Genomic DNA, 54,456 nt, shown 5'->3' with positions numbered 1-54,456 from the left:
GGTGGCGGGCCGTTGAGCCCGCCTTGAAGGAGGTTAACCGTCAAACGGTAGGGATGTCATCGAGATACTTCTCGGCATCCAGCGCGGCCATGCAGCCGGCCCCGGCGGACGTCACCGCCTGGCGGTAAATATGATCGGCCACATCACCGGCGGCGAACACGCCTTCGATGTCGGTGGCGGTGGCGTCACCTTCGCTGCCGCCCTTGACCAGCAGGTAGCCGTCACGCATTTTCAGCTGGCCCTGGAACAGGTCGGTGTTGGGCTTGTGGCCGATGGCGATGAATACACCGGCCAGCGGCAATTCATTGGTTTCGCCCGTATGACTGTGGCGTAGACGGGCACCGGTCACGCCGCTGGCATCGCCCAGTACTTCGTCCAGATTCTGGTTCCAGTGCAGGCGGATATTGCCGTTGGCGGCTTTTTCGAACAGTTTGTCCTGGAGGATCTTCTCCGAGCGTAGTTTGTCGCGACGGTGAATCAGGTGGACTTCCTTGGCGATGTTCGACAGGTACAGCGCTTCTTCCACGGCCGTGTTGCCGCCGCCAACCACCGCGACCACCTGGTTGCGGTAGAAGAAGCCATCGCAGGTGGCACAGGCCGAAACCCCTTTGCCGGCAAAGGTTTCTTCCGATGGCAGCCCCAGGTATTGGGCCGAAGCGCCGGTGGCGATAATCAGCGCATCGCAGGTGTAGGTGCCGCTGTCGCCGATGAGCTCGAACGGGCGCTGTTGCAACTTGGCCGTATGGATGTGGTCGTAAACGATCTCTGTGTCGAAACGTTCGGCGTGTTTTTGCATGCGTTCCATCAGTACCGGGCCGGTCAGGCCTTCGACGTCGCCGGGCCAGTTGTCGACTTCGACGGTGGTGGTCAGCTGGCCACCTGCCTGTATGCCGGTGATGACAACGGGTTTGAGGTTGGCGCGAGCGGCATAAACGGCTGCGCTGTAACCGGCAGGGCCGGAACCCAGAATGATCAGGCGGGAATGCTGCGCTTCAGTCATAAAAACACCTCATAAGCCTTTGTCACAAAAGAGAATGCATGCTCAAATTGGACCGCGCGTACTGTGCTGTTGGCTATGCTGCACCCAAGGGTCTCAAGCATGGCATCGGGCGAACAAACCCGTACAATGCCTGCTTGTAACAGTGTTTGTATCAAAAAAGCGGTGCGTGCCGTATTTCGAAAAACCGGGGCGCAGTGTTAAAAGTAGTCCCAGTTGCGCCTGTTATCTTTTTTACCTGCCTGGATTGGGCAGTTTTTATAGTCATTCAACAGATGGACGCGCCATGGGCGCAGGAAAAGAAGCGTTTTGAAGAAATCCACCGCAGCACCTAAAACAGTCGTCCCGCTCTGGCGCCAGCAATTGCACTACCGGCTCAAGGAAGGTGCATTGATCGCCATCGGCGCCTTGTGCCTGTTCCTGATGATGGCTTTGTTGACCTACGGCAAAGACGATCCGGGCTGGAGCCATAACAGCAAGATCGACGATGTGCAGAACTTCGGCGGGCCGGCCGGCTCTTACAGCGCCGATATCCTGTTCATGGTCCTGGGTTACTTCGCCTACATTTTCCCGTTGCTGCTGGCGATCAAGGCGTATCAGATTTTCCGCCAGCGCCACGAACCGTGGCAGTGGAGCGGCTGGTTGTTCTCCTGGCGTCTGATCGGCCTGGTATTCCTGGTGCTGTCGGGTGCAGCGCTGGCCCACATCCATTTCCACGCGGCGACCGGTCTGCCGGCCGGCGCGGGCGGCGCTTTGGGCGAAAGCCTCGGCGATCTGGCCCGGAACGCGCTGAATATCCAGGGCAGCACGTTGTTGTTCATCGCGCTGTTCCTGTTCGGCCTGACGGTGTTCACCGACCTGTCGTGGTTCAAGGTGATGGACGTCACCGGCAAGATCACCCTTGATCTGTTCGAACTGTTTCAGGGCGCGGCCAATCGCTGGTGGGCGGCCCGTGTCGAACGCAAGCAACTGGTTGCTCAACTGCGTGAAGTCGACGATCGCGTGCATGACGTGGTCGCGCCGACCGTCACCGACAAACGCGAGCAAGCCAAGGTCAAGGAGCGCCTGATCGAGCGTGAGCAAGCCCTGAGCAAGCACATGTCCGAACGCGAGAAGCAGGTACCGCCGGTGATTGCCCCGGCTCCGCCCAAACCGGCCGCTCCCAGCAAGCGCGTGGAAAAAGAGAAACAGGCGCCGTTGTTCGTCGACAGCGCCGTGGAAGGCACCTTGCCGCCGATCTCGATTCTCGACCCCGCGGAAAAGAAACAACTCAATTATTCGCCCGAATCCCTGGCGGCCGTCGGCCACTTGCTGGAAATCAAGCTCAAGGAATTCGGCGTCGAGGTCTCGGTGGATTCGATTCACCCGGGCCCGGTCATTACCCGTTACGAAATCCAGCCAGCGGCCGGCGTCAAAGTCAGCCGTATCTCCAACCTGGCGAAAGACCTGGCCCGTTCCCTGGCCGTGACCAGCGTGCGTGTCGTGGAAGTGATTCCGGGCAAGACCACGGTCGGTATCGAGATCCCTAACGAAGACCGGCAGATCGTGCGGTTCTCCGAGGTCTTGTCGACCCCCGAGTACGATAACTTCAAGTCCCCGGTCACCCTGGCCCTGGGTCATGATATCGGCGGCAAGCCGGTCATCACCGACCTGGCGAAAATGCCGCACTTGCTGGTGGCCGGTACGACCGGTTCCGGTAAGTCGGTGGGCGTGAACGCGATGATCCTGTCGATTCTGTTCAAGTCTGGCCCGGAAGACGCCAAGCTGATCATGATCGACCCGAAAATGCTTGAGCTGTCGATCTACGAAGGCATTCCGCACCTGCTGTGCCCGGTGGTCACCGACATGAAGGACGCCGCCAACGCCTTGCGCTGGAGCGTCGCCGAGATGGAACGGCGCTACAAGCTGATGGCGAAGATGGGCGTGCGTAACCTGTCGGGCTTCAACGCCAAGGTCAAGGAAGCCCAGGACGCCGGCGAGCCGTTGAGCGATCCGCTGTACAAGCGCGAAAGCATCCACGACGAGGCGCCACTGCTGCAAAAACTGCCGACCATCGTGGTGGTGGTCGACGAATTCGCCGACATGATGATGATTGTCGGCAAGAAGGTCGAAGAGCTGATCGCCCGTATCGCCCAGAAGGCCCGTGCGGCCGGTATCCACTTGATCCTCGCGACCCAGCGTCCGTCGGTGGACGTGATCACTGGTTTGATCAAGGCGAACATTCCGACCCGTATGGCGTTCCAGGTATCGAGCAAGATCGATTCGCGGACCATCATCGACCAGGGCGGCGCCGAACAACTGCTGGGCCACGGTGATATGTTGTACATGCCGCCGGGCACCAGTCTGCCGATTCGTGTTCACGGCGCGTTCGTGTCCGATGACGAGGTTCACCGGGTGGTTGAAGCCTGGAAACTGCGCGGTGCGCCGGAATACAACGATGACATCCTCGCCGGTGTCGAAGAGCCCGGTAGCGGCTTTGAAAACGGCGGCGGTGGCGGTGACGATGATGCCGAAACCGATGCGCTCTACGACGAAGCGGTGCAGTTCGTACTGGAAAGCCGTCGCGCGTCCATCTCCGCGGTTCAGCGCAAGCTGAAAATCGGCTACAACCGCGCGGCGCGCATGATCGAGGCCATGGAAATGGCCGGGGTCGTGACGTCCATGAACACCAACGGTTCGCGTGAAGTCCTGGCCCCTGGCCCGGTGCGCGACTGATCCGGTTTTGAAAGGGGCGGTGTCTGAGATGCCGCCCGCACTCCCACGAATGTTTATGAGGACTCCCATGCGTCTTATCCGCATGTTGTTGCTGCCGGTACTGGCTTTGACCACGCTCTCGGCCCACGCCGATGACAAGGACGTGGCGCGTCTGACTCAACTGCTGGAAAAATCCCAGACCCTGAGCGCGCGTTTCTCCCAGCTGACTCTTGATGGCAGCGGCACCCAGTTACAAGAAACGGCGGGTGAAATGTCCTTGCAGCGCCCGGGCCTGTTCTACTGGCACACCAACGCGCCGGCCGAGCAAACCATGGTGTCGGACGGTAAGAAAGTGACCCTGTGGGACCCGGATCTGGAACAGGCCACCATCAAGAATCTCGATCAGCGTCTGACCCAGACCCCGGCGTTGCTGCTGTCCGGTGATGTATCGAAGATCAGCCAGAGCTTCGACATCAGCGCCAAGGAAGCCGGCGGCGTGATCGACTTCACCCTGAAGCCGAAAACCAAGGACACCCTGTTCGACAGCCTGCGCCTGTCGTTCCGCAATGGTCTGGTCAATGATATGCAGATGATCGACAGCGTCGGCCAGCGCACCAACATCCTGTTCACCGGCGTGAAGGCCAACGAGCCGATTCCGGCGTCCAAGTTCAAGTTCGACATCCCTAAAGGGGCGGACGTGATTCAAGAGTAAGACGCATAACCTGTGGGAGCGGGCTTGTGTGGCGAGGGGGCTTGCCCCCGTCCGGCTGCGAAGCAGTCGCAAAGCTTTTGGGGCCGCTTCGCGACCCAACGGGGGCAAGCCCCCTCGCCACAGATAGCCGCTCTTGTCACTGGGTGTTCGCCAGACTTCAGCGTTATGTAATAACCCGAGGTTTCATAAGTAGTGATGGACCTGTTTCGCAGCGCCCCGATTGCTCAGCCCTTGGCCGCACGCCTGCGCGCGACCAATCTGGACGAGTACGTCGGTCAGGAACACCTGCTCGCTCGCGGCAAGCCTTTGCGCGAAGCGCTGGAGCAGGGTGCCCTGCATTCGATGATTTTCTGGGGGCCGCCGGGGGTGGGTAAAACCACGTTGGCGCGGCTGCTCGCGGAAGTCTCCGATGCGCACTTCGAAACGGTTTCGGCGGTGTTGGCCGGCGTGAAGGAAATCCGCCAGGCGGTGGAAGTCGCCAAGCAGCAGGCCGGGCAGTACGGTAAACGCACCATCCTGTTCGTCGACGAAGTGCACCGCTTCAACAAGTCCCAGCAGGATGCGTTCCTGCCATACGTTGAAGACGGCACGCTGATTTTCATCGGCGCGACCACCGAAAACCCCTCGTTCGAACTCAATAACGCGCTCCTGTCCCGGGCACGCGTCTATGTGCTCAAAAGCCTCGACGAAGCCGCCCTGCGCAAGCTGGTGCATCGCGCGCTGACCGAAGAGCGCGGGCTGGGCAAGCGACAACTGACCCTCAGCGATGAAGGTTTCCAGATGCTGTTGTCCGCCGCCGATGGAGATGGCCGGCGTCTGCTCAACCTGCTGGAAAACGCCTCCGACTTGGCCGAAGACAATAGCGAAATCGGCGTCGACCTGCTGCAAAGTCTGCTCGGCGATACCCGCCGGCGCTTCGACAAGGGCGGCGAAGCCTTCTACGACCAGATCTCCGCGCTGCATAAATCGGTGCGCGGCTCCAACCCCGATGGCGCGCTGTACTGGTTCGCGCGGATGATCGACGGCGGTTGCGACCCGTTGTACCTGGCTCGGCGCGTGGTGCGCATGGCCAGCGAAGACATCGGTAATGCCGACCCTCGCGCCCTGAGCCTGTGCCTGGCGGCGTGGGAAGTGCAGGAGCGCCTTGGCAGCCCCGAAGGTGAGTTGGCGGTGGCCCAGGCCATCACGTATCTGGCCTGCGCGCCGAAAAGCAATGCGGTGTACATGGGCTTCAAAGCCGCGATGCGCAGCGCCACCGAACACGGTTCGCTCGAAGTGCCGCTGCACTTGCGCAATGCGCCGACCAAGTTGATGAAGCAATTGGGTTATGGCGATGAATACCGCTATGCCCACGATGAGCCGGATGCCTACGCCGCTGGCGAAGACTACTTCCCGGACGAACTCGAACCGCAACGGTTTTATCAACCAGTGCCCCGCGGCCTGGAACTGAAAATCGGCGAAAAGCTCAACCACCTCGCGCAGCTTGATCGTCTAAGCCCTCGACAGCGGAGAAAATAGTGATTCCATTGATCGTTGCCGTTTCTGTCGGCGGTGTCGCCGGCACGCTATTGCGCTTCGCCACCGGTAACTGGATCAACGCGAATTGGCCGCGGCACTTCTATACCGCGACGCTGGCCGTTAATATCGTGGGCTGTTTGCTGATCGGCGTTCTATACGGTCTGTTTTTGATTCGCCCGGAGGTACCGTTTGCGGTGCGCGCCGGGTTGATGGTCGGCTTCCTCGGGGGGCTGACGACTTTTTCATCCTTTTCACTGGATACGGTGCGCCTGCTGGAAACCGGGCAAGTGCCGCTGGCCCTGGGCTATGCGGTCATCAGCGTATTCGGCGGGCTGCTCGCCACCTGGGCTGGCCTGTCCTTGACCAAACTTTGATAACGAGAAACCGACATGCTCGATTCCAAACTGTTACGTAGCAACCTTCAGGACGTAGCGGACCGCCTGGCATCCCGTGGCTTTGCCCTGGATGTTGCGCGCATCGAAGCGCTGGAAGAACAGCGCAAGACCGTCCAGACCCGCACCGAAGCTCTGCAGGCTGAACGTAACGCGCGCTCCAAATCCATCGGTCAGGCCAAGCAGCGCGGCGAAGACATCGCGCCGTTGATGGCGGACGTCGAGCGCATGGCGGGTGAGTTGAGCGCCGGTAAAGTCGAGCTGGACGCGATTCAGACCGAGCTGGATTCGATCCTGCTGGGCATTCCGAACCTGCCGCACGAATCGGTGCCGGTCGGCGATGACGAAGAAGGCAACGTTGAAGTGCGTCGCTGGGGCACGCCTAAAGCTTTCGATTTCCCGGTTCAGGACCATGTGGCCCTGGGCGAGAAGTTCGGCTGGCTGGACTTCGAAACCGCCGCCAAGCTGTCCGGCGCCCGTTTCGCCCTGCTGCGCGGCCCGATCGCCCGTCTGCACCGTGCCCTGGCACAGTTCATGATCAACCTGCACATCAACGAACACGGTTACGAAGAGGCTTACACCCCGTACCTGGTGCAGGCGCCTGCGTTGCAGGGCACCGGTCAGTTGCCGAAGTTCGAAGAAGACCTGTTCAAGATCAGCCGCGAAGGCGAAGCCGATCTGTACCTGATCCCGACCGCTGAAGTGTCGCTGACCAACATCGTCGCTGGCGAAATCGTCGATTCGAAACTGCTGCCGATCAAGTTCGTGGCGCACACGCCGTGCTTCCGCAGCGAGGCCGGAGCATCGGGTCGCGACACGCGCGGCATGATCCGTCAGCACCAGTTCGACAAGGTCGAGATGGTGCAGATCGTTGAACCATCGACCTCAATGCAAGCGCTGGAAAACCTGACGGCCAACGCCGAAAAAGTCCTGCAATTGCTGGAGCTGCCATACCGCACCCTGGCGCTGTGCACCGGCGACATGGGCTTCAGCGCGGTCAAGACCTACGACCTGGAAGTGTGGATTCCGAGCCAGGACAAATACCGCGAAATTTCGTCGTGCTCCAACTGCGGCGATTTCCAGGCCCGCCGCATGCAAGCGCGTTTCCGCAACCCGGAAACCGGCAAGCCTGAGCTGGTTCACACCCTGAACGGTTCCGGCCTGGCGGTCGGTCGTACCCTGGTGGCGGTGCTCGAGAACTACCAGCAGGCCGACGGTTCGATCCGTGTGCCTGAGGTGCTCAAGCCGTACATGGGTGGTCTTGAGGTTATCGGCTAAATGGACTATCTGCCGCTGTTTCATAACCTTCGCGGCAGTCGTGTATTGGTCGTCGGCGGAGGGGAGATTGCCTTGCGCAAATCCCGCCTGCTGGCCGAAGCCGGTGCGCTGCTGCGGGTGGTTGCACCGCAAATCGAACCGCAACTGCGCGAGCTGGTGGTCGGCAGCGGTGGCGAGTGCCTGGTGCGTGGCTACGTCGAGGCGGATCTGGACGGTTGCGGGCTGATCATCGCTGCCACCGACGACGAACCGCTGAACGCGCATGTCTCCGCCGATGCTCATCGGCGTTGCGTGCCGGTCAACGTGGTGGACGCGCCGGCCCTGTGCAGCGTGATCTTCCCGGCGATCGTCGATCGTTCTCCGCTGATCATTGCGGTGTCCAGCGGCGGCGATGCGCCGGTGCTGGCGCGGTTGATTCGGGCCAAGCTGGAAACCTGGATTCCTTCCACCTACGGGCAACTGGCCGGTCTGGCGGCGCGTTTCCGCACTCAGGTCAAAGGCCTGTTTCCAGATGTGCAACAGCGCCGGGCGTTCTGGGAGGATGTATTCCAGGGTCCGATTGCCGACCGGCAACTGGCCGGGCAGGGCGCCGAGGCCGAGCGCTTGATGCTGGCGAAAATCAATGGTGAAGCGCCTGTCGCTACCGGCGAGGTTTATCTGGTGGGTGCAGGGCCGGGTGATCCCGACCTGTTGACCTTCCGCGCCTTGCGGCTGATGCAGCAAGCCGATGTGGTTTTGTATGACCGCTTGGTGGCGCCGGCGATTCTGGATTTGTGCCGTCGCGATGCCGAGCGAGTCTACGTTGGCAAGCGCCGCGCCGATCACGCCGTGCCTCAGGAACAGATCAACCAGCATCTGGTGGATCTGGCCAAGGCCGGCAAGCGCGTGGTGCGGTTGAAGGGCGGCGATCCGTTCATTTTCGGGCGCGGTGGCGAAGAGATCGAAGAACTGGCGGCCCATGGCATTCCGTTCCAGGTCGTCCCGGGCATTACCGCGGCCAGTGGTTGCGCGGCCTATGCCGGGATTCCGCTGACTCACCGCGATTACGCGCAGTCGGTGCGGTTCGTCACCGGGCACCTCAAGGACGGTTCCACCGATTTGCCGTGGGCTGATCTGGTCGCGCCGGCGCAAACCCTGGTGTTTTACATGGGGCTGGTGGGCCTGCCGATCATCTGCGAGCAGTTGATCAAGCACGGTCGCGCGGCCGATACCCCGGCGGCGTTGATCCAGCAGGGCACCACGGTCAATCAGCGGGTGTTTACCGGCACCCTGGCCGACCTTCCACGGCTGGTAGCGGAGCATGAAGTGCATGCGCCGACGCTGGTGATCGTCGGGGAAGTGGTGCAACTGCGCGAGAAACTGGCGTGGTTTGAGGGCGCCCAGGCGCAAGTCTGAATACCGCATCGCCCCCATCGCGAGCAGGCTCGCTCCCACAGGGATTTGTGAACGACGCAAATCAAATGTGGGAGCGAGCCTGCTCGCGATGAGGCCCTAAATCCTGAATAAACTTCAGGCCTTGCGCCAAACCCCTTTCCCCTTCAACCGTGCCCGATCATGAACCGCAGTGAAATCCTGCGCCGGCCCTTTAGGTACGATCCCAGTCGGATTGATGGTCTTGTGGCTACCGTAGTAGTGGTTCTTGATATGGGTGAAATCCACCGTCTCGGCAATCCCTGGCCACTGATAAATCTCCCGTAGCCAGTTCGACAGATTCGGATAATCGGCAATTCGCCGCAAATTGCATTTGAAGTGGCCGTAATACACCGCATCAAAGCGAATCAGGGTAGTGAATAGCCTGATGTCGGCTTCGGTCAGGTATTCACCCGTCAGGTAACGATTGGCGCCCAGCAATTGCTCCAGCCGATCCAGCTCACCAAACAGTTCATCGAACGCTTCTTCATAAGCCTGCTGCGAGGTGGCAAACCCGGCGCGGTACACGCCGTTGTTCACCGCCGGATAAATCCGCTCGTTCATGGCGTCAATTTCGTTTCGCAAGGGAGCCGGGTAGAAATCCAGGTCGTTGCCGGTCAAATCATCGAACGCGCTGTTGAACATGCGGATGATTTCCGCCGACTCATTGTTGACGATGCGATTCGTCTGTTTGTCCCAGAGCACCGGCACCGTGACGCGGCCGGTGTAGTTAGCGGTATCGACGGTGTAGCGCTGGTGCATGAAATTGAAGTGATCGAGCTTGTCGCCGGTCGAGCCCAGGTTCTTGTCAAAGGTCCAGCCGTTTTCCAGCATCAGCCAACTGACCACCGACACGTCGATCAGGCTTTCGAGGCCTTTGAGTTTGCGCAGGATCAACGTGCGATGAGCCCATGGGCAGGCGAGGGAGACGTAGAGATGATAGCGCCCGGCCTCGGCGGCAAAACCACCGACGCCGGTCGGGCCTGGCTTGCCGTCGGCGGTCAGCCAGTGGCGACGTTGCGCCTGTTCGCGCTGGAAGGTGCCGTCCTTGCTTTCATACCACTGATCTTGCCAGCGGCCTTCGACTAACAAACCCATGTTCAAAACTCCTCAACCGATAAGCGTTGGAGAGGAGTCTATGCGCATGGGTTCGAACAAAAAGCGCAAAGGTTAGGCAGTAATGATCGATTAAATCGATTTGTCCCGGGCGTCCCAGTACTGCTGGGCGGTTTCGAACGCTTGCTCGCGGGGCTGGCCGAGGCCGCGCAACGCCAGGGCCATGGTCGAGATCAGCGCCATTTGCGGGTAGCTGTCGACCACGTCGCCACGCCACACCGCTTTCAAATGCTCCGGATCGAGGCTGGCCGGTTTGACGTGGCGCTGGGTCGACAGCTGCGGCCATTCTTCATCCCAGCTTTCGCCGCCAGTGGTGCCATACAGGTGACTGTCGGCGTCCGGGTTGATCTCGATTTCACCGCCGTCGCCCTTGATGACGATGGCGGTGTCGCCGAGCAAACCGCTGGCATCGCGATGCACGGCCTGATAGCCAGGGTGGAAAATGCTTTGCAGGCCACAGCGAGCGCCCAACGGGTTGAGAATCCGCGCCAGGGAATGGATCGGCGAGCGCAGGCCCAAGGTGTTGCGCAGGTCGATCATCCGCTGAAGTTGCGGAGCCCAGTCCACCAATGGCATGAACGCCAGGCCGCCCTGATCGAGCGCAGCGTCGACCTGCTGCCAGGTGCGGCACAGTGGGATGTTCAGTGTTTCGAGCAGTTGTTCGCTGTACAGCCGACCGGCCGTGTGCGCACCGCCGCCATGCATGAAGATGCGCACGCCGTTCTGTGCCAGGCACTTGGCCGCCAGCAGGTACCACGGCAAGTGGCGCTTCTTGCCGGCATACGTCGGCCAGTCCAGATCGACCGCCAGCGCTGGCGGATTCAGGCGTTCACGCAAGGCTTCGGTGAACCCGGCCATTTCCTCGGCGCTTTCTTCCTTGTGTCGCAACAGCATCAGGAACGCGCCGAGTTGGGTGTCCTCGACCTTGTCGTCGAGCAACAGGCCCATGGCCTCGCGGGCTTCTTCGCGAGTCAGGTTGCGGGCACCGCGTTTACCTTTGCCAAGAATCCGCACGAACTGGGCGAACGGGTGCTCGGCGGGCGTTTCGAGGGTCAGTGCTGGATAGTCGGTCATAAGCAATTCGTCGGTTTGGGCAGGCCCGCCAGTTTCGCGGCGAGTTTGGCAGGGGTGCCTTTGAACAGTCGGTTCAGGTGCAGGCTGTTGCCCTTGTCGGGGCCGAGTTTCAATGCGGTGTACTTGATCAGCGGGCGGGTCGCCGGGGACAGCTGGAATTCGTCGTAGAAACTGCGCAGCAGTTCGAGGATCTCCCAGTGTTCCGGGCTCAACTCGATGTCTTCGGCGGCAGCGAGGGCGGCGGCCACCTCGGCAGACCAGTCACTCAGTTCGACCAGGAAACCGTCCTTGTCCAGTTCAATGGCGCGGGCGCCGACCGTCATGGATTTCATAGCCAACTGTTGACCTTGTCGTAGTGAATCGACAGTTCGACGAAGGCCGGGTAATCGATGGCCTTGGCCCAGTCCGGGACTTGCAGAGCCCGCGCTTGAGCATCTTCGGCCAGCACGAACAGTTTCAATTGGCGGGCGTGCAGCGCGCCGAACGGCACAGTGCCTGGCTGCAAGGCATAGGCCGCGTCGCCACTGAGCAGCAGCGCATCGTTGGCGCCGATCACACGCAGGCAACTGCTCAGACGCTCGTCGCCGAAAGGGGAATGAGACAACACATGCAAAGTCGACATCAGAGGGTGATCACCTGGTCGTAACGGTCAATGAGGGCGGTGATGTCCTGGGTGGTCAGTACCCGGGCTTCTTCAAGTGACAGGTTTTCGGGGTCCAGACCACGGGTCGCGGCGCTTTCACCACAGACGAACAGCTCTTCGACGCCGAACATCGGCAAGGCTTGCAGATTGGCGCTCAGGTCTTTCTGTTGCAGGGCTTTGGCGTTCTGTTCATTGGCGAGCTGGAACACACCGTCATCGAGAAACAGCAGGCCGATCGGCAGATCGAAGGCACCGCCGGCCAGGACGATGTCCAGTGCTTCGCGCGCATTCGGCCCGGACCACGGCGCCTGGCGGCTGATAATCAGCAAGGATTTAGCCATCTCACGCGCCTCCGAAACAGATCAAGCGGTCAGCGTCTTGCACCGCGTCATGCAACTGGCCGAGACCGGACAATTCCCACGGCGCACCCACCGCTACCGCTTCACGCTGATAGCGTTGGGCTTCTTCCTCGTTCAACACCCCACGGCGCAGGGCGGCGGCGATGCAGACCACGCCATCGAGTTGATGCTCGCTGACAAAGTTGCGCCACTGCTTGGGCAAGTCCTGCTCATCCTGAGGCGTGACCACGCTGGCGGACGCGTTGTAGACGCCATCCTGATAGAAAAACAGCCGGACAATTTCATGCCCGCCGGCCAGAGCGGCCTGGGCGAACAGCAAGGCGCGGCGCGAGGAGGGCGCATGGGCGGCGGAAAACAGCGCAATGGCGAACTTCATGACGGACTCGATCAGCGAAACTGCGGCCATGATAAAGCTTTATCGGCGGGGCGGCGAAGGGCGTTTGCTCGTAGACCGAGTCGCTGCTATCGCGAGCAGGCTCGCTCCCACAAGGGATTTGTGTCGTATATGGCATTGAAATCCACCACAGACCCCTGTGGGAGCGAGCCTGCTCGCGATAGCGGAGTATCAGGCAACATCAATGCTGAATGTGATAACCCAATCAGCGCGGCATGTAACCCAACTGCCAACGCCGCGGTATCTTCAACGACAGCACCCCCAGCACCCCGGCCAGCAGCCCGCTGACAAACAGCGCCTTGAGCCCAAGATGATGTTCCAGCACTGCACCCAGCACCGCGCCGGCAAACATCCCGGCCCACGGGATCAATTGCACTCGCCAGCCGTTGCGCCGCTCGCCAAGCATCCACCGCCCCAGCCCACGGCCAAACCGCGACAATGCCCCGGTGACGTAAGTCAGCCCGACCGGCAGGCCGTTCACTTCTTCCACGGCGGCATTGAGCATGCCCATGGCGATGATCGCCGCCAGCAGCGCAGGCAATTGCGTCTCATAGGGCCATGCCGCAGCGCCGCAGAGCAGGGTGGCAATGCACAGCAGCAACGGCAACGCCCGTCGGCCACCGAGCCGGCTGACGACAATGCCCAAGGCGTTGCCGGCGACAAATGTGGCCACGAGGATTACCAGGCGCAGGGTCAGCCCGAGGTCGCCATCGCTGATCGCCACGGCCAGACGGGTGGTGTTACCGCTCATGAAGGACACGAAGTCGCCGCTGGCCATGAAGCCGATGGCATCGGTCATGCCGGCGAGCACCGACAAACTGGCGACCAGCGACAGGCCGATGCGCCCGCGCCATTTATGGGTATGCAAATGGCCCGGTGTGGCCCGGGTGCTTGAGGGCGAAGGCAGCATCGATGAAGGCTTCCTTGAGCAGCGAGATTATTTGGTTAACCCATATAACTCGCAATACTCCAGCCAGTCCATGCCGGCCATCTCCGCGACTTCCTTGTGCACCTCCAGGCGTTGGGCCTGGTAGTCCTCGGGTGTGGCGGCAGTCAGTTGCAGTGTCAGCTCCCAGGCAAACAGACCCAGGCGCTCAGCCTCGGCTTCGAACGCTTCATGCAAGCGCTCGTCGCGGTACTGCGCCACTGTCACGCCCTTGGCTTGGGCCAATAGTGGATTCAGGTTGTCCAGTTCGACGCGCAATTCAGGACGCTCATCGAGAAACTTTTTCAGCGCCTGCTCGTGTTGCTGTTCGGTTGCCGCCATGGTCACTCCTTGGAAGACTGCTTTTTGCTCGCCTTGGCGGCCGCGGCCAGACACTCGAGCGCAAACTGCTCGGGGTAGGTCATCTGGATCGGCGTGGTTTCGCCTTTGACGGTTCTTTCGCCATCGAGAATGTAACGAATCCGTTTGTCGGTGACGCCAATTCGCTTGGCGATCCAGGAAGGCGTCTGACCGATCTGGCTGATCAGCTTGTCGGCGTATTCAGCGGTCGGTTTGTAGTATTCGGCGTTGGGTGTCATGACCTTTCCAGAAAAATGCGCCCGGGAAAATGGGCGATGCGGCGTTAATGGCGCGACAGGGTGCGCGAATCGTTGCGCGGTGTCGCGGTATAAATGAAGTAAAGCAGAACGATACGCCGCGCCGCGGTGATACAGTCCGCTTTTTCTTGATGAGCGAACGCAATGCGAATTCTGATGGTGGCGCTGGCCGCAACCTTGCTGGCGGGCTGCGCCGGATCGGCGATGAATGACGCCCGCACCAAAACCCCGTACAAAACCCTGACCTCGGACAAACCGGAAAAAGTCGTCGCCCAGTGCGTGCAGTTTGCCTGGCAGGACGAAGCGGTGTTCGGCGTCGATGCGGGTGCGTATCTGCAGCCGGGCAAGAAGGGTGGCTCCACGGTGTATACCCGTTCGGCCGAGTCCTTCGTGGACGTGAGCACCGACGCCTCGGGTACAGCGTTGAGTTACTACGCGCAGCATGACGATTTTGTCGCCAAGCGCCGATTGGCGGCGTTGGCGACCTGTCTCTGAACAGTCTGCAGTTTGAGGCTCAATCCCCAGACGATCGGCCGACGCCATTCCAATGTGGGAGCGGCGGTGCGGCGATCCGACTTGCTCGCGAAGGGGCCTTCAGGGGCGCCAAAAGCTTCGCGAGCAAGCCCGCTCCCACAGGTTGCGCGTCTTAATCAGTGTTAATGAGGCGCTTCTGGAAAAAGAAGCGCTTGTGGCCCGGCGGGTAATCGGCGATGTGCCCCAATTCGCTGTAGCCGTGCTTCTTGTAAAACTCCGGCGCCTGGAAGTCGAAGGTGTCCAGCCAGATCCCCACGCATTCCTTCTCCCGCGCCAGGTCTTCGGCCATCTGCATCAGCTTCGAGCCCATCCCTTGTCCCCGGGCCTGCTCCGGCACCGACAACAACTCAATGAAAAACCACTGGTAAAACACTCGGCCATAAAGCCCGCCGAGAATCTCGTCGCTGTCATTGCGTACCAGCAAAGCAATCTGCTCCGACACCGTGGCCCCGGCCTTTGAGGCGTTGTAAGCGCGCAGCGGTGTGAGGATGGCCAAGCGTTCTTCTTCCGTGGGGTTATGTGAACGTTCGATTCTCAGGGGCATGGCGACATCCTTATGGTGAAGAGAGATAGCCGGAATCAGCCTATCGTGATCTCTGTGGTTGATTCATCCTGGCGGATCATGCAATTGCAGGGGCCTCGAGCGCTGGGTCTGTCGTCTGACGTCCTTTTGCCAATTGCGGCGTACCCAGCCAAGTTTGACAAGTGATGCCATTAAGCTATTAGTCATGGTAACGCTTCAAACGGCTGCTCGAGCAAGTCTGTTTTCTGAACGTGTCGCCGCCAAACCGTCTGGGGAGAAAATCTGGACGAATTTTTCTCGGGCATGAGTTTCATTAATGCAAGGATGACTAATGAACAAGGCACCGTTTGCATGTTTAGCGCTCGCCATGATTTTCCACGCAGGCTGTACGACTCACCTGCAAAGTCGCCAGGATGGCTATGGGCCTTACACCCATGCTCCTGATAAAACCTTTATCGAAATGGGCGGTGGCTATGGACTGCCGATGCTGCAGTTCAAAATATCGGTACGTCGCACGCTGCTGCAATGTACCAACGAAGCGGGCACTCCCGACATTCGCTTCCTGACCAAAGTCGAAGCCGATCCGTCCTACATCGTGGGCGAGCGCATTTCCGTCGACAGCGAAAAAATGGCGGGTTGGAGCAAAGTCTCCCGACTCTCGCTGGAAACTTACGACAGTGGTGTCATCAAAAGCTTGAACGCAGCCGCCGAAGATCAGACCAAGGCGATCGCCGGTAGCGTTGTAAAGAGTGGCTTCAGTCTTTTGAGCCTGGTCAGCGGGGTGCCGCTGGTGAATCTGAGCGAGGAGCCGCGTGAGGGGCCGCCTGAACCACCTTCAACCTACGTCTGCAGCGCCACGACGCTTTCGGCATTGAAGGAGATCCAGGCAGAAACCGGCAACCTGGAAGCACAAACCGAGCAGTTGGTGATCCTGACCGACGAAGTGGCACGGATGGAACGGCTGGCTGGTCTGGGAGGGCTGTCCCAGGCGCTAAAAAATCAGTTGGATAAGGTGCAGAAAGAAGCTTCGGTGCAAAGTAAACGAGTTGCCAAAGCCGATCAATCGCTGGCCCGCCTGATTAAAAGGGTGTCCATCACTGAAGAGATTATCTGGCCGCGAACCTACAAGCAGACGGAGCTGAACGAAGCACCCAGTGCCCACAGCAAAGCTGCTCTTTTGGCACTTTTCCAGCGACGGCCTGTTGCCAACGGCTACAGCGACGCTCAACTTTCCGCCACGCTTAATTTGAAAGGCCGACTCGTTCCGGTGGTCAAGACAGCAGATGCCGTGCCATGCAGCGACACCCAACTGTGTGATCACAAGGCTGTGGACGCCGACGATGGCGAGGGGTTGCTTTACCGTGACCCTGTTGCGGCGCGCTTGTTGATTTGTGAAGTGTCTGACCTACGCAATTGCAACGTCGATGGGGCAACGGGAGTGGTGGTCAGCAGTATCGTGATGGTGCCGCAACTGGGCAAGTTGCGAATGCTGACATTTCGAAATGGTGTGTTCCAGAACAACGAGCTCAAGGTTGTGTTCCGCGAGAATGGTGGTATCGCAACGATCAGTTACGACGAGAAAGCCGCGCGCGGTCAACAATTGGCAGAAACCGTGTCCGCCGGCCTGGATCAGGCAGTGGCCTACAGGGATGCGCGACAAGCCCATGAGCTCAAGCAACTGACCGATACCAAGGCTCAGGTGCAGGCGCAGCGGCAATCAGAGCTGGATGAACTTGATGCCCGGATTGCGGTGCTGCAAAAGACCCGCCAGATCAATGAGCTGAGTGTGCAAAGCAGCCAGGATACGTCGTTAAGTGACGTCAAGGCCGAGACTGCCAGGCTGAACGCCCATATCGCCTTGCTTGAAGCGCAACGTCAGGTACGAGAGGGCGAGCAAGCATTGGCAAACGCCCGGGAGTCTTGACATGAAGAAGCCTGGTAAACCTCACTCGGTCTGGATGTTGATCATTTTGGCTGTGCCGGTCTGGTCGCCTCTTGACGCCAGAGCCGATCCGCTAGAGACGATCCACGAGCCTTCCGGTGCCTTTGCCATCACCTTCAAAGGCAATCGATTTGTCCTCTATCCGTTTGGCGCGGTGCAGAAAGACAACGTCTGGGACAAGCCAGGCTGGACGCGCACGGGCGAGAAGCCGATAGACGTCTGTTGGGAACGCCTTGCCGATTCTCCTGAGGTGTTTAGGGCTGCTGTTCGGGACGCCGTGGTTAAATCCTGGCAGCGCTATGGCATGGTTTCATTCCAAGGGTGGGGGCAATGCCAGGATCTGGAGTTTGGCATTCGTATCGGTATCAGCGCTGATGCGTCCGGGACGGTGTCCCTCGGACAGCGTCTGACCAACGTTCAAAACGGCATGATGTTGCGTGTGGATTATGCGACCAACACTAAATGCAAAAACCGCGTTGAGTTCTGTGTGCGTGCCGTAGCCGTGCATGAATTCGGACATGCGCTGGGGTTGGCCCATGAACAGAATCGTAAGTATTCCCCCAATGAGGCAACCGATTGGTGTCGCGACACTTACAAGAGCGGCGACTTTCCGGATTTGAACATCACGGTCTACGATCCGCAGTCGATCATGAATTACTGCAATAAGGACTGGAACAATCACGGTCTGCTGAGCGAGAAGGACATCGAGGCTGTGCGACGTCTGTATGGCAGCAGAACCTGAGTCGTCGCTCGCAGGGGGGAACCCCAAGCATGCCAAGAGGTCTAGCCTCAATAGCGTCGCCTATGAGGAACAGCCCGTGAATATTTTCGAAGCCTTGCGCGAAAGCCACGATCGTCAGCGCCGCTATGCCGTTGCACTGATTCAAACCCGTGGCGACACCCCGGAACGGGCCGAGGCTTACAAACGGCTCAAATCCGAGCTTCAGGCCCACGAAACCGCTGAAGAACGCCACTTCTACATGCCGCTGATGGAGTTCGACAACGGTGTGGATCTTAGCCGCCACGCCATCTCCGAACACCACGAAATGGACGAGATGATGGAAGCGCTGGATGCGACCGAAATGTCCAGTCCGTCCTGGTTGGCAACGGCGAAAAAGCTCTCGGAGAAGGTCCATCACCACTTGAAAGAGGAGGAGCAGAAGTTCTTCCAGATGGCCGGCAAGTTGCTCGACGACCAACAGAAAGAAGCCCTCGCCGGGCAGTATCAGAAAGAATACAAGGCGCAACTTTCCTGAGGATGAAAGCGTGCCAATCGTTACCTTGCGCTGTAATCCTTTTGCCACAAGGCTCGTAGGATTTGATTTGGTGAGCTGGTTGTGCATCCAGTGTTTTCGGGCGAATGGTTCGCAAACGCATGATCCACCCCAGAAATGAGCCAATGGACAAAAAAACCAGCTCCGTTAGGTTGAAGGCCTCTCCTCGGGAAGGAGAGTTCTTCAATCAACGGAGTGAAAAAGATGAACCAACCACAGACTCAAACGCAACTTCGACACGGTCGTGTCACATCCCCCTTCAGCCGCGGCGCGGTTGCCGTGGAGCTGGGATTGCTGGGTAACTGGCAGGTCAACGAAATGGAAGGCGGCAAGAATTTCCCGTCGCCTACCGCAGGCCCGTTCCCGGTGCCGTATCAAACCGACAGCGACAGCGTGACCCCTCCCGCCGACGGCCACATCCTCAGCGGCGGCAAGGTCGACGACCGTGATTGCATCAACTTCACCAACGAGGAAATGAGCAAAAAACTCAATCGTCCGTTCGCCTGGCCGCTATTGAATGTCGCCCCTGGCCAGACCTTCAAGGTCACTTGGGAATACACCGCGCCCCACGTCACCCGTGGCTATCGCTGGCTCATCACCAAGGACGGCTGGGACCCGAAACGACGCATCAGCCGCGCGCAACTGGAGGCACAACCGTTCTTCGATGACTTCTACACCCAGGTGCCGTACTACAGCCATTCGGCCGAGATGAAGGCCAAGGTCAACCACGAAGTGAAATTGCCGGCCAACAAGCAGGGCCATCACGTCATCGTGCTGATGTGGATCGTGGCCAACACGGGCAACGCGTTCTATCAAGCGTTCGACGTGGATTTCAAGTAACGCCAAACCTCTGAATCAACACGTTCTGAAGGATTAGAACATGTCAAAAATCGACTTTTCATTACTCAAATCTCAACTGAGCGACGCCGCTTCGTTGATGCCCTCGATCGCCGGTAAAAAGATCCTCATGGGCTTCTGGCACAACTGGCCGGCTGGCCCGAGTGACGGTTACCAGCGCGGGAAGTTCGCCAACATGAACCTGGCGGACGTACCCAAGGAGTACAACGTGGTGGCCGTGGCCTTCATGAAGGGCAACGGCATCCCGACCTTCAAGCCTTACAACCTGTCCGACGCCGAGTTCCGCCGTCAGGTCGGCGTGCTGAACAGCCAGGGCAGGGCGGTACTGATTTCCCTTGGTGGCGCCGACGCGCATATCGAGCTGCACAAAGGTAACGAACAGCCGCTGGCCAACGAAATCATCCGACTGGTCGAAACCTACGGCTTCGATGGGCTGGACATCGATCTTGAACAGAGCGCGATTGATTTCGCCGACAACAAGACCGTCCTGCCCGCCGCCCTGAAACTGGTGAAGGATCATTACGCCGGCGAAGGCAAACACTTCATCATCAGCATGGCGCCGGAGTTTCCGTACCTGTCCACTTCCGGCAAATACGTCGGCTACCTCCAGGCGCTGGAAGGCTATTACGACTTCATCGCGCCGCAGTATTACAACCAGGGCGGCGACGGCCTCTGGGTGCCGGAAGCCAACAATGGCGCTGGTGCCTGGATCGCCCAGAACAATGACGCGATGAAGGAGGACTTCCTGTTCTACCTGACCGAAAGTCTGGTGACCGGCACTCGCGGGTATACGAAGATTCCTGCGGACAAGTTCGTCATTGGCCTGCCGTCCAACGTCGATGCGGCGGCCACCGGCTATGTGATCAATCCGACCGATGTGGTGAACGCCTTCAAGCGCCTCGACGCCAAGGGGCTTCCCATCAAAGGCCTGATGACGTGGTCGGTGAACTGGGACAACGGGGTCAGCAAGGACAACGTTGCGTACAACTGGGAGTTCAGTCGGCGTTATGGACCGTTGATCCACGGCCAGCAGCTGTCTTCTCAAGAGGAAACCGCAGCGATTCCTGAAATCGCCAACCAGCGATAAAAAAGAAGCCCGGCAGTCATGCCGGGCTTTTCTGTTTTCGCCTAACATGGACGCCTTCTGACGAAAATAGGGATGGATTGTCATGTCGAACACAGCCGAGCGGGTCAACATCATCGAGTCCCAGGTGCTGTCCCACGACTGGTATCTGCTGAAGAAAATCACTTTCGATTATTTGCGCAACAACGGCGACTGGCAGCGTCAGACTCGCGAAGTCTACGACCGGGGCAATGGCGCGGCCATTCTGCTGTTCAACCGCGAGAAGAAAACCGTTGTGCTGACCCGCCAGTTCAGGCTGCCGGTGTTCGTCAACGGCCACGATGGTTTGCTGATTGAAGTGGCGGCGGGCCTGCTGGAAGGCGTTGCGCCTGAAGAGCGCATTCGCGCTGAGGCCGAGGAGGAAACCGGCTATCGCGTCCACCATGTGCAGAAGGTTTTCGAAGCCTACATGAGCCCCGGTTCGGTGACTGAAAAGCTGCATTTCTTCATCGCCGAGTACGACGCCTCTTCCAAAGTCAGTGATGGCGGCGGGCTGGAGGAAGAAACCGAAGAGCTGGAAGTGCTGGAGTGGACGTTCGACGAGGCGTTGGCGGCGTTCTATCGCGGGGAAATCTGCGATGCCAAGACCATCATGCTGCTGCAGTATGCGGCGATGAAAAACATCTTCGGAGCGGTTTGAGCAGGATTGGATTGGTCTCTGAATTGAGAGAGCGTTCAGGCACAATGGTCGAGCATTTCGGCACAGTAACCAGCCTTTGCTCTCTCTAAACTCGTGCCTCACGCCAACACTCAGATGAGGTCACGATGAACATCAGAATAATCCTATCCGCATTGTCCATGGGGGTCGTGCTCACTGGACACGCTGCCGACTTCTCGCTGAAGAGCCAGGATATTGCTGAAAACCGCCCGTTGACCAGCCGCGAGGTGTTCCAGGGGTTCGGTTGCGAAGGGGGCAATACTTCGCCCGAGCTTTCCTGGAGCAATGCCCCGGCGGGGACTAAAAGTTACGCGATCACGGTCTACGATCCCGATGCACCGACCGGCAGCGGCTGGTGGCATTGGACGGTGGTCAACTTACCCGCTTCAACCAGCAGTTTGCCAAGAGGGGTCGGCTCGAACCTGCCTGCCGGTGCAGTACAAGGGCGAACCGATTATGGCCAACCGGGGTTTGGCGGGGCTTGCCCTCCAGTAGGGGATAAGCCGCATCGCTATCAATTCACCGTATGGGCGCTGAAAGTCGATAAGCTACCACTCGACAACCAGGCCAGCGGCGCCTTGGTGGGCTATATGCTCAATGCCAACGCCTTGGCCAAAGCGACCATCACTTCAACTTACGGACGTTAAGAACAATGCGCCCTTGTGTCGGCATACAGCACCGGGAAAACATTATCGATGCGTGTGTCATACGGGCGCGACAGCCCCATACATTGCAACGGGTGCCGATATTCGCTACCGCCTTGTGTCGAGTGCGGCAGGGGGAAAAACTGCTGCAATGGGATGACCGGCAGATGCGTGCAGGGCCGCAACATCTGATTCTGATGCCGGCCGGGCGCGAGCTTGGCATCTCGAACTTCCCCGGCCTTCACGGTCACTACATTGCCGATGTGGTGACCTTTCCCGGTTCGACACTGCGTAACTTCAGCAGCCGATATGGCCAGCAGATCATCAGCCATCGCCATGCCCAGAAGACAGACCTGTGTGTCCCTCTGGACAGGCATACCACACAGGCATGGGATCAGTTGTTGGCGGCCATCAATGCGGATGCTCCGGATGCATTACGCACCCACTATGGGGAAGCGGTGCTTCTGAGCCTGTGCCTCGGCGGCCAGGCCGGACCGCTGCTGATGGATCGCAACGATCCTCTGTGCGAACGGGTGCAGCAGTTGGTAATGAGCAGCCCGGAGAGAGACTGGACTGTTGCGCATGTTGCACAACACCTGAACCTGGGGGAGTCGACGTTGCGTCGCCAACTGGCCAATGAGGGGAGCAGTTTCAGGAATATTCTGGAAAACGTTCGGCTGGCGACGGCGCTGCAATGGTTGCAAACCACTTCTCGCCCCATCGGTGAAATTGCCGGTGCCAGCGGTTACGCCTCGGCCTCACGTTTTGCAGTGCGTTTTCGCTCACACTATGGCCTGTCGCCACGGGAATTGCGGGCGGCGATCTAGGTAATTGCTGAGAGATGTTCCCTGTCTTTTTGTAGGGGCCGTTAGATAAACAAATCATCCATCCTGCCGGCCCCGTGGCACTCGTACCCCTCCAGCGTCAGCAACCGCTCTTTCGCCTCAAGCCCACCGGCAAACCCCGTCAGTTTCCCCGACGCCCCAATCACCCGATGACACGGCGCGATAATCGAAATCGGATTCTTGCCATTCGCCGCACCCACCGCGCGAACCGCACTGGGATTGCCGATCTGCCGGGCTATCTCGCTGTAGCTGCGAGTCTCGCCAAACGGAATGGTCAGTAACGCCTGCCATACCTTCTGCTGAAATTCCGTCCCGGCAAAGTCCAGTTCCAGCTCGAAACGGTTACGCGTGCCGGCGAAGTATTCCTGCAACTGCTGTGCGGTGCGCACCAGGATCGGGTTGTCCGCCGCTTCAGTCATCGGTCCCAGCCTTACCCGGCCCGGTTTGTCGTTTTCCCAGAGGATGGCCGCCAGTCGCGCGCCTTTCGCCACCAGTTTCAATTCGCCGACCGGAGACGCCAGGGTGGTGAAGGTGTAGGACATGCCGGCGGACTCCGCAAAAGTGCTGAACAGGGGCCCAGCATACTGCCTCGTCGGGGAGGCGCAATACGCAATCCCAGCCATACTTGCCTACTGCTCTTGAACCGTTCCCGCTGTTTTTGAACAGAACCTGAAAACAAAAAGAGACCGACTCATGAAGTTCGAACCTTTTACCAAATCGCTCGTGGCAACCGCATTGGCGCTGAGCTGCCTGACCGGCCACGCGGCCTCCGTCGCCCCGGTCGCAGCCGAAAACGGCATGGTCGTCACCGCCCAGCATCTGGCCAGCCACGTCGGCGTCGATGTGCTCAAGAATGGCGGCAACGCCGTCGATGCCGCCGTTGCGGTGGGTTATGCGCTGGCGGTGGTGTACCCCGCGGCGGGTAACCTGGGCGGCGGCGGTTTCATGACGATTCAATTGGCGGACGGGCGCAAGACCTTCCTCGACTTCCGTGAAAAAGCCCCGCTGGCCGCGACCCCCGACATGTACCTCGACAAAGCGGGCAACGTCATCCCGGACCTGAGCACACGCGGCCATCTTGCCGTTGGCGTGCCGGGCACCGTCTCGGGCATGGAACTGGCCCTGAAGAAATACGGTACCAAACCCCGCAAGGAAGTGATCGCTCCGGCGATCAAGCTTGCCGAAGACGGTTTTGTGTTGGAACAGGGCGATGTCGACTTGCTGGAGTACGCCACCGACGTCTTCAAGAAAGACATGCGCGACTCGGGCTCGATCTTCCTGAGCAATGGCGAACCGATGCAGGTGGGCCAGAAACTCGTACAAAAAGACTTGAGCAAAACCCTGCGGGAAATTTCCGAGAAGGGCGCCGACGGTTTCTATAAGGGCTGGGTGGCCGACGCCATCGTCACTTCCAGCCAGGCCAACAAGGGCATCATCACCCAGGCTGACCTCGACAAATACCAGACCCGCGAACTGGCGCCGATCGAGTGCGATTACCGTGGCTATCACGTGGTCTCGGCGCCACCGCCAAGCTCCGGTGGCGTGGTGATCTGCGAGATCATGAACATCCTCGACGGCTACCCGATGAAAGACCTGGGTTTCCGCTCGGCTCAGGCGATGCACTATCAGATCGAAGCGATGCGTCACGCGTATGTGGACCGCAACAGCTACCTCGGCGACCCGGACTTTGTGAAAAATCCAATCGCTCATCTGCTGGATAAAAACTACGCGACCAAAATCCGCGAAGCCATCGACCCGCAGAAGGCCGGCGTATCCCGCGAGATCAAACCCGGCGTGGCGCCCCACGAAGGCAGCAATACCACCCATTACTCGATCGTCGACAAATGGGGCAATGCGGTGTCGGTGACCTACACCCTCAACGACTGGTTCGGCGCCGGTGTCATGGCGAGCAAAACCGGGGTCATCCTCAACGATGAAATGGACGACTTCACCTCGAAAATCGGCGTGCCGAACATGTACGGGCTGGTGCAGGGCGAAGCCAACGCCATCGCCCCTGGCAAAGCGCCGCTGTCGTCCATGAGCCCGACCATCGTCACCAAGGACGGCAAGGTCGTCATGGTCGTCGGCACTCCCGGTGGCAGCCGCATCATCACCGCAACACTGCTGACCATCCTCAACGTGATCGACTACGGCATGAACATCCAGGAAGCGGTGGATGCGCCGCGCTTCCACCAGCAATGGCTGCCGGAAGAAACCAACCTGGAGAACTTCGCCACCAGCCCGGACACCAAGAAGATGCTCGAAAGCTGGGGGCACAAATTTGCCGGGCCGCAAGACCCGAACCATATCGCAGCTATTCTGGTAGGTGCGCCTTCGCTGGAAGGCAAGCCAGTGGGCAAGAACCGCTTCTATGGCGCGAACGATCCACGGCGTAATACCGGGTTGTCACTCGGTTACTAAAGCAGGCGATCACCGGCCACCTGAACTCCCGGGTGGCCCCGATCCCCGTAGGCGCTGCCGAAGGCTGCGATCTTTTGCCTTTGATGTCAGCGAAAGCAAGATCAAAAGATCGCAGCCTTCGGCAGCTCCTACGGGGCTCGAACGCAGCCTCGCAAACTCGACAGTTGCTACAGGTTAAAAAGGGAGTTGAATTCCATCGTTCTACCGACCTATCTAAGGAAGGAAGCCATGAGCACCGCACTCCTGATCATCGATGTCCAACACGCGCTGTGCACCGGCGAGTATGAATGCTTCGACATCCAGCGCGTCATCGACACCATCAACGACCTCAGCACCAAAGCCCGAACCGCCAACATCCCGGTCATCCTGATCCAGCATGAAGAAGAGGGCGACCTGCTGCAGTACGGCAGCGAAGGCTGGCAACTGGCCGACCGTCTGAAGACTTCACCCGAAGACTTGCGCGTGCGCAAAACCACCCCGGATTCGTTCTACCAGACCCACTTGCATGAACAGCTGCAAGAGCTGGACGCCGACCGCCTGATCATCTGCGGCCTGCAAACCGACTACTGCATCAACGCCACCGTTCGCCAGGCGCATCAATTGGGCTACGACGTCTTGCTGGTGGCCGACGCCCATTCCACCATCGACAACGGCACGATGAGCGCCGAAGACATCATCGCCGAACACAACAAGGATCTGGCGCACCTGACCGGCTCCGTGGCGCGAATCGATGTGATGCCGGCCAGCGTAATCAAAGTCTGAACACCGCTAGACGAGCGAGTTTGCTCGGTCAGGTTATTCTTAGATGTGATTTTTTCTTTAAGTAAAACGGGCGCCGATCATGGCGCCCGTTTTCGTTCAATCCGTCTGCAACCGCCGCACCACTGCCTGGAAACGCTCCGACGCGATCCAATTCGGATCCGCGTCCTCCACAAGCAGCATGATTCCCAGATAATGTTCCAGATGCAGCGTAATCGTTTGCCCCTCGACTGCCAGGTCCCAATAACGCTGATCCAAACCATTGATCTGTGCCGTCCAGGTCCCGCCCAGCCCTTGCTCCAGTTCACTGGCAATGCGATTAAACAGGTCCCGGTCGGATGTCTCCGAGAGATAAATTTCCCGTAGTGGTGGGGACAACGGATGAGTCATGTTTTGCTCCTTGATGACGATCGTGACTTTACGCTTCCTGCAGAGTTTGTGGTGAGCGACTTTGGTGTTCGACAACCCCCAGAACTGGACGCAATCACTGCGCCTATGGCATGGTCAAAAAAATAATACGCCATGTAGCGAACAGGATCAGAACGATGGAGGAGGGTGATGAGGTCGGTGCCAAGGCGTCGATGGCAACATTGCAGGCATTCAATCTTTGCGTATTGCACCTGGGGCGTCTTGCCCGAGATCGCGGTGCATCCCGCTTCATCACCGACGGCCTGCAGGCATTCAGCCAACTGGTGCCCTTCGCTTCGGCCTGGTGGGGCGAGATGTCCGGGTCAGGCGTCGATGTTTCGCCCAGAAACTGGATGCACGGGCGAATCAATCTGCCCGAGTCGTTTGCCGCCGAGTGGCACACGTGTGCGCGCAACGACAAATTCTCCCAAGACACCATGAGCCGACCCGGTGAGGTCGTGCGCGACAGCGGCTTCACCGACCCCAATGAAGAAGTGAACGCCTTCGCTCGGCGCCACGACCTCTACTACCTGATGTGCATCACCTTCGAGTTACCCGAAAGCGGCTTGATGTTCTTCGTCTGTCTCTACCGAGGCATTGATGCCTCGGCTTTCAACGACAGCGAGGCCGATCTGTTTTCCGCCTTCTGCGACCATCTGTTGCAGCTGTGGCGATTTCAGGTGCAGGACATGATCCGCTTCGACACGGGCAACGGGGCGTCGGACTTTGGTGTCGCGCGTATGGACGGTAGCTTGCTGTACGTGGGGGCAACGCTGTGTGCAGCCATTGAACGTGAGTTACCCGGCTGGAACGGTTCAATGCTTCCCGCGCAGGTGATCGCGCAACTGCAAAAGGCACCCTGCGTGATGCGTCTGGGCCGCTGCGCCCTGACACTGAGCCCTAACGCCGAGCACGTTATCCTGTCGCTCGAAGCCCAGTCGCGCGGGGCGATGCTTGCGCCACGCGAGCGAACGGCAGCGATGCTGTTTGCCGCCGGCCATTCCTACAAGGAGATTGCCAAAATCCTGGAGTTGAGCCCTGCGACGGTGCGCACTTATTTGCGCAACTGCTACCTGCAACTGGGCGTGAAGAGCAAGGTGGAACTGGGTTCAGTCCTGCGTTCCGCGACCTCGCTCGCGGATGCGACGCGCCGCGATTAAATCCGCCTACAACACGCCCCCTGTAGGAGCGAGCGGTGCGGCGATCCGACTTGCCCGCGAAGGCACCTTTATGACAAAGGCTTATTAAGCCGCCCATCAAGGGCAAAAGGCTCTTGCAACACCAGCTCGTACAACCCATTTGCCAATTGCGGGTTCATCAACAAATTCCAGCTATGCGGCGAGACACTAGAAGGGACCAACACAAAAGGGTACACACTTAGCAGGTCAGCACCGAACTGTTGCTGGCTGCGACTCGGGGTACCCGGTACCAGCCAATTAGAGTTTGCGATGCTGTCGGGCTGCACCACATAAATCCTGGAAGGGTTCAGCACACGGGCCTGCGTAAGACGATGGGGCTTGCAATCCAACGCATCGAAATCTTTATGCACCGCAACTTCAAGGATGGCCGTAGAGGCATCCAGGGCTGCATAAACCGTGGCCATACCTTTAGGGTTCCAGCGCCCACCCACCTTTTCAGCCCCAATACCCGAATTCCAACTGGGGGCATGCTCAGCAGGATCCAGGCGCCAAAAGTGAATCTCACTGCTCAAAGGGTCTTTAGCCATCAATAGACCCCGTACTCAATGCGCGTCAGAAAGTCAGTCACCAACTCATACCCGACCGAATTTGAAATCAGGTCGATGGGCACCTCACCATCCAGGCCCCGTGCAGGTTTGACCATCCACTGCTCGGCAAGCTCACGCGAACCCAGCACATCCGTTGCCTTTTCCAAGACCTCGGCATAGTTGAGCGCTCGCGTGCTTTGCTCCGCGGTCAACACTTCATTGGGCGTTTTCAACCGCCGCGCAAGCGTGCGATCAGATGCGCCAACGATTTTCGACAGCACGCCGCGTTGCTTATACACCTCGCTGTTTTCGATCATGTCGAGCACCGACTGCAGCGGGAAACCGTTTCTGACGGCCCTGTAAATCTCCATACGATCATCGCTATTTTTTCCAGAAAGCAAGACCGCAACCATTGGGGGCACGCGACTCGAACCCGGCATTGCCACGCCATTACTCAAGACGGTTACGGCAACGTTGGATTCGCGTGGTTTAACCTTTGTTTTTTGGCTGGCATCTTTGACAGCCTCGTCGACAACAACATCTTTTTTCTTGGCGCTCATGGCAGTCTCCGCCGTTTTGTCATCTGGCATAAACTATAGTGCCAAATGGCAGGAAAGACCTAGTCCAACAACATTTGCCTGCAACACACCCAGTGTAGGAGCGAGCGGTGCGGCGATCCGACTTGCCTGCGAAGAACGATAACGCGGTGTGCCAGACCTGACGCCTTCGCGGGCAAGCCTCGCTCCTACAGGGGGGAGTGGAGTTCATATTTCTAAGGTGTATTGATTTTATCCAGCACCCGGTTCGCGGTGATCTCCGCCACCATGATGCTGTTTGAAATGCCCAGCAGGGCGTAGCGCGACTCACCCTCCAGATGATCCACCAACTGATGGACCATCACATCGACCGAGGCCAGCGTCTCGACCAAAAAAACCGCCAGGGTTTCGGCTGTGGCTTCTGGGGCCACGGAAAACATAGTGCTGGGTGTACGCGCGGTGGCTTTGATGTCGGCATTCGACGGGAAGTGGAAGTCGAGGGCGCGTTTGGCGGCCTCATTGAGCTTTTTTGAATCGGGTTCGTATGGGGAAATCGGATCGGCGTCTGGTGGGTTTGGCGTTACCTTGAACATATTTACGTCTCCAACAATATGGAGCCATCACCGAATCGCTGCTAAACGAAGGTGGCAGCTGTGTGCAGGTTAGCAGACCGGCGGAGACGAACCCGGCGCGCCCGAGGGCGCCCTGCGCACAGCTACCATAAAGTGCAGGCATGAAATGACCTGACTGTCTGGATGCAAATACGCTTCGTCACGACGGGCTGCTAAACCCGATCACTGATGAGCAGTGACACGAATCAAGTTACCGAGTGTCCCCAAAGCGCACAAGCCGGCGGATTCTGGTGCAGCCGTAGGCAACGGCGCAAGGTTTTGTAGCTTTCAGGACGTAACTTTGGGGGCTTTTAAACAAGCCTCTTCGATCAATGTTGACTGTGTCGCCGTCTTCGCGAGCAAGCCCGCTCCCACAGGTTTCGCCGCTACACCACATCGGATGCCTGCCATCTAATTGCCTCACCCCTCCTCATTTGTAGAGGTCCATCCGACGCCTGCGCCCTATAGGGTATGCCCTGCATATCAGAGGCTTGCGGCCGTCTGTTCGGGCCACTTCCAAAACTATAAAAATAGAGGTGAGGCAGTTGAAATTTTCCAGGCTGTTTATCGCCGTTGCGTCGACAACGGCATTTTCCTGCATGGCGCTGGTGGGGTGTCAGACACAGGGTTCGACACCGGCTGACATGGTGATGCGCAACGGCTATGTCTACACCGTCGATGGCAAGAACTCGGTGCAACAGGCGATCGCCGTCACGGGCGGGAAGATCGTCTATGTCGGCAGCGATGAAGGTGTTGCCTCGTACATCGGCACGCAGACACAGCTGATCGATCTGGCGGGACGCATGTTGATGCCCGGCTTCGTCGATGCGCACATGCATCCGGGGGACGGCGGTCGCGCCATGACGTTGTGCGACCTGAAATACCAGACGATGACCCGCAAGGTTTTCCAGGAAACCATTCAGGCGTGTCTGGATGCCGACAAGGGCAAGGGCCCCGATGTCTGGCTTGAAGTGGGCAGCTGGGACCGCATGGGCATGACCGGGCTCGACGGCGATCCCGACAAATCGACGCTGGATGCACTCAAGACCACTCGCCCGATTCAGGTCCGTTCTACCGACTTTCATACCGTGCTGACCAACTCTCGCGGCCTGGCGGTGGCTGGCATCAACAAGCACACGGCCAATCCCGGCGATGGCAAGTACGTGCGCGACAGCGCCGGCAACCCGACCGGTATCTGCGAAGACGGTGCCGCCGATGCCATGGCCGCCGTGGTGCCGCCAGCCAGCGACGCAGAAAAACTCAACCAGACCCGCGCGGCGCTCGACGCCATGCGCCAGCAAGGCATCACCAGTTTCTTCGATGCCTTGTCGGGGCCTGAAAATGGCAAAGCGTTTACCACCCTGCAACAGTCGGGCGAGCTGACTGCTCGGGCCTTGTTGGCGATCAAACTCGACCCTGCCGCGGCCGCTGCAGACCCGGCGAAAACCATTGCCGAGGCCAAGGCATTGGCCAATACCTACGACCAGGGCGAAGCCAAAGTCGCGCCGGGTGTGAGCATGCGCCACGTCAAATTGTTCATGGACGGCATCATTAACGCTCCCGCGGATACCGGGGCAATGTTGACCCCGTACCTGCGCAATGCCGGCACCGATGCCGCGCCCAAGTGGACGCCTGGCAAGAATATCGGTGAGCTGTATTTCCCGCCGCAAGTGCTCAATCCGCTGCTGTTGCAAGCAGTGCAGGCCGGCCTCGACCCGCACCTTCATGCCACCGGGGACCGAGCGGTGCGTGACTCGTTGAACGGTATCGAATACGTGCGCCAGCAACTGCCGGGCAACGGTTTTCGTCCGGCCATTACCCACGCCGAGTCGGTGGACCCCGCTGACTATGCACGCTTCAAGGCGCTGGATGTGACCGCCAACATGTCGTTCCAGTGGGCTCAGCAGGCGCCGTCCACGGTAGACGGCACCAGCGATCATCTCGGCCCGACGCGTTTTGCCCGCATGGAGCCATCGGGCAGCATCAGCCGCGCGGGTGGCCGGGTTGCTTATGGCAGCGACTGGCCCGTCGACCCGCTCGATGAATTCCTGGCGCTGAAGATCGGTGTCACCCGTTCAGGCGATCCGCTGAACCCGCACAGCTATGGCCCCAAGTATGCGGGCAGATTGAATGCCGACCCGGCGCTGTCGCGCACCGACGTGCTGCGCACCATCACCATGAACGCCGCCGAGCAACTGAAACTGGAGGCTGTCGTCGGTTCGGTCGAGGTTGGAAAGTTCGCCGACTTGATTGTGCTGGACAAGAACTTCATGCAGGTGCCGGAGGACGAGTTGGGCCGAAACGAGGTGCTGCTGACGGTGGTCGGCGGCAAGGTCGTGTGGGCCAAGGCGCCGTTCGTTGGACTTGATCCGAAGGCATTGTCACAAGCGTCCACATCCCGAACCGCCCAATAAAAACAAGAGAGTGTTCCGATGCAACTATTCATTCCCAACCTGTTGGCCGCAGCCCTGGCCCTTTCCTCGGTGCAGGCCATGGCCGCCGCTGATCTTGTGCTGTTCAACGGCAAGGTCTTTACCGCCGAACCCGGTCAAGCACTGGTTCAAGCCGTGGCGGTGCAAGACGGCAAGATTCTTAAAGTGGGCAGCAATGCCGAGATCAACGCGCTGGCCGATGCCCAGACGCAACGAATCGATCTGGCGGGCAAAGTACTGATGCCTGGAATGATTGATACCCATAGTCACCCGGTCGTCGCGGCCTTCAACAGCCAGGGGGCCAACCTGCTGGATGAAGTAAAGCCGTTGCCGGAGCTCGAGCAATGGGTGATCGAGCAGGATGAAGCGGGGCGTGCACGGGCCGGTGACGTGATCAGCATTGCCGGGGTGAGTTCGGCCTATTGGGAGAAAAGCCGCGAGCTCGGTCAGCGCTTCAATCAGGGTCGCTGGGCGGACCAACCGGTGGTCCTCAGCGGGATTGACGGGCATACCGGCTGGGCCAACAACGCGATGCTCAAGCGTCTGAAGATCGACGCGGCATTGGTAAAAGGTCTGTCGGAACAGGACCGCAGCTTCGTGGGGCACACAGCGGACTTCACCCCCAATGGTTTGTTCGCCGAGTCGCGCTGGGACAAGGTGCGCAGTCAGATCCCCGCACCCGGCAACGAGGTCATGCTCAAGGCTGCCCGCGAGGCGGTGAAGGTCAATAATCAATATGGCGTTACCGCCTGGATGGACGCGGCAGCGAATGCCGGAAGTGGTGATTCGCTGTTCGATTTCCAGGCCACCGAGCAGAGTTACGGTGTTCTGCCGCTTTACCGCGAACTGGCGGAGAAGGGCGAGCTCAATGCCCACGTCGCGGCGCTGCTGCTGGCCAACCCCAAAAGCCGGCCGGCCGATCTGGAAGTGCTGGCCAAGGTGATGAAGAAATTCGAGGGCGTGCCCAATCTGAGCTTTCCTGGCATCAAGGTCTTCGCTGACGGCGTCCTGGAGTTTCCAGGGCAGACGGCAGCGGTGATCGTTCCGTTCACCAACAGTCATAAAAACGGTCAGTTGCTGATCGACCCGGCACACTTCGGTGAATTGGTCGTCGCGGCGGAGAAGCGTGACTGGATTGTGCACATGCATGCGGTCGGCGACCGTGCCGTACGTGAGTCACTCAATGGCTTTGAATACGCGCGCAAACTCAACCCGACACCGATGGCCCACAGCATCACGCACCTGCAACTGGTCAATCCCAAGGAGTTCCCGCGCTTCAAGCAGCTTGGCGTGATCGCTTCCATGCAACTGCTGTGGGCCACTGGCGAGTCTTACACGGTGGAGTTGGTCAAACCGTATATCAGCGCGTTCGCTTACGGTTATCAGTATCCCGCCGGGTCCCTGCATAACGCCGGTGCGGTCATCGCCGGTGGCAGTGACTGGCCGGTGTCCAGCCCCAACCCGTGGAATGCAATCGCTCAGGCCAGCACTCGCAAAGGGCCGCTGGGTGTGTTGAATGCCAAAGAAAGCATTGATCGCCAGACCATGTTCTATGCCTACACCCTCAATGCCGCCAAAGCCCTGCGGCTGGAGCAACAGATTGGTTCGCTGGCACCCGGCAAACAGGCCGATCTGATCATCCTCGACCGCGATGTGTTCAAGGTCAGCGACGACGAACTGTTCGACACCAAGGTCCTGAAGACTTTCTTCGCTGGCAAGCAGGTTTACGCGCCCGCGTCCTGACGACCCGCCGGCTACCGAAAAAATGCTCCCGCTCCTCGCATTGCGAGGGGCTGGGCAAAGCCGTGCCCGACATCACCCGCTGATCCATAAAAATAAGAGACTTGTATGAACGTACGCTCAGCATTGACCCTTGCCAGCCTTGTATTGGCTCCCCTGACCAGCCAGGCACTGACACTTAACGACAACTTCAGCCTGGACATGACCCTGGGCGTTGTCAGTGACTACCGCACACGTGGCATTTCGCAAACCCTGGGGGATCCGGCGGTTCAGGCCGGCGCCACGCTGGTGCACAGCAGCGGTTTGTACATTGGCGCCTGGACCTCGAATGTCGATTTCGGCGGCCCCTACAAAACCCGGCAGGAACTCGAGTACTACGCGGGCTACTACTGGCAGGCGACCGAAGCAATCAGTCTGGATCTGGGGTACCTCAAGTACGACTATCCAAAGGAAGGCCAATTCAACATGAGTGAGGTCTACGCCGTCCTTGACGTTTATGGCGTGAAGCTCGGCGCCAACTACTCAAACGATACGCCGAACTTCTTTGGCGAGGATCAGGACACCCTTTACACCTACCTCAGCTACAAAATCGAATTGCCAGCCGAGATCGGCCTGGACCTGCGCGTGGGTCGCAACGATGTCAAAGACCCGGCTTTCTGGTCCGCCAACGGCGAAAGCCGTGATGCCTACGCCGAGTGGGAAGCCAAACTGACCCGTGATTTCGTGGGCGTGACCTGGGGCCTCAGCTACATCGATACCGACCTGTCGAAAAGCGAATGCGCGAGCTGGTACGGCTATGGCGACCTGTGCACTGCCACCGTGGTCGCCAGTGCCAGCAAGACCTTCTAAGCGTTAAAAGCCCTGCCAGATCAGTTAACAGTCAAGCGATCAATTGTGGCGAGGGCGCTTGCTTGTGGCGAGGGGGCTTGCCCCCGTTCGGTTGCGCAGCAGCCGTCGCTTTTGGGGCCGCTTCGCAGCCCGGCGCGAGCAAGCTCGCTCGCCACAGAACATCCGTACCCGTCTGTCCCTCAGAAGAGAACACCGTAATGACCAAGGTCAGCGATAGTCAGCAGCGAAGTCCCCTGATCGAGACACGTTCGATCGATTACATTCCCGAGGCCGAGCGTCATGGCAGCCTCTACAGCCAGTTCACCCTGTGGCTCGGCGCCAACCTGCAAATCACTGCGATCGTCACCGGCGCTCTGGCCGTGGTGCTGGGCGGCGATGTGTTCTGGTCACTGATTGGTTTGCTGATCGGCCAGTTGCTCGGCGGTGCGGTGGTTGCCTTGCATGCGGCACAAGGACCGAAGCTTGGGTTGCCGCAGATGATCTCCAGTCGCGTGCAGTTCGGCGTCTATGGGGCGGCGATCCCGATTGTGCTGGTGTGCCTGATGTACCTCGGTTTCAGCGCCACCGGCGCGGTGCTGTCGGGGCAGGCCATTGCGCAACTGATCGATGTCAGCGACAGCGCCGGCATCCTGATTTTCGCCTCCTGCATCGCGTTTCTGACGATCTTCGGTTATCGGGTCATCCACTTGGTCGGACGGGTCGCCAGCGTGCTGGGCATCATTGCCTTCGTCTACCTGTTTACCCGGTTGATGACGCTCAACGACATTGGCTTGTTGCTGGAAAATCGCCATTTCGGCTGGAGCACTTTCCTGCTGGCGGTGTCCCTTTCCGCGTCCTGGCAGATCGCGTTCGGCCCTTATGTGGCCGACTACTCACGCTACCTGCCGAGCAAGACCTCATCCTGGAAAACATTCACCGCCGTAGGCCTGGGAACGGTGCTGGGCGCCCAGGCATCCATGGTGCTGGGAGTATTCGCCGCGGCGTTGGCGGGCACGGGTTTTCGCGGGCATGAAGTCGCCACCATCGTTGGGTTGGGCAGTACCGGTGTGATCGCATCCTTGCTGTATTTGAGCGTGGTATTCGGCAAGGTCACGGTGTCGACCCTCAACGCTTATGGCAGCTTCATGTGCGTGGCCACCATCATCAGTGGCTTTCGTCGTGGCTTCGAGATATCCGCCGGCAAACGCATGCTGTTTGTGCTGGCGATTGTCGGCGCGTCCACCGCGCTTGCATTGCTGGGGCAGCACTCGTTTCTCACCACGTTCAAATACTTCATCCTGTTTTTGTTGACCTTCTTCACGCCGTGGAGCGCGATCAACCTGGTGGATTATTACTTCATCAACAAAGAGCGTTATGACATTCCCGCGTTGTCCGACCCGGCGGGGCGTTATGGCCGCTGGAATGTGTTGGGGATCAGCGCTTATGTCTTCGGTGTGCTGGTTCAGCTGCCATTTGTCGATACGCACTTCTATTCCGGACCGATGGTCGCGCAGCTTGGTGGTGTCGATATTTCCTGGATCGTCGGGCTGGTGGTGCCGGGCATTCTCTACTACGGGCTGGCCAGGACATCCGGGCTTGCGGTGTCGGTCGAAGGCAACTCGAAGGCTTGAATGCCCCGTCGTTCAGGGGCTGTAGAGTGGGCGCGGCGATAACTCCCTTGTGTTCAGGCGTCTCCTATACTGATCCGCGTTGACAGGTTCAACGCAGATCCTGAATGCCGTTGGAGCAGCCAGCGGCTTCCCTACGACTCAACAGTAAGGAGAACGAACATGGCAATCCGTATTGGCGACGAAGCACCGGACTTTACCGTCGAAAGCACCGAAGGCCCGCTGCATTTCCACGAGTGGATCGGCGACAAGTGGGCGATCCTGTTTTCGCACCCCAAGGACTTCACCCCGGTGTGCACCACTGAGCTGGGCTACATGGCAGGGCTCAAGCCGGAGTTCGATAAACGCAACACCAAGATCGTCGGGCTCAGCGTCGACCCTGTCAGTAACCATCAGACCTGGGCCAAAGACATCGAAGAGACCCAAGGGCATGCGGTCAACTATCCGATGATCGGGGACGAGAACCTGGTGGTGGCAAAGCTCTACGACATGATTCATCCGAATGCCAGTGGCGGCGCACGGACCGCCGTGGACAACGCCACGGTGCGTTCAGTGTTCATCATTGGCCCGGACAAGAAGGTCAAGGCGATGCTGATCTACCCGATGAGTGCCGGGCGCAACTTCGATGAAGTGCTGCGTCTGCTCGATTCTCTGCAATTGAACGCCAAGCACACCGTCGCCACCCCGGTGAACTGGCGCCCGGGTGAGGACGTGATCATTCCCACTTCGGTCTCGGATGAGGATGCCAGGAAGAAATATCCGGATGGCTTCAAAACGCTGAAACCTTATTTGCGCACGGTGGCGCAACCGAAGTAATCGATCTGTTGGGAGACCCCAATGCCAGTCAATTAAGCGAAATCCATGTGGGAGCGGCGGTGCGGCGATCCGACTTGCCCGCGAAAGCGGTGTGTCAGGCGACATCGATGTTGACTGTGCCGCCGTCTTCGCGAGCAAGCCCGCTCCCACAGTAGTCGGTGTTGTCCGCAAAATTTGTGTACGTTGCCAATTCATTTGTGGGAGCGGGCATTGATGGGCAAGACTCGGTGGCGACTGCGCGCTACTCGTCCTCAAGCGCGAGTTCGCTCGGGTCGGCCCCGCACATCTGTGCCACCACCTGAACCACCAGGGCATGATCCTCACGCTGGGGCAGCCCTGAAACGGTGACGGCGCCAATGCACCCCACGCCTTTGACCGATATCGGGAAGCTGCCGCCATGATCGGCGTAATCACGCAGGGGCAACCCCATCAAACCTTCAAGTGAGTCGCCCTGAAGCGCAAAGGACCGGCCTACGCGGTACGAGCTGAGTTCCATCAGTTCCACGACATTGCGCTTGCGTCGTGCCCAGTCGGCATTGCTGGCGGAGGTTCCCGGCATCGAGTAAAAGAACACGGTGTCCCGGGCCAGCCTGACCTCAATCGCGGCGGACACGCCTTGCTCCTCGCAGGCGCTTTTCAAACGGGTGCCCAAGTCCCAGGCCGTCGCTTTGTCGAAGCGCTCAAACTTCAGGGTTTCTTCCTGGAGTGCGATGCGTTGCAGGTCGGTTTGGATGTCCATGATTTCTCCCTCATCCCTTTCGGGCGGTCGTACTGTTACGCACGGTTAATGTGAACGGCAGCACCACATGGCGGTCCGGGATGGGCTTTTTTTCAATGAGGGCGATCAGCATTTCAACGGCCTTTTGGCCAAAGATTTCGGCGGGCTGCGCGATGGTCGTCAACGCTGGATCACAGTAGGCCGCGAACGGAATGTCATCGAAACCGACCAACGAAATATCGTCGGGCACCCGCAAACCCTGTTGTTTGATGCGCTTCAACGCACCGATCGCCATTTCATCGTTTTCGCAAAAAAACGCGGTTGGACGGTCGGGCAGTTCCAGCAGCATTCCCGCGCCATCAAAACCGGCCTTCAACGTGAAGTCGCCGTGGCAGATCAATTGTGGATCCGAGGCGATGCCGGCCTGGTGCAATGCATCTTGATAACCGGCCACTCGGTCGCGTGTGAGCGGGCTGCTTTTCGGGCCTTTGATCAGGCCGATTCGGCGATGGCCCAGATCGATCAGATGCTCCGTCATGGCTTTGGCCGCCGCCCGGTTGTCGAGGCTGATGGTCGGATGCCGCCCGCCTTGAATCACTTCACAGGCGTTGACCAAGGGCGGTGATTCGCCGTTGGGGAAGGGCGACTCAAAAGGGTCGTAGGCGCGTAACTGAATCACACCGTCGGCCTGGTGGGCGTACGCCAGCGCGGCAAATTCTCGTTCGATTTCCTCGCGGCCCTGGGTGTCGCACAGCAGCAGTCGATAACCGGCCGCCTGTGCCGCTTGTTGGGCACCGCTGATCACCCGTGCGAAAAACGTGTTGGCGATGGCCGGGACCAGAATCACCAGGTTGCCGGTTCTGCGCGAACGAAACTGCACGGCCATGAGGTTCGGCCGGTAGCCGGCCTGTTCCACGGCTGCATTGACCTTGTCCCGGGTGTCGGGGAGTACGCGCTCGGGCGACTTCAGCGTTCTGGACACGGTGGCCACCGAGACGCCGGCCAGCCGGGCTACTTCACGGATATTGGACAAGACGACCTCGTTATCGAACCAGCAGATGTAAACATGGCCGGCGAGCTTACCGCAGTCCGGCCGTGCGCTGAAATGAGCTTCATTTTTAATCCCGGGTTTGACACCTGAAGTAACTGAGCCTAAATTTCCGGCATGATGTAACCGGTTACATCATAGTCAAACCTGAAGCGTTAATCCGCCCCGAACAAGAGAAAATTCGCGATGAGTGTTGCAATGGCAAAAATAAGAATGGGGTTTGTCGGGGGCGGCGAGGGTGCCTTCATCGGCAAAGCCCACCGCCAGGCTGCCGGCCTCGATGGTCGTTTTGAACTGGTGTGCGGTGCCTTCAGCCGAGACGCCCGCAACAATCAGGACACCGGCGCCGCGCTGGGATTGTCCGCCTCCCGCTGCTACAGCGACTGGCAACAGATGCTGGACAGCGAGCGCGCACTGCCTGGCGACCAGCGCATGGAACTGTTGGTCATCGTCACGCCCAATCACTTGCACGCACCGATTGCCAGCCAGGCACTGAACGCGGGTTTTCATGTGTTCAGCGAAAAGCCCGCGGCACTGAATCTGTCCGAGCTGCTGGCGCTCAAGGCGGTGGTGAAAAGCAGCGACCGCCTCTATGGACTGGCCCACACGTATCTGGGTTACCCGATGGTCTGGCAGGCGCGCAAGATGGTGCGTAGCGGCGTGATCGGCGCTGTGCGCAAGGTCATCGTCGAGTACCCGCAAGGCTGGCTGAGCCGGGACGTGGCCGGGCAGGGCAACAAGCAGGCGAGTTGGCGCGATCAGCCCGAGCAGTCCGGGTTGGGCGGCTGCATTGGCGACATCGGCACCCATGCCTTTTCACTGGCCGAATTCGTCGCGGACCAACCCATCGAACAGGTGTGCGCAACCTTGGGTTCGCACATCGCCGGGCGGCAACTGGACGATGACGCGGCGATGCTGTTCAAGATGGCCGCCGGGGCCAGCGGGGTGTTGATCGCCAGCCAGGTCTGCGCCGGCGAAGAGAACCCGTTGAAGATCCGCGTCTATGGCGACAAGGGCGGGCTGGAGTGGCGTCAGGAAGAGCCCGCGAGCCTGGTCCATCGCTCCCTTGATCAACCGTTGAGCATCCTTCGTTCCGGTGTCGGCCAGCCCTGGTTATGCGAGGCCGCCAGCCGGCGCATGCGTTTGCCCGCCGGGCATCCCGAAGGTTATCTCGAGGCCATGGCCAATCTCTATGGTGATTTCGCCACCGCGATCCGCAGCAACGTCGAAGGCAACGATGCCCCCGGCGTGCCGGGCATCGACGTCGGGTTGCGTGGCATGGCGTTCATCGAGGCGGTGGTCGCCAATCATCGCGGCGACGCGAAGTGGACCGAACTGGTCTGCAACCCATGAATCCGGAGAACCCTCCCGTGAACCACACCTCCCCAACACCGGCAGGCCTGCGCGGCCCGGGAATTTTCCTCGCGCAGTTCATGTCCACCGAAGCGCCCTTCGACTCGCTCGCCAACATTGCCCGCTGGGCCGCAGCGCAGGGTTACAAAGCCATTCAATTGCCGACCCTGGGCACGCAATACATCGACCTGGCGCGCGCCGCCGACAGTCAGGATTACTGTGACGAATTGAAAGCCGTCTGCGCCCAGGCGGGTGTCGAAATCAGCGAACTGTCGACGCATCTGCAGGGCCAACTGGTGGCGGTGCATCCGGCGTTCGATACGTTGTTCGATGACTTCGCCCCCGAGCATGTGCGCGGCCAGCCTCAGTCACGCACCGAGTGGGCCATCGATCAGTTGAAGCTCGCCGCGCGCGCCAGCCAGCGCTTGGGGCTGAAGGCGCACGCGACGTTTTCCGGGGCGCTGCTATGGCCCTACGTCTACCCGTGGCCGCAACGGCCGAGCGGTCTGGTCGAGCAGGGTTTTGCCGAACTCGCCAGGCGCTGGTTGCCGATCCTCGATTGTTTCGAAGAGGCCGGCGTCGACCTCTGCTACGAGATCCATCCCGGCGAAGACCTGCACGACGGCGCCTCGTTCGAGCGTTTCCTTGAGGCCGTCGATCACCATCCGCGCGCCGCGATCCTCTACGACCCGAGCCACCTGCTGCTTCAGCAAATGGACTATCTGGGCTTCATCGATCGCTACCACGAGCGCATCCGCATGTTCCACGTCAAGGACGCCGAGTTCCGGCCCGACGCCCGTTCGGGTGTCTACGGCGGCTATCAAGGTTGGGTCGAGCGGCCTGGCCGCTTCCGTTCCTTGGGCGATGGGCAGATCGATTTCAAATCGATTTTCAGCAAATTGACGCAGTACGACTTTACCGGCTGGGCGGTTCTGGAATGGGAGTGTTGCCTGAAGGATTCGGAGCAGGGCGCCGCAGAAGGAGCGGCCTTTATCCGGCAGCACATGATCAGTAAAACCCGCAAGGCGTTTGACGATTTCGCCAGTGTGGCGTCCGACGAGCATTTCAATCGACGGCTATTGGGTTTGCCCGACGCCTGAACACCCTGTTTGCCCCTCTCTCCAAAAAAAACAATAAGACGGTGATTGATATGACCATGATGAGTGCGCGATTAAGCGTAATGATGTTCCTGCAGTTCTTTATCTGGGGCGGATGGTTCGTGACCCTCGGCACCTTCCTCTCCAGTAACCTGGGGGCCAGCGGCGGGCAGATCGGCATGGCGTTCTCGACGCAGTCCTGGGGGGCGATCATCGCGCCGTTTGTGATCGGTTTGATTGCCGACCGCTACTTCAACGCCGAGCGCATTCTTGCGGTGTTGCATCTGATCGGCGCGGTGCTGCTGTTGCAACTCTATCGAGCGCCTGACTTCAGTGCGTTTTACCCGTTCGTGCTGGCCTACATGATGATCTACATGCCGACGCTGGCATTGGTGAATTCGGTGGCGTTCCGGCAGATGCGCGACCCGGCCCTGGAGTTCTCGCGGATCAGAGTGTGGGGCACCATCGGCTGGATTGTCGCGGGCGTGGTGATCAGCTTTGTGTTTGCCTGGGATTCGCAACAAGCGATCTCAGCCGGTGGCTTGCGCAACACGTTTCTGATGTCGGCCATCGCCTCCCTCGTGCTTGGAATCTACAGCTTCAGCCTGCCGCGCACCGCGCCGCTCAAACCTGAGCCGGACAGTGTCGGCTTAAAGCAAATACTGGGGCTGGACGCCTTGGGTTTGTTGAAGGACCGCAGTTACCTGGTGTTCTTCATCGCGTCTATTCTGATCTGCATTCCATTGGCGTTTTATTACCAGAATGCCAACCCGTTCCTGGCAGAAATCGGTGTGACCAACCCAACCGCCAAGATGGCGATCGGGCAAGTCTCGGAAGTGCTGTTCATGTTGCTCCTGCCGCTGTTCATCCAGCGTTTCGGCATCAAGATCGCGCTACTGGTGGGGATGCTGGCGTGGGCATTGCGCTACCTGTCGTTCGCCTACGGCAACAACGGGGACCTCGCCTTCATGTTGTTCACCGGCATCGCCTTGCACGGCATCTGCTACGACTTCTTCTTTGTTTCGGGGCAGATCTACACCGATGCCAAAGCCTCGGAGCGCTTCAGAAGCTCTGCGCAAGGCTTGATCACGCTCGCGACGTACGGCTTGGGCATGCTGATTGGCTTTTGGGTGGCCGGGGCGGTCACCGATCACTATGCGTCGGCTGACATCCATGACTGGAAAAACATCTGGCTGTTCCCGGCAGGGTTCGCGTTGGCGATATTTTTGTGTTTTTCGCTGGCCTTCAAAGGGCGGCAAAGCGTGGCGGTGCGCTTTTCGTAGGAGCCAGGCTTGCCGGCGAAGGCGATCTGAAGGACGCCTTCGCCGGCAAGCCTGGCTCCTACGAGTTTTGCGATTAACCGACTGGTATTTCAGGGGGTATGGAGCGCGCCGCGCTCAAGGCGCACCAAACAGCATCGTCCAATAAACACCCTCATCGCTGCGCGAATCGGCGGCATAGGCCGCGCCCACTTGGGTAAACATCGGGTTCATCAGGTTGGCGCAGTGCCCGGGGCTGGCCAGCCAGCCGGCCATTGCCTTGCCCGGTGAGCTTTGCCCGGCGGCGATGTTTTCGCCAATCTGTCGGCCCCGGTAACCGGCGGCTCTGGCCCGGTCTGCCGGCATATCCCCATCGGGATCCCGGTGGGCGAAGTAATTGCCGTAGGCCATCGCCTTGCTGTGGCCTTGCGCGGCGGCACCCAAAGCGGGATTCCAGGACAGTGGCCGTGCGGCGGCGAAGCGTTGGCGGCCGCACATGCGCGGCCTGGCCCGTGCCGCATTGACCTCGGCCAGCAACGCCTTGCCCGCTGCTCGCGAATCACCGACACGTCCGTCGAGCACCGGTTGCGCGAGTACCACCTGCCATTCGCTACGGGAGCGAGTGACGCCGATGTCGGCGAACTGGGTATCGAGCAGCGCCCCGCAGTAGTCGCTCTCAAGCATGTCAAACGCCTCATCGGCATCTTGCGCGCCGACCACGCGAAGGGTGCGCACCGTCACCGCTTGATAGCCGTTAGCTTTCAAGGCGTTCCGCAAACCGCCGCCATAGCCGACCGGCAACGCCAGGTTCGATTTCAGCGACAACGGCCGCAACGGCTTGACCGTACGCCCTGCGCAGCGGTCGGGATCGGCACGGTAATCGTTAATGACTTCCACCAATTGCCGCTCGCCGCTGGCATGGGCGGGGCTGGCGAGCAGCGGGAACAAAGGCATCAGGCACAGAAAGATAAAGCGACAGCGGCGGACGGTTGGGCGCATGAACGGACAGCTCTGATGAGATGACGACGATAGGGGGGCAGGAACGAGCAATGACCGTAGGAGCGCTTCGTTGGGTGAGCTTCTTTTACGGCACGGCTAAGACTGCGGGTCTGAAGACTGGTTCACGAGGGGAAGAGACAAATTTGGCGCCGCCGCCGTGGGGGCCGATTCAGGCATGCACGGGTCAGTCCGCCGGGGACATCGGACACGGAGGCTGGTACCGTACCGACATCATTCAGGTGGTACAGGGACATGACGAAAGCCAGGGGTGACAAGGATTGGGTAAAGCGCTCGGCTCAGCCGTTGAAGATCGAGCGTATCGAAGCCTTTTTTGGCGGCCATGGGTTTACGCCGCATCGCCACGATACGTACGCCATCGGACGCACGCTGTCGGGTGTACAAAGCTTCCAGTACCGCAACACCAAGCGTCACAGCCTGCCCGGGAAAACCATCGTTTTGCATCCAGACGAGGTGCATGACGGTGAAGCCGGTACCGAAGCGGGTTTTCATTATCGGATGATCTACATCGAACCCGCTTTGATTCAGCAAGTATTAGGCGGCAAGCCCTTGCCCTTCATCGAGGGTGGTATATCGAGCGACCCACGGCTTTATGCCGCGACCCAGGTGCTACTGCAAAACCTCGACGCTTGCATCGAGCCCCTGGAAGAAGATGATGCCATTTACGATCTCGCGCAAGCGCTGGATGTGCTTTGTGGTCAACGCGGGCGGCGCAAGTCGTTTGACTTTGCTGCGGCTGAACGCGCGCGTGCGCTGATTCATGAGTCGCTGGATCGAGTCATTACCCTGGATGAATTATCGCAGGCCAGCGGTCGAGACCGCTGGAGCCTGAGCCGTGATTTTCGTGCGCTGTACGGTACGAGCCCCTATCGATACATGACTCAACGACGTCTCGATCTGGCAAGAGCGCTGATGTTCGGGGGCCACTCGATGGCGGAGGCGGCCGTCTGCGCAGGCTTTTTCGATCAAAGCCATATGACGCGCCAATTCGTCCAGACCTACGGCGTCTCACCCGGCCGGTGGATGAAGCGGCTGGGCCTTGTTTGAGGATGTTCCTGGGCTACTTGCACAATCATGCAATACGTAGCGTTGAGTCATCCCTAAAGTCAGGGCTCGATATCCTGGCTAATGAGGGCAACTCAAATGAATTCCCAACCCGGCGTGACGACCTGCACCGCGATTAACTTTGCCGAAAAACTGGCGTTGTTCAGCGAACAATGGGCGCCCAAGGTTATTGCCGAAATGAACGACTACCAGTTCAAGGTAGTGAAAATCGAAGGCGACTTTGTCTGGCATTCCCATGCCGACACCGATGAAACCTTCATCGTCCTCGAAGGCGATCTTCGCATTGATCTTCGAGAGGGGGCTGTCGTGGTCAGGCAGGGAGAAATGTACGTCGTCCCCAAGGGCGTCGAACACAAGCCTTACGCTGAGCGAGAGGTGAGGATGTTACTGATCGAGCCGCGTGGCGTGCTGAATACCGGCGATCAGGATGGAGAAAGAACCGCAATCAATGACGTCTGGATTTAGACGTCCTGGTAGTTTCTTCATCTCTGGGTGAGCAGGGCGCCTGAGAGCCTGGCGCCAGTTCAGCCGCCTCTATCGGTACATCTGCCAGCGATCGTTCAGGAGCGCAGTGTCATCCTCTGAATCAACCCCATTAGCGGCGTTTTCGTTGAAATGGGTCGATGGCATGTGGCGAAGCGCCTCTCGTCGGGAGACAAAGCAGCACTTTTGCGCTTTTCAGCTATTCTTCCGGCATCAGGATGGTGCCATTACGTACTGGCACACAATGCGCAGGGAAGGGAAGGCAAAATGGATGATGTGCATTGCGTGCAAGTTATCGCGGTAACTGGCGGTAAAGGTGGCGTGGGCAAGACAACGGTGGCGGTTAACCTGTCGCTGGCGCTGGCAAAAATGGGGCGGCGCGTCGTATTGCTCGACGCTGATCTGGGCCTGGCGAATATCGATATTCTGTTGGGGCTGACCCCGCGCTACACACTGGCCGATGTCATCGAAGGGCGTTGCGAGCTGTCCGAGGCGCTGTTGCCGGGGCCTGGGGGCATTCGTGTTGCCCCGGCTTCTTCTGGCTTGCAGAGCATGATTCATCTGGAGCCGGCGCAATACCGTGCGCTGATCCAGTCCTTTAGCGACATTGGCGATAAGCTGGATGTGCTGGTGATCGATACGGCCGCCGGTATCGGTGGCTCAGTGGTCAACTTCATCCGCGCGGCCCAGGAAGTGATGGTGGTCGTGTGCGATGAACCCACCTCGATCAGCGGCGCCTACGGGCTGATCAAGCTGCTCAACCTGAACTACGGTCTGCACCGTTTTCGGGTGTTGGTCAATATGACGGGCAGTCCGTCGGAAGGCCGCAATCTGTTTGCCAAGCTGGAAAAGATTACCGACATGTTCCTCGATGTCTCGCTGCAATACGTCGGCGCGATACCCAACGATGAATGCGCGCACAAAGCCGTGCAGAAGGGGCGTGCAGTGCTTGAAGCCTTCCCCCGTTCCAAATGCGCTCAAGCCTTCCAGGCCCTGGCTCACAACGTCGACACCTGGCCATTGCCGACTCATCCGAGAGGGCATGTGGAGTTTTTCGTTGAGCAACTTGTGCAGAATTCGGGCAGGTGAGGTGAAAGGCCTAATGCCAGTCAGTCAAGTCCCACAGGGGATTTCACTTAGCTGACTGGCATCACAACTTGTAGCCGATCTGCCGCAACAGATTCTTGCGCCACAGAATGTCTTCATCGCCTTCAATGTCTTTGGCACAAAAGCCATCCACCACGCCCAGAATCGCTCGTCCCTGTTCCGTCTCGGCAACAATCACTTCGGTAGGATTGGCTGTTGCACAAAAAATACGGCACACCTCTGGCACCATTTTGACGGTGTTCAATACGTTCAACGGATAGAAACCGTCGCCCAGAAAAATGATGAAGCTATGGCCCGCGGCAATGGTTTGCGCATTTTTCTGCGCCAGTTCGATCATGGCGGTATTGGTGCCGGACCATCGCACCAGGCATTTGCCGGAGGCTTCACAAAAGGCCACGCCGAACTGAATACCTGGCACGGCGTTGACCAACGCTTCATGAATATCCTCGACGGACTTGATGAAGTGCGTCTGGCCCAAAATGAAGTTCGTCTCTTGCGGCTTGTCGATTTTCAACGTGATGAGTTGCATTTCAAACGCCTCCTTTCACGATGCTGCGAACCAGAGTCTGGCCTCTAATCAAGCCGGGACGGTGTCTTGCTCTGCTGGCGGTGTCTCTGTGTGGACGCGAACATCCCCCAGTTTTCTGATCGTCGACTTGGGCAAGGTCGGGGCATCAAGCAGAATCGAATCAATGCGCTTGCGGATGTCCAAAACGATTGGGCCCAGGATCGCTTCGTCTTTGCCGCTGGCGATTTCGTCCTGAATTTCACGCGATATCGCCCCGAGTTTCTCGGCGGTGTCTTTGTGCCCGGCAGCCCGGGTGTCAAAGTTCAGGAAGGTCTGAACCGAACTCAATACCAGGGTCAGGAGTGACAGGACGCCGGCTACGTATTGGAGCCATACGGGCGAGGAGTCACTGATCGAGCCAAAGACACTGGCGCTGACGATCGCCGACAGCACCACGCAGGGGATGCCCAGTTTCCAGCTGAATTTCTCGAAATCCCGGGCACTGATTTCGTGTTCAATCTGCAACCGAACGATCATGCGATTCCATTTGGTCAGTAGCTCAAGCCGGCTCATGGTTGCAGTCCTTCGCAGGGTGATTGAAGTGAATATTAGTTATTATTTGGCCACCTGCTAGGGTTCAGGGACAGGACGCAGTTGAGCCGTCAGACCTTCTTCCTCTCGGAGCTGGCGGCTCATATCGTCGCAGCTTTGCGACCAGGTTGTCAGCCACGGCGACATCTCGGGTGACCGTTCAGCCAATCCAAGCTCCCGGACAAACTCGGCAGGTGGGACCGTGCCTTTGGCCGCGCGGAACAGACCCCGCATGATGACGACGCCAATCACCCGTCCTTTGCTCACGAAGCGGTGTTCCATAAAGCTCCACTTATCGTCCCAGCCGAGCATTTTTGTGTGAATCTCAAACGATTCGAACAGCTTCAGTTCTCGACGAAACTTGCCCCAGGTATCCCCGACGATCGGCACCGCCTTGTGGCGCAGAGCTACGCGGAAGGCGCCGCTGCGCAGGACGAAGTCCATGCGACCTATATCGGCCAAGGTGAAATAGCGGCCATTGGTGACGTGTCGGTTGAGGTCGAGGTCAAGCGGCCAGACGCGCATGCGGATGACGGTAGTGGCCAGCCCATCAACCGGCTTGCGCCATGGGCGACGAAACAGCATGAGGAACAGTCGAAACCAGAGATTCATAAATGCGCCGAGGGCTGAGTGGAGCGGTGCACTTTAGGACGGAGAAATCGGATAAGGTAGGTGCACAAATGACTTTTTTCATGCGAAAAGCGCAATCTGGATCATTCATTCATGCACGTTACTTTGCTACTGGCTGATCAATGTTCCGCCGCCAGCGCCACCTTGGCGCTGGAGGTGCTCAGTGCCGCCAACCTGTTCGCCGACACCACCAGCGCGCCGTTTGATGTGGTAGTCGCCTCTTTGGATGGCGGTGACGTCGCCGCGTGGGGCGGGCAGACGCTACGCGTGGACCGATCCATCGACGAAGTCTGTCGAACCGATCTGGTGGTGATCCCGGGGTTCCTCTTCACCCTGAAGGATGCCTTGCCTGCATTTGCAGGTTATGGGCCGTGGTTGCGCCAACAGCATGCGCAAGGTGCCGTTGTGGCTTCAATGTGTACGGCGACGTTCATGCTGGCCGAAGCGAGAATGCTGGACGGTATTCGTGCCACCACGCACTGGGCCTTTGCCGATCTTTTTCGCCGTCGATATTCCACGGTCTGTCTGGAGGAGGAGCAAATCCTTTGCGAGGATAATCGCGTCATCACCTGCGGGGGCGCGAGTGCTGCCATGGATCTTTTGCTGCACCTCATCCGTCGGTTCGCTTCATTGGAGCTGGCGCAGAAGTGTGGCAAATATTTGTTGGTCGACAACGTGCGCAGCGAGCAATCGGTCTATGTCATGTGGTCACTGCCGAAGAACCATGGGGATGGCGATATCTTGCGAGTTCAAGATTGGCTGGAGGATAACTTCCATCAGCCACTGTTGATCAATGACGTGGCCCAGCGATTCGGGTTCGGCGTCAGGAACTTCAAAAGGCGTTTCAAGGAAGCCACTGGGTATACGCCGCTGACCTACCTGCAAGCGCTACGCGTGGAGAGGGCAAAGCAGCTTCTTGAGTCAACACGAATGACGCTGGACAGCATCACTTACAAAGTCGGTTACGAGGATGGCAATTCCTTTCGCAGGCTTTTTCGGCAGCGAGTGGGCCTGCTTCCAGCGGCTTACCGGAAGAAGTTTCAACCGGGTGCGGGCTGAGTTGCTGTCAATCGCAGGTATTCCGCTCAGGAATGCGCCCATAAAAATCATGAATTTTCTTTATGGCATCGGATCTCGTAGCGTGTTTGCTCACCCTATGGAGATGCCCCCGTGAATGATTCCCGCCTGCGCCTGTACGTTGATGCTCAATTCACCAGCCCCTATGCCATGTCGGTTTTCGTGGCACTTCGCGAAAAGGGCATCGAATTCGAACTGAGCCCGCTGGACCTCGACGCGTTCGAAAACCAGTCGGAAGACTATGCCAGCCTCTCGCTGACCCAGCGTGTACCGACGCTCGTGCATGGCGATTTTGCCTTGTCTGAATCGTCGGCGATCACTGAATACCTGGAAGACGTTCTCCCTCAGACGCCGGTTTACCCGCAAGAGCTGACGCAACGCGCGAAGGCACGACAAGTCCAGGCGTGGCTGCGCAGTGATCTGCTGCCCATCCGGCAGGAGCGATCCACACTGGTGGTGTTTTATGGCCTCAAATCGGCGCCCTTGTCGCCCGCTGCCGAGTCGGCAAAGCGCAAGCTGATCGGTGCCGCACAAGCGCTGCTGGCTGACGGCCGCGAGTACTTGTTCGGGCAATGGTCGATCGCCGATGTGGATCTGGCCTTGATGCTCAACCGGCTGATACTCAACGGCGACGCCATGCCATCCGCGCTGGTGGAATACGCGCAGCGTCAATGGCAGCGGCCTGCGGTGCAGGAGTGGGTCAAACTGCAACGTCCTGCGCTGTAGTGGTGTGAAATCAGGTCAATTGCGCTCAATAAATTGCACGATCACCTGATTGACGATCTCGGGATGCGTAATCGGCCCCATATGACCGAGCCCCTCGAGCTCTACCACTTCAACGTTCGGCAGTGTGCCGGTCAGTAGCCGTGCCACTGCCCGTGAGGATGCCGGTGAATCCTTGCCGACCATGAAAAGCACCGGCAGGTTGAGCGAGCGGAACGCCTGCAATGGCGTCGGCTCGTTCAACAAGGCGTGAGCCCAGCCCTGCACATTGGCCACCGCGGCGGCGATGGACGGCTTGCGTTGTTCCGGGGTTTGCTCCCAGGCCCCGGCACCCATCCAGTAGTCAATGAAGTGCTGGGCCGCTGCGTCGAGGTTACCCGCTTCAAGCGCGAGCCCGGCGTTTGCGACGACTTCACGGATGGCATCCGCCTCATTGGGTGGGGGCGATTCGGCGTCGAGCAGGGCAAACAATGTTGGCTCATACAAAGCCATGGCGCGCACCCGGCCGGGGTTCTGCAACGCCGCGATCAATGCCACCGCGCCGCCATAAGAGTGTCCGACCAGAATGAGTGGTTCGCCGGCGCGGGCGAGCACCGGCTCGGCGAAACGCGCTTCTTCACTGAGGGTGACGATTCGATCGGTGGGCCACGCCGGGCTCTTGCCGGCGCCAAACGAGTCGAGCGCCAGAACCCGGAACGTTGCGGCCAGGTGATCTTGCAGTCCACGCCATTGCACCGAGTGACTCGCATTGGCGTGAAAGCAGACAACGCCCGGGCCTGCGCCAGCGTCCCGATAAAAGGGTTCGACGGGTTTCATTCTGGCTCTCCTGCAACGACGTTAAAGGGACGAAGAGAGTTCTAGATTAACTTCAAGGCTTCGGTGTAGCAGCCAGTCATGATGAAATAGCCGCCCGTTTTTGTTGTCAGCAACACCTGATTTGGAGCGCCACATGAAAAACGCCGCCGTCCTTACCTTCGCCTTGATGCTCAATACCGGGTTATTCAGCATGCAAGCCGAAGCGGCGGGGGATGCTGAAGCCGGTCAGAAACTGTTTAACCGCATCTGCGGCGGCTGTCATCAAGTAGGGACTTCGGCACGGGGGTCTTTTGGTCCACAACTCAATGCCATCTTCGGGCGTCCTGCGGGAAGCACGACGGACTACCAGTACTCAACCGCGATGAAATCATCAGGCCTCATCTGGACTCGCGAAACACTTACCGCCTATATCGAAGCGCCAAAAGAAGTGGTCCCCGGAACCCGGATGATTTTCTGGGGCCTCAGCGATCCGGAGAAGATCGAAAATCTGTTGGCCTACCTTCAGACATTTCAGCCGCAATAATCGATGCCTCATCAACCTGTTTTTGCAGTGCTGCATAAAGCCTGCACGGGTGATGTCAATGAGCTACTTCATCCGTTAAAGTATGCACCGCCCGAGAGACGGATCCCGGGTATTTCTAATGGAGTGACTCAGTGAATTATCTCAGCAAAGTTGTTGCCGTAGCCCTGTTCGGTCTGGTTCTGGCGGGTTGCACCGGCACCCCGATGAAGACTCAGCAGTACGACAGCAACCAGTACACCGTTGTCGGCCACAGTGAAGCGACCGCCACTGGCCTCCTGCTCTTCGGCGTCATCCCTATCCAGCAGAACAACCGTTTCATCCGCGCTCAGAATGCCGCAATCAAGGCCAAGGGCGGCGACGCGATGATCAATACCCAGGTGCAGGAAAACTGGTTCTGGGCTTGGGTCCTGACCGGTTACACCACCACAATCTCCGGTGATGTGGTCAAGCTGAAAACCGTTCAGTAAGCGACAGGCTCTGCCTTTGTGGCGAGCACGCTTGTGGCGAGCGAGCTTGCTCGCGCTGGGCTGCGTAGCGGCCCCAAAAATCCGACAGCAATTGCCGATTTTTGTGAGTGCTACGCACTCAAGCGGGAGCAAGCTCTCTCGCCACAGGTTTCCCTCTCATTGATCACACCTCACGCCCAGGCTTTACCGAGCTCCTCCAGACCGGCGTTTTGCAGTTCCAGCGGACTCATGACCACTCGGAATTTGCAGTTGGCCTGAAAGTTGAGAAAGAAGGGTTCCGCATATCCGGGAATTTCGGAAGGGTCTTCTATATCGATTAGAAAAATCCCACTTCGCATTCCATCCTGCTCAGTGAAATAAGCCGCCTCCGGCTTAATGGTTTCCAGGACGCGGTTCATGACTTCGCCGACTTTCCCCGACCTGACAAGCGCGTTGAAAGGCTCATGGGGAAACTCGACCATCAGTAGCATTTTCATTCTTCGATACTCTGTTGAGGTGGCGTGCTCCTTACCCGGATCCTTACTCCTGACGATGATGCCGCAAGCCGGGCGTTCAGCCGTGCCAGCGGTGGTGTGTGGTTAAGAATAGCGAAGGGATCGAGGCTGCCGGGGCAGAGTTACGGACGGTCGTTCTTGATGATTCAGCGCGAGGCGAAGGGGTAGGGCTTGTTGGCTGAAGTCATGCAGTCCTGGGATGAAGGCAGCTGTATGCAGCGCGGCTTTGGACGTTCAAAGAGGGACTCGCCAGCATCGCCTATGGAGGCGATGCTGGCTCACCGATCCCCGATTATTGCTGTACCGGTGTGCAGAGTTCTACCAACGTTCCGTCAGGGCATCGAACGTAGGAGACGATTTGTCCCCAGGGCTTGGCGCTTGGTGCGCAGATTTCGCTGGCTCCCGCCTTCAACGCTCTGGCATGCGCCGCCGGAACGTCCTCGGTCACCAGGCCTACTTCGATTCCAAGTGGTTTGGGGGACGAGTGTGCCGAGACATGCCCCGTGCTGAAGTTCATCGCGGCCAGTTCATCGGCGGCGAATGCCAGCGCGGTTTCCCCTGTTTCGAGTTCGCCGTAGGTGTTGGATTCATGGAGGAAGCGAACGCCAAGCCCGAAGGCTGACGAAAAGAACTGGAGTGAGGCAACAACGTCCGGGACGTAGATGATCATGTAGCCAAATTTCATAAGCGGGCATTCCTTGTCGTGTTTATGGAGTGGCAAAAATCACGGTTACCCAGGCAGGTTTGCCCGGTGTCTGTTCTTTCGAAAAGGTTAGAGGGTGTCATCATGATGTCATCGAACGAATGGCAAGCTCCTCGCAAACCGTCTTGAGCGCTCAGACGGAACGCCGTCTGCGGGCTGATGAATTTGCCAGGAATCCCCCCTATGAAAGGAGACGCCTCCCTGTTTGCGGCCATTGACTTGGGGTCCAATGCGTTTCGCATGATGATCGGCCAGTCGGTCAGGCGCAATCAGGGGTTCATGATCCAGGAAGTTAAAACCTTGCGAGAGCCTGTCCGTTTGGCGGAAGGGTTTCAGGGAGGGGCGCTGGACGAGCTGGCGCTGGATCGGGGATGGCAAGCGCTCGCGCGATTTGGCAAAAAACTGCGCGGCTTTGAGGCCGGTCGCGTGCGGGCAGTGGCGACCAGTGCCGTCCGCGAAGCCGATAATGCCCAACTGTTTCTGGCCAGCGCGGAGCGGCACCTGGGCTTTCGTATAGATGTCATCTCTGGGCATGAAGAGGCGCAACTGGTGTACGCCGGTGTTGCCCATACGATACCCAGTACTGAAAGTATGCGTCTGGTCGTGGATATCGGCGGCGGTTCTACTGAATTGATTCTTGGGCAAGGCACTCAGCCTCTCTTGACCGAGAGCATTGCCATTGGCAGCGGCACTTTTGGCGCGCGTTATTTTCAGGGCGGCTGCATATCGGCGAAGGCGCTCCTGGAGGCCGAGCGCGTGGCCACTCTGCAGTTTGAAAAAGTTACCCGCCGTTATCGCGCGCTGGGTTGGCAGCAGACTATTGGCTCTTCAGGTACTGCACGGATGCTGGCCAAAGTGCTCAAGGCCAATGGTTTGAATGACGATGGTCAAAGCGGCATCACCTACGGCGGTCTGCTGCGCTTATCGTTGCGTCTGCTGGAAGTGGGGCATGTTAAACAACTCAAATTGGCGGGCTTGCCACCCCATCGCCTGAGTATCTTGCCCGGTGGTCTGGTGCTCATGTTGGCGGCGTTCAAGGTATTCGGCATCTCGCACATGAGTCCTTCCGAACCGGGGTTAAGGTTGGGCGTTCTTCATGGCCTTATGTCCAAACACTAAATGACGTCGCTGCTGTAAGAACAGAATTGTTATTTAGATCAAAAAGAATGTCACTGTGAAGACCCGTTAGCGATGCTCGAGTATCAGCGCTGACCCTCTTTGATGATCCCGTCGGGCACTAAAAACGCATGAAAAAACCCGGCTGATGAGGCCGGGTTTTTTGGTTGAGTGTTGCGATAAAGCCACTCATTCATGCCGCACGATTCTGAATCAGACGATCCGAACCACCTTCAGCAACGCGGTTCTCGATCAAACGATCCGAACCACCTTCAGCAACGCGATTCTCGATCAGGCGATCCGAACCACCTTCGGCAACGCGATTCTCGATCAGACGATCCGAACCGCCTTCAGCGACGCGGTTCTCGATCAAACGATCCGAGCCACCTTCAGCGACGCGACTTTCGATCAGGCGATCCGAGCCGCCTTCAGCGACAACCGGGTGAGTAGAAGACATGGCAAAAGCGTTAACTGCAAAAACCGAGAAAGCGATACTGAGGATGATTTGGCGTTTCATGATGGTGTGCTCCGGGGTGTTATTGGTTGGGTATGGAGCGGATGTTACGCCGAGGATTTTTTATGAGAACTTCATTGACGTGATGGTGACTATCGATGCCAGCAATGGTTGAAACGTAGTGAGTAAATGCCGTGTCCACGCGTCTTTCCCTAGGTCTACAGGAACAGGTCGTAGGACAGCTTGCTGATCAGGATCACCAGCAACACCAGGAACAGAGTCCGGACAAAGGGCACGCCTTTATGAACCGCCAGCCACGTGCCGGTCAGCGCGCCCAGGATGTTGAATGCTGCCATGGGGATTGCGATGAGGTAGAGCACGTTACCCGTAGGAATGAAGAATATCAGCGCCGCTATGTTGGTCGCGATGTTCACCAGCTTGGCCGACGCCGAGGCATGAAGGAAGTCGAAGGCGAAGCAGCGGATAAACAGGAAGATCAGGAAGCTGCCAGTGCCGGGACCGAACAGTCCGTCGTAGAAACCGATGGCACCGCCGATGACGATCGCCAGCAATTTTTCCTTGGTACCGATGCGCATGGGTTTGTGCAGGGCGCCGAAGTCTTTTTTCCAGAAGGTGTAGATCGCCATCAGCACGATCAACACCAGCACCGCCGGCCGGATCATCGACTGGGGGACGGACGACACCGTGGCCGCTCCGAAGAAGGCCATGACAAAAGCCGAACAGGCGGCGGGGATCACCAGACCCCAGTCGA

Annotated in this window: 60 protein-coding genes and 1 pseudogene (1 of these 61 cut by a window edge); 34 read left to right on the top strand and 27 right to left on the bottom strand. The window is 58.9% G+C overall.

Features of this window, described 5'->3' with window-relative positions; all coding sequences use genetic code 11:
* Nucleotides 1–40: 40 nt before the first annotated feature.
* On the bottom strand, nt 41–1,000 hold the full coding sequence (trxB, locus tag PMI30_RS19175) for a thioredoxin-disulfide reductase (protein WP_008008561.1): 960 nt from the start codon (nt 998–1,000) through the stop codon (nt 41–43).
* Nucleotides 1,001–1,306: 306 nt separating this feature from the next.
* Between trxB and PMI30_RS19180 the strand changes: the two genes are divergently transcribed.
* From PMI30_RS19180 to cysG, 6 genes are all read left to right on the top strand, one after another.
* Nucleotides 1,307–3,712 (top strand): DNA translocase FtsK, encoded by a 2,406-nt coding sequence (locus PMI30_RS19180; RefSeq protein ID WP_032830114.1) that lies wholly within the window; start codon nt 1,307–1,309, stop codon nt 3,710–3,712.
* Nucleotides 3,713–3,779: 67 nt separating this feature from the next.
* Nucleotides 3,780–4,403, top strand: a complete 624-nt coding sequence (gene lolA, locus PMI30_RS19185) for an outer membrane lipoprotein chaperone LolA (protein ID WP_008008560.1) — start codon at nt 3,780–3,782, stop codon at nt 4,401–4,403.
* Between the two features lie 195 nt (nt 4,404–4,598).
* Nucleotides 4,599–5,921, top strand: coding sequence for a replication-associated recombination protein A (locus PMI30_RS19190; RefSeq protein WP_008008559.1), 1,323 nt, complete (start codon nt 4,599–4,601; stop codon nt 5,919–5,921).
* Nucleotides 5,921–6,295 carry a fluoride efflux transporter CrcB gene (gene crcB / locus PMI30_RS19195; RefSeq protein WP_008008558.1) on the top strand — a complete coding sequence of 125 codons (375 nt, stop codon included), beginning with the start codon at nt 5,921–5,923 and terminating at the stop codon, nt 6,293–6,295. Before PMI30_RS19190 ends, crcB begins: the two co-directional genes overlap by 1 nt.
* Nucleotides 6,296–6,310: 15 nt before the next feature.
* A complete protein-coding gene (gene serS / locus PMI30_RS19200; RefSeq protein WP_008008557.1) occupies nt 6,311–7,591 on the top strand; it encodes a serine--tRNA ligase in 1,281 nt (426 codons plus the stop codon).
* Nucleotides 7,592–8,986, top strand: a complete 1,395-nt coding sequence (gene cysG, locus PMI30_RS19205) for a siroheme synthase CysG (protein ID WP_008008556.1) — start codon at nt 7,592–7,594, stop codon at nt 8,984–8,986.
* Between the two features lie 114 nt (nt 8,987–9,100).
* Here cysG and PMI30_RS19210 read toward each other — a convergent pair whose 3' ends face one another.
* The 9 genes from PMI30_RS19210 to PMI30_RS19250 all read right to left on the bottom strand — a co-directional run bounded on the left by PMI30_RS19210 (nt 9,101) and on the right by PMI30_RS19250 (nt 14,111).
* The gene (locus tag PMI30_RS19210; RefSeq protein ID WP_008008554.1) at nt 9,101–10,099 is read right to left on the bottom strand and encodes a glutathione S-transferase family protein; all 999 of its coding nucleotides are present in this window, start codon (nt 10,097–10,099) and stop codon (nt 9,101–9,103) included.
* A gap of 90 nt (nt 10,100–10,189) precedes the next feature.
* The gene (locus PMI30_RS19215; protein ID WP_008008553.1) at nt 10,190–11,191 is read right to left on the bottom strand and encodes a glycosyl transferase family protein; all 1,002 of its coding nucleotides are present in this window, start codon (nt 11,189–11,191) and stop codon (nt 10,190–10,192) included.
* Nucleotides 11,188–11,523 (bottom strand): TusE/DsrC/DsvC family sulfur relay protein, encoded by a 336-nt coding sequence (locus PMI30_RS19220; RefSeq protein ID WP_007904907.1) that lies wholly within the window; start codon nt 11,521–11,523, stop codon nt 11,188–11,190. The genes PMI30_RS19215 and PMI30_RS19220 overlap by 4 nt, the downstream gene beginning before the upstream one ends.
* The gene (tusB, locus tag PMI30_RS19225) at nt 11,520–11,813 is read right to left on the bottom strand and encodes a sulfurtransferase complex subunit TusB (RefSeq protein ID WP_008008552.1); all 294 of its coding nucleotides are present in this window, start codon (nt 11,811–11,813) and stop codon (nt 11,520–11,522) included. The genes PMI30_RS19220 and tusB overlap by 4 nt, the downstream gene beginning before the upstream one ends.
* Nucleotides 11,813–12,175 carry a sulfurtransferase complex subunit TusC gene (gene tusC, locus PMI30_RS19230; protein ID WP_008008551.1) on the bottom strand — a complete coding sequence of 121 codons (363 nt, stop codon included), beginning with the start codon at nt 12,173–12,175 and terminating at the stop codon, nt 11,813–11,815. Before tusC ends, tusB begins: the two co-directional genes overlap by 1 nt.
* Nucleotide 12,176: 1 nt before the next feature.
* Nucleotides 12,177–12,569: a sulfurtransferase complex subunit TusD gene (tusD, locus tag PMI30_RS19235; protein ID WP_008008550.1), complete on the bottom strand. Its 393-nt coding sequence runs from the start codon at nt 12,567–12,569 to the stop codon at nt 12,177–12,179.
* 223 nt (nt 12,570–12,792) lie between these two features.
* A complete protein-coding gene (locus tag PMI30_RS19240) occupies nt 12,793–13,497 on the bottom strand; it encodes a YoaK family protein (protein ID WP_008008548.1) in 705 nt (234 codons plus the stop codon).
* A 27-nt stretch (nt 13,498–13,524) separates the two neighbouring features.
* Nucleotides 13,525–13,854, bottom strand: coding sequence for a DUF6388 family protein (locus tag PMI30_RS19245; RefSeq protein ID WP_008008547.1), 330 nt, complete (start codon nt 13,852–13,854; stop codon nt 13,525–13,527).
* Between the two features lie 2 nt (nt 13,855–13,856).
* Entirely contained in the window at nt 13,857–14,111 is a 255-nt protein-coding gene (locus PMI30_RS19250) for a hypothetical protein (RefSeq protein WP_008008546.1), read from the bottom strand.
* Between the two features lie 162 nt (nt 14,112–14,273).
* Between PMI30_RS19250 and PMI30_RS19255 the strand changes: the two genes are divergently transcribed.
* On the top strand, nt 14,274–14,624 hold the full coding sequence (locus PMI30_RS19255; RefSeq protein WP_008008545.1) for a hypothetical protein: 351 nt from the start codon (nt 14,274–14,276) through the stop codon (nt 14,622–14,624).
* A gap of 151 nt (nt 14,625–14,775) precedes the next feature.
* On the opposite strand, the gene PMI30_RS19260 is transcribed toward PMI30_RS19255, so the two are convergent.
* Entirely contained in the window at nt 14,776–15,207 is a 432-nt protein-coding gene (locus PMI30_RS19260; RefSeq protein ID WP_008008544.1) for a GNAT family N-acetyltransferase, read from the bottom strand.
* A gap of 310 nt (nt 15,208–15,517) precedes the next feature.
* On the opposite strand from PMI30_RS19260, the gene PMI30_RS19265 reads away from it, so the two are divergent.
* The 8 genes and pseudogenes from PMI30_RS19265 to PMI30_RS19295 all read left to right on the top strand — a co-directional run bounded on the left by PMI30_RS19265 (nt 15,518) and on the right by PMI30_RS19295 (nt 22,512).
* Nucleotides 15,518–17,110: a hypothetical protein gene (locus tag PMI30_RS19265; RefSeq protein WP_008008543.1), complete on the top strand. Its 1,593-nt coding sequence runs from the start codon at nt 15,518–15,520 to the stop codon at nt 17,108–17,110.
* Nucleotide 17,111: 1 nt separating this feature from the next.
* Complete coding sequence (locus PMI30_RS0129605; protein ID WP_008008542.1) at nt 17,112–17,870, top strand: matrixin family metalloprotease; 759 nt, start codon at nt 17,112–17,114, stop codon at nt 17,868–17,870.
* A 76-nt stretch (nt 17,871–17,946) separates the two neighbouring features.
* Nucleotides 17,947–18,384 carry a hemerythrin domain-containing protein gene (locus PMI30_RS19270; RefSeq protein WP_008008541.1) on the top strand — a complete coding sequence of 146 codons (438 nt, stop codon included), beginning with the start codon at nt 17,947–17,949 and terminating at the stop codon, nt 18,382–18,384.
* A gap of 222 nt (nt 18,385–18,606) precedes the next feature.
* Nucleotides 18,607–19,242 (top strand): lytic polysaccharide monooxygenase auxiliary activity family 9 protein, encoded by a 636-nt coding sequence (locus PMI30_RS19275; RefSeq protein WP_008008540.1) that lies wholly within the window; start codon nt 18,607–18,609, stop codon nt 19,240–19,242.
* Nucleotides 19,243–19,282: 40 nt separating this feature from the next.
* A pseudogene (locus PMI30_RS19280) lies at nt 19,283–20,317 on the top strand (chitinase); the annotation flags it as partial.
* Between the two features lie 112 nt (nt 20,318–20,429).
* The gene (locus tag PMI30_RS19285) at nt 20,430–21,023 is read left to right on the top strand and encodes an NUDIX domain-containing protein (protein WP_008008537.1); all 594 of its coding nucleotides are present in this window, start codon (nt 20,430–20,432) and stop codon (nt 21,021–21,023) included.
* A 125-nt stretch (nt 21,024–21,148) separates the two neighbouring features.
* Complete coding sequence (locus PMI30_RS19290; RefSeq protein ID WP_008008535.1) at nt 21,149–21,688, top strand: kinase inhibitor; 540 nt, start codon at nt 21,149–21,151, stop codon at nt 21,686–21,688.
* 5 nt (nt 21,689–21,693) lie between these two features.
* Nucleotides 21,694–22,512, top strand: coding sequence for a helix-turn-helix transcriptional regulator (locus PMI30_RS19295; RefSeq protein ID WP_008008534.1), 819 nt, complete (start codon nt 21,694–21,696; stop codon nt 22,510–22,512).
* A 41-nt stretch (nt 22,513–22,553) separates the two neighbouring features.
* Here the strand turns inward: PMI30_RS19295 and PMI30_RS19300 are convergent, their stop codons facing one another.
* Complete coding sequence (locus PMI30_RS19300; protein ID WP_008008533.1) at nt 22,554–23,072, bottom strand: methylated-DNA--[protein]-cysteine S-methyltransferase; 519 nt, start codon at nt 23,070–23,072, stop codon at nt 22,554–22,556.
* A 151-nt stretch (nt 23,073–23,223) separates the two neighbouring features.
* Between PMI30_RS19300 and ggt the strand changes: the two genes are divergently transcribed.
* Both ggt and PMI30_RS19310 read left to right on the top strand, forming a co-directional pair.
* Complete coding sequence (ggt, locus tag PMI30_RS19305; protein WP_008008532.1) at nt 23,224–24,951, top strand: gamma-glutamyltransferase; 1,728 nt, start codon at nt 23,224–23,226, stop codon at nt 24,949–24,951.
* Between the two features lie 228 nt (nt 24,952–25,179).
* On the top strand, nt 25,180–25,713 hold the full coding sequence (locus PMI30_RS19310; protein ID WP_008008531.1) for a cysteine hydrolase family protein: 534 nt from the start codon (nt 25,180–25,182) through the stop codon (nt 25,711–25,713).
* 96 nt (nt 25,714–25,809) lie between these two features.
* On the opposite strand, the gene PMI30_RS19315 is transcribed toward PMI30_RS19310, so the two are convergent.
* Nucleotides 25,810–26,100 carry a DUF3630 family protein gene (locus PMI30_RS19315; protein WP_008008530.1) on the bottom strand — a complete coding sequence of 97 codons (291 nt, stop codon included), beginning with the start codon at nt 26,098–26,100 and terminating at the stop codon, nt 25,810–25,812.
* Nucleotides 26,101–26,255: 155 nt separating this feature from the next.
* On the opposite strand from PMI30_RS19315, the gene PMI30_RS19320 reads away from it, so the two are divergent.
* The gene (locus PMI30_RS19320; RefSeq protein ID WP_008008529.1) at nt 26,256–27,278 is read left to right on the top strand and encodes a helix-turn-helix transcriptional regulator; all 1,023 of its coding nucleotides are present in this window, start codon (nt 26,256–26,258) and stop codon (nt 27,276–27,278) included.
* A gap of 68 nt (nt 27,279–27,346) precedes the next feature.
* Here the strand turns inward: PMI30_RS19320 and PMI30_RS19325 are convergent, their stop codons facing one another.
* The 3 genes from PMI30_RS19325 to PMI30_RS19335 form a co-directional block, all read right to left on the bottom strand.
* On the bottom strand, nt 27,347–27,844 hold the full coding sequence (locus PMI30_RS19325; protein WP_008008528.1) for an RES family NAD+ phosphorylase: 498 nt from the start codon (nt 27,842–27,844) through the stop codon (nt 27,347–27,349).
* Nucleotides 27,844–28,404, bottom strand: coding sequence for a type II RES/Xre toxin-antitoxin system antitoxin (gene parS, locus PMI30_RS19330; protein ID WP_008008527.1), 561 nt, complete (start codon nt 28,402–28,404; stop codon nt 27,844–27,846). Before parS ends, PMI30_RS19325 begins: the two co-directional genes overlap by 1 nt.
* 212 nt (nt 28,405–28,616) lie before the next feature.
* Nucleotides 28,617–28,973 (bottom strand): DUF6124 family protein, encoded by a 357-nt coding sequence (locus PMI30_RS19335; protein ID WP_008008526.1) that lies wholly within the window; start codon nt 28,971–28,973, stop codon nt 28,617–28,619.
* Nucleotides 28,974–29,536: 563 nt separating this feature from the next.
* Between PMI30_RS19335 and PMI30_RS19340 the strand changes: the two genes are divergently transcribed.
* From PMI30_RS19340 to PMI30_RS19360, 5 genes are all read left to right on the top strand, one after another.
* Nucleotides 29,537–31,405 (top strand): amidohydrolase, encoded by a 1,869-nt coding sequence (locus PMI30_RS19340; protein ID WP_008008525.1) that lies wholly within the window; start codon nt 29,537–29,539, stop codon nt 31,403–31,405.
* 18 nt (nt 31,406–31,423) lie between these two features.
* On the top strand, nt 31,424–33,166 hold the full coding sequence (locus tag PMI30_RS19345) for an amidohydrolase (RefSeq protein WP_008008524.1): 1,743 nt from the start codon (nt 31,424–31,426) through the stop codon (nt 33,164–33,166).
* 105 nt (nt 33,167–33,271) lie between these two features.
* Nucleotides 33,272–34,012 (top strand): TorF family putative porin, encoded by a 741-nt coding sequence (locus tag PMI30_RS19350; RefSeq protein WP_008008523.1) that lies wholly within the window; start codon nt 33,272–33,274, stop codon nt 34,010–34,012.
* A 197-nt stretch (nt 34,013–34,209) separates the two neighbouring features.
* Entirely contained in the window at nt 34,210–35,622 is a 1,413-nt protein-coding gene (locus PMI30_RS19355; protein WP_008008522.1) for a purine-cytosine permease family protein, read from the top strand.
* Nucleotides 35,623–35,781: 159 nt separating this feature from the next.
* Nucleotides 35,782–36,435, top strand: a complete 654-nt coding sequence (locus PMI30_RS19360) for a peroxiredoxin (protein WP_007904854.1) — start codon at nt 35,782–35,784, stop codon at nt 36,433–36,435.
* 241 nt (nt 36,436–36,676) lie between these two features.
* Here the strand turns inward: PMI30_RS19360 and PMI30_RS19365 are convergent, their stop codons facing one another.
* Nucleotides 36,677–37,174, bottom strand: coding sequence for a heme-degrading domain-containing protein (locus PMI30_RS19365; protein ID WP_008008521.1), 498 nt, complete (start codon nt 37,172–37,174; stop codon nt 36,677–36,679).
* Between the two features lie 10 nt (nt 37,175–37,184).
* Entirely contained in the window at nt 37,185–38,186 is a 1,002-nt protein-coding gene (locus PMI30_RS19370) for a LacI family DNA-binding transcriptional regulator (RefSeq protein ID WP_008008520.1), read from the bottom strand.
* Between the two features lie 213 nt (nt 38,187–38,399).
* Between PMI30_RS19370 and PMI30_RS19375 the strand changes: the two genes are divergently transcribed.
* The 3 genes from PMI30_RS19375 to PMI30_RS19385 are packed head-to-tail and all read left to right on the top strand — an operon-like array spanning nt 38,400 to nt 41,934.
* Nucleotides 38,400–39,554 carry a Gfo/Idh/MocA family protein gene (locus tag PMI30_RS19375; RefSeq protein ID WP_008008519.1) on the top strand — a complete coding sequence of 385 codons (1,155 nt, stop codon included), beginning with the start codon at nt 38,400–38,402 and terminating at the stop codon, nt 39,552–39,554.
* Complete coding sequence (locus PMI30_RS19380) at nt 39,551–40,654, top strand: sugar phosphate isomerase/epimerase family protein (protein ID WP_008008518.1); 1,104 nt, start codon at nt 39,551–39,553, stop codon at nt 40,652–40,654. The genes PMI30_RS19375 and PMI30_RS19380 overlap by 4 nt, the downstream gene beginning before the upstream one ends.
* 50 nt (nt 40,655–40,704) lie before the next feature.
* Nucleotides 40,705–41,934 (top strand): nucleoside permease, encoded by a 1,230-nt coding sequence (locus tag PMI30_RS19385; protein WP_008008517.1) that lies wholly within the window; start codon nt 40,705–40,707, stop codon nt 41,932–41,934.
* Nucleotides 41,935–42,048: 114 nt separating this feature from the next.
* Here the strand turns inward: PMI30_RS19385 and PMI30_RS19390 are convergent, their stop codons facing one another.
* Nucleotides 42,049–42,909: a CAP domain-containing protein gene (locus PMI30_RS19390; RefSeq protein WP_008008516.1), complete on the bottom strand. Its 861-nt coding sequence runs from the start codon at nt 42,907–42,909 to the stop codon at nt 42,049–42,051.
* A gap of 252 nt (nt 42,910–43,161) precedes the next feature.
* Between PMI30_RS19390 and PMI30_RS19400 the strand changes: the two genes are divergently transcribed.
* The 3 genes from PMI30_RS19400 (at nt 43,162) to PMI30_RS19410 (ending at nt 45,564) form a co-directional block, all read left to right on the top strand.
* Nucleotides 43,162–43,974, top strand: coding sequence for an AraC family transcriptional regulator (locus PMI30_RS19400; protein WP_008008514.1), 813 nt, complete (start codon nt 43,162–43,164; stop codon nt 43,972–43,974).
* Between the two features lie 96 nt (nt 43,975–44,070).
* A complete protein-coding gene (locus PMI30_RS19405) occupies nt 44,071–44,457 on the top strand; it encodes a cupin domain-containing protein (RefSeq protein WP_008008513.1) in 387 nt (128 codons plus the stop codon).
* 285 nt (nt 44,458–44,742) lie between these two features.
* Nucleotides 44,743–45,564, top strand: coding sequence for a MinD/ParA family protein (locus tag PMI30_RS19410; protein WP_008008512.1), 822 nt, complete (start codon nt 44,743–44,745; stop codon nt 45,562–45,564).
* Between the two features lie 61 nt (nt 45,565–45,625).
* Here PMI30_RS19410 and PMI30_RS19415 read toward each other — a convergent pair whose 3' ends face one another.
* From PMI30_RS19415 to PMI30_RS19425, 3 genes are read right to left on the bottom strand one after another with little or no spacing between them, the layout of a single operon-like run.
* Nucleotides 45,626–46,111: an adenosine-specific kinase gene (locus tag PMI30_RS19415; RefSeq protein ID WP_008008511.1), complete on the bottom strand. Its 486-nt coding sequence runs from the start codon at nt 46,109–46,111 to the stop codon at nt 45,626–45,628.
* A 48-nt stretch (nt 46,112–46,159) separates the two neighbouring features.
* Complete coding sequence (locus PMI30_RS19420; RefSeq protein WP_007904837.1) at nt 46,160–46,663, bottom strand: SLATT domain-containing protein; 504 nt, start codon at nt 46,661–46,663, stop codon at nt 46,160–46,162.
* A gap of 57 nt (nt 46,664–46,720) precedes the next feature.
* Entirely contained in the window at nt 46,721–47,293 is a 573-nt protein-coding gene (locus PMI30_RS19425) for a thioesterase family protein (protein WP_008008508.1), read from the bottom strand.
* 111 nt (nt 47,294–47,404) lie between these two features.
* Here PMI30_RS19425 and PMI30_RS19430 point away from each other — a divergent pair, with 111 nt between their 5' ends.
* Complete coding sequence (locus tag PMI30_RS19430; protein WP_008008506.1) at nt 47,405–48,370, top strand: GlxA family transcriptional regulator; 966 nt, start codon at nt 47,405–47,407, stop codon at nt 48,368–48,370.
* 111 nt (nt 48,371–48,481) lie between these two features.
* The gene (gene yfcF / locus PMI30_RS19435) at nt 48,482–49,114 is read left to right on the top strand and encodes a glutathione transferase (RefSeq protein ID WP_008008504.1); all 633 of its coding nucleotides are present in this window, start codon (nt 48,482–48,484) and stop codon (nt 49,112–49,114) included.
* A 15-nt stretch (nt 49,115–49,129) separates the two neighbouring features.
* Here the strand turns inward: yfcF and PMI30_RS19440 are convergent, their stop codons facing one another.
* The gene (locus tag PMI30_RS19440; RefSeq protein ID WP_008008502.1) at nt 49,130–49,927 is read right to left on the bottom strand and encodes an alpha/beta fold hydrolase; all 798 of its coding nucleotides are present in this window, start codon (nt 49,925–49,927) and stop codon (nt 49,130–49,132) included.
* A gap of 133 nt (nt 49,928–50,060) precedes the next feature.
* Between PMI30_RS19440 and PMI30_RS19445 the strand changes: the two genes are divergently transcribed.
* Nucleotides 50,061–50,450, top strand: coding sequence for a c-type cytochrome (locus tag PMI30_RS19445; protein ID WP_008008497.1), 390 nt, complete (start codon nt 50,061–50,063; stop codon nt 50,448–50,450).
* 131 nt (nt 50,451–50,581) lie between these two features.
* Nucleotides 50,582–50,917, top strand: coding sequence for a hypothetical protein (locus PMI30_RS19450; RefSeq protein ID WP_008008496.1), 336 nt, complete (start codon nt 50,582–50,584; stop codon nt 50,915–50,917).
* A 170-nt stretch (nt 50,918–51,087) separates the two neighbouring features.
* On the opposite strand, the gene PMI30_RS19455 is transcribed toward PMI30_RS19450, so the two are convergent.
* Complete coding sequence (locus PMI30_RS19455) at nt 51,088–51,393, bottom strand: hypothetical protein (protein ID WP_007904829.1); 306 nt, start codon at nt 51,391–51,393, stop codon at nt 51,088–51,090.
* Nucleotides 51,394–51,703: 310 nt separating this feature from the next.
* Complete coding sequence (locus PMI30_RS19460; protein ID WP_008008493.1) at nt 51,704–52,096, bottom strand: VOC family protein; 393 nt, start codon at nt 52,094–52,096, stop codon at nt 51,704–51,706.
* Nucleotides 52,097–52,297: 201 nt separating this feature from the next.
* Here PMI30_RS19460 and PMI30_RS19465 point away from each other — a divergent pair, with 201 nt between their 5' ends.
* A complete protein-coding gene (locus PMI30_RS19465) occupies nt 52,298–53,233 on the top strand; it encodes a Ppx/GppA family phosphatase (RefSeq protein WP_008008491.1) in 936 nt (311 codons plus the stop codon).
* Nucleotides 53,234–53,423: 190 nt separating this feature from the next.
* On the opposite strand, the gene PMI30_RS19470 is transcribed toward PMI30_RS19465, so the two are convergent.
* Nucleotides 53,424–53,747, bottom strand: coding sequence for a hypothetical protein (locus tag PMI30_RS19470; RefSeq protein ID WP_008008489.1), 324 nt, complete (start codon nt 53,745–53,747; stop codon nt 53,424–53,426).
* Between the two features lie 155 nt (nt 53,748–53,902).
* Nucleotides 53,903–54,456, bottom strand: partial view of a sulfite exporter TauE/SafE family protein gene (locus PMI30_RS19475; RefSeq protein ID WP_008008487.1) — the 3' portion only. The gene runs 205 nt beyond the window's last position; 554 of the gene's 759 nt are visible here — the last part of the coding sequence; its start codon lies beyond the right edge, outside the window; it ends in the stop codon at nt 53,903–53,905.

The organism is Pseudomonas sp. GM50 (assembly GCF_000282375.1).
Taxonomy (GTDB): Bacteria; Pseudomonadota; Gammaproteobacteria; order Pseudomonadales; family Pseudomonadaceae; genus Aquipseudomonas.
This window is presented reverse-complemented; position numbering and strand designations above follow the sequence as displayed.

Bases quoted from the DNA above. Each gene is read 5' to 3' on its own strand.
- lolA (WP_008008560.1), top strand. From the start codon at position 3,780: ATGCGTCTTATCCGCATGTTGTTGCTGCCGGTACTGGCTTTGACCACG.
- PMI30_RS19430 (WP_008008506.1), top strand. From the start codon at position 47,405: ATGCACGTTACTTTGCTACTGGCTGATCAATGTTCCGCCGCCAGCGCC.
- PMI30_RS19375 (WP_008008519.1), top strand. From the start codon at position 38,400: ATGGCAAAAATAAGAATGGGGTTTGTCGGGGGCGGCGAGGGTGCCTTC.
- PMI30_RS19400 (WP_008008514.1), top strand. From the start codon at position 43,162: ATGACGAAAGCCAGGGGTGACAAGGATTGGGTAAAGCGCTCGGCTCAG.
- PMI30_RS19465 (WP_008008491.1), top strand. From the start codon at position 52,298: ATGAAAGGAGACGCCTCCCTGTTTGCGGCCATTGACTTGGGGTCCAAT.
- PMI30_RS19190 (WP_008008559.1), top strand. From the start codon at position 4,599: ATGGACCTGTTTCGCAGCGCCCCGATTGCTCAGCCCTTGGCCGCACGC.
- PMI30_RS19365 (WP_008008521.1), bottom strand. From the start codon at position 37,174: ATGGACATCCAAACCGACCTGCAACGCATCGCACTCCAGGAAGAAACC.
- PMI30_RS19440 (WP_008008502.1), bottom strand. From the start codon at position 49,927: ATGAAACCCGTCGAACCCTTTTATCGGGACGCTGGCGCAGGCCCGGGC.
- PMI30_RS19290 (WP_008008535.1), top strand. From the start codon at position 21,149: ATGAACATCAGAATAATCCTATCCGCATTGTCCATGGGGGTCGTGCTC.
- PMI30_RS19335 (WP_008008526.1), bottom strand. From the start codon at position 28,973: ATGTTCAAGGTAACGCCAAACCCACCAGACGCCGATCCGATTTCCCCA.
- PMI30_RS19300 (WP_008008533.1), bottom strand. From the start codon at position 23,072: ATGTCCTACACCTTCACCACCCTGGCGTCTCCGGTCGGCGAATTGAAA.
- PMI30_RS19380 (WP_008008518.1), top strand. From the start codon at position 39,551: ATGAATCCGGAGAACCCTCCCGTGAACCACACCTCCCCAACACCGGCA.
- parS (WP_008008527.1), bottom strand. From the start codon at position 28,404: ATGAGCGCCAAGAAAAAAGATGTTGTTGTCGACGAGGCTGTCAAAGAT.
- PMI30_RS19360 (WP_007904854.1), top strand. From the start codon at position 35,782: ATGGCAATCCGTATTGGCGACGAAGCACCGGACTTTACCGTCGAAAGC.
- PMI30_RS0129605 (WP_008008542.1), top strand. From the start codon at position 17,112: ATGAAGAAGCCTGGTAAACCTCACTCGGTCTGGATGTTGATCATTTTG.
- PMI30_RS19220 (WP_007904907.1), bottom strand. From the start codon at position 11,523: ATGAAATCCATGACGGTCGGCGCCCGCGCCATTGAACTGGACAAGGAC.
- PMI30_RS19470 (WP_008008489.1), bottom strand. From the start codon at position 53,747: ATGAAACGCCAAATCATCCTCAGTATCGCTTTCTCGGTTTTTGCAGTT.
- PMI30_RS19460 (WP_008008493.1), bottom strand. From the start codon at position 52,096: ATGAAATTTGGCTACATGATCATCTACGTCCCGGACGTTGTTGCCTCA.
- PMI30_RS19405 (WP_008008513.1), top strand. From the start codon at position 44,071: ATGAATTCCCAACCCGGCGTGACGACCTGCACCGCGATTAACTTTGCC.
- PMI30_RS19345 (WP_008008524.1), top strand. From the start codon at position 31,424: ATGCAACTATTCATTCCCAACCTGTTGGCCGCAGCCCTGGCCCTTTCC.
- PMI30_RS19320 (WP_008008529.1), top strand. From the start codon at position 26,256: ATGGAGGAGGGTGATGAGGTCGGTGCCAAGGCGTCGATGGCAACATTG.
- cysG (WP_008008556.1), top strand. From the start codon at position 7,592: ATGGACTATCTGCCGCTGTTTCATAACCTTCGCGGCAGTCGTGTATTG.
- PMI30_RS19420 (WP_007904837.1), bottom strand. From the start codon at position 46,663: ATGAGCCGGCTTGAGCTACTGACCAAATGGAATCGCATGATCGTTCGG.
- PMI30_RS19250 (WP_008008546.1), bottom strand. From the start codon at position 14,111: ATGACACCCAACGCCGAATACTACAAACCGACCGCTGAATACGCCGAC.
- PMI30_RS19355 (WP_008008522.1), top strand. From the start codon at position 34,210: ATGACCAAGGTCAGCGATAGTCAGCAGCGAAGTCCCCTGATCGAGACA.
- PMI30_RS19255 (WP_008008545.1), top strand. From the start codon at position 14,274: ATGCGAATTCTGATGGTGGCGCTGGCCGCAACCTTGCTGGCGGGCTGC.
- PMI30_RS19215 (WP_008008553.1), bottom strand. From the start codon at position 11,191: ATGACCGACTATCCAGCACTGACCCTCGAAACGCCCGCCGAGCACCCG.
- tusD (WP_008008550.1), bottom strand. From the start codon at position 12,569: ATGAAGTTCGCCATTGCGCTGTTTTCCGCCGCCCATGCGCCCTCCTCG.
- PMI30_RS19315 (WP_008008530.1), bottom strand. From the start codon at position 26,100: ATGACTCATCCGTTGTCCCCACCACTACGGGAAATTTATCTCTCGGAG.
- PMI30_RS19260 (WP_008008544.1), bottom strand. From the start codon at position 15,207: ATGCCCCTGAGAATCGAACGTTCACATAACCCCACGGAAGAAGAACGC.
- PMI30_RS19240 (WP_008008548.1), bottom strand. From the start codon at position 13,497: ATGCTGCCTTCGCCCTCAAGCACCCGGGCCACACCGGGCCATTTGCAT.
- PMI30_RS19285 (WP_008008537.1), top strand. From the start codon at position 20,430: ATGTCGAACACAGCCGAGCGGGTCAACATCATCGAGTCCCAGGTGCTG.
- PMI30_RS19275 (WP_008008540.1), top strand. From the start codon at position 18,607: ATGAACCAACCACAGACTCAAACGCAACTTCGACACGGTCGTGTCACA.
- tusB (WP_008008552.1), bottom strand. From the start codon at position 11,813: ATGTCGACTTTGCATGTGTTGTCTCATTCCCCTTTCGGCGACGAGCGT.
- PMI30_RS19425 (WP_008008508.1), bottom strand. From the start codon at position 47,293: ATGAATCTCTGGTTTCGACTGTTCCTCATGCTGTTTCGTCGCCCATGG.
- PMI30_RS19455 (WP_007904829.1), bottom strand. From the start codon at position 51,393: ATGAAAATGCTACTGATGGTCGAGTTTCCCCATGAGCCTTTCAACGCG.
- PMI30_RS19325 (WP_008008528.1), bottom strand. From the start codon at position 27,844: ATGGCTAAAGACCCTTTGAGCAGTGAGATTCACTTTTGGCGCCTGGAT.
- trxB (WP_008008561.1), bottom strand. From the start codon at position 1,000: ATGACTGAAGCGCAGCATTCCCGCCTGATCATTCTGGGTTCCGGCCCT.
- PMI30_RS19445 (WP_008008497.1), top strand. From the start codon at position 50,061: ATGAAAAACGCCGCCGTCCTTACCTTCGCCTTGATGCTCAATACCGGG.
- PMI30_RS19410 (WP_008008512.1), top strand. From the start codon at position 44,743: ATGGATGATGTGCATTGCGTGCAAGTTATCGCGGTAACTGGCGGTAAA.
- PMI30_RS19390 (WP_008008516.1), bottom strand. From the start codon at position 42,909: ATGCGCCCAACCGTCCGCCGCTGTCGCTTTATCTTTCTGTGCCTGATG.
- PMI30_RS19210 (WP_008008554.1), bottom strand. From the start codon at position 10,099: ATGGGTTTGTTAGTCGAAGGCCGCTGGCAAGATCAGTGGTATGAAAGC.
- PMI30_RS19310 (WP_008008531.1), top strand. From the start codon at position 25,180: ATGAGCACCGCACTCCTGATCATCGATGTCCAACACGCGCTGTGCACC.
- PMI30_RS19350 (WP_008008523.1), top strand. From the start codon at position 33,272: ATGAACGTACGCTCAGCATTGACCCTTGCCAGCCTTGTATTGGCTCCC.
- PMI30_RS19265 (WP_008008543.1), top strand. From the start codon at position 15,518: ATGAACAAGGCACCGTTTGCATGTTTAGCGCTCGCCATGATTTTCCAC.
- PMI30_RS19415 (WP_008008511.1), bottom strand. From the start codon at position 46,111: ATGCAACTCATCACGTTGAAAATCGACAAGCCGCAAGAGACGAACTTC.
- serS (WP_008008557.1), top strand. From the start codon at position 6,311: ATGCTCGATTCCAAACTGTTACGTAGCAACCTTCAGGACGTAGCGGAC.
- ggt (WP_008008532.1), top strand. From the start codon at position 23,224: ATGAAGTTCGAACCTTTTACCAAATCGCTCGTGGCAACCGCATTGGCG.
- PMI30_RS19245 (WP_008008547.1), bottom strand. From the start codon at position 13,854: ATGGCGGCAACCGAACAGCAACACGAGCAGGCGCTGAAAAAGTTTCTC.
- PMI30_RS19385 (WP_008008517.1), top strand. From the start codon at position 40,705: ATGACCATGATGAGTGCGCGATTAAGCGTAATGATGTTCCTGCAGTTC.
- PMI30_RS19295 (WP_008008534.1), top strand. From the start codon at position 21,694: ATGCGCCCTTGTGTCGGCATACAGCACCGGGAAAACATTATCGATGCG.
- tusC (WP_008008551.1), bottom strand. From the start codon at position 12,175: ATGGCTAAATCCTTGCTGATTATCAGCCGCCAGGCGCCGTGGTCCGGG.